A 57,671-nucleotide genomic window follows, 5' to 3' on the forward strand; every position below is an offset into this window, starting at 1 on the left:
GTGCAGATCGCGGGTGCTGTCGCCCGGCGTATCGTCCCCTACATCCCGCAGGGCACGAAGGTGGAGCAGGGCGAGCGCATCGGGCTGATCCGTTTCGGCTCGCGTGTTGACATCTACCTTCCGGAAGGTGTGGACGTCGCGGTCGAGGTCGGCCAGGCCACAACCGCAGGGGTGACTCGCATTGACCGTGATTGATCCCGATACACAGGCCGGCTGGGTGCCGGAGGCCGAGGCGGAGGACGACGCCGAGGACATGCCGCTCTCGATGCGGCTGTCGATAGCGGACACCCTCACCCTCGGTAACGCCACGTGCGGCTTCATGGCCGTGTACTTCACGACCACGGGCATCCTGATCCCGCACCTCACGGGCAGCGACGAGAGCGGCATGGCGCGGCACTCCGCGGCCACCGCCGTGATCCTCATGCTCATGGCAGCGGTCTTCGACCTGTTCGACGGGCTCGTGGCCCGCAAGCTGCGGTCCTCGCCGATGGGCGCCGAGCTGGACAACCTCTCGGACCTCATCAGCTTCGGGCTCGCCCCGGCGTACTTCGTCCTCGTGTACGGCATGGTCGCGGACGACGCACACCAGCGGGTCTCGGCGCTCGCGGCGATCGTGGTGCTGCTGGCGGTGGTGCTCAGGCTTGCGCGGTTCTCCTGCGTGACCATGAAGGACGGCATGTTCCAGGGCATGCCGAGCCCCTTCGGAGCGCTCACGGTCATCTCGATCGTGCTCCTGGAGCTGCCCTTCGTGCCCACGCTGCTCGCGATCATCGGTGTGGCGTGGCTGATGGTCAGCCGGGTCGAGTACCCGAAGCCGCGGGGCGTCCTCGCGGTGGCGATGCTCGGCTGGATCGTGGCCGCGATGGGGCTCCTGGCGGCATGGGCGTTCGATGCCCCCGGCGGCCAGCTGCTCCTGCAGACCGGCTGCGCGCTCCAGGTGGTCCTGGGCGCGGTCATCCCGCTCTTCGCGACCGCCCGCCGCGTGAACACCTTCCGCGGCAACCGGCGCGAGGCACGGGCGGCGCAGCTGCCGTAGCCCCGCCGTACATTACGAGGGCCCGGATGCCGACAGGCATCCGGGCCCTCGCGCATGCGGGGCCCAGGAGCCCCGCCGAGCCGTAAGCGGCTTGCGCGCCTCGGGCCGGGCGAGCCGGGGATTCACCCGTAACCCCCGCACAGTCCGCATTCTTCCCAGATTTACGTCACTAATTTTAGCTCTCAGAGCGAATTCTTGCGCAGCGCCGTGGACTTCCTTGCGACGGTGCTCCTAGCCTGTGGGACGTCCGCAGAGCCCCACGAGCCGCAAGGACGACTTCGACGTGACTTCACCACCCAGACGCCCCCTGCTCAGACGGTCCGTATCCGCCTCGCTCTCCCTGGCACTCGCCGCGTTCGGCACCGCCGCCGCCGTGGTTCTGTCCAGCGCGCCCGCCGCCCAGGCGGCCGGTGTGCCCGCCCCTTCGCCGCTCGCGGTTCCCGGCCGCGGCGCGACCGTCCCGTTCACGGAACAGGAGGCCGAGTACGCGGCCACCAACGGCACGCTGATCGGCCCGAACCGCCTCTACGGCACGCTGCCCTCCGAGGCCTCGGGCCGGCAGGCGGTGACGCTGGACGCGGTCGGTGAGTACGTGGAGTTCACGCTCACCGCACCGGCCAACGCGATGTCCTTCCGGTACTCGCTGCCGGACAACGCCGCCGGCACGGGCCGGGACGCCTCGATCGACGTACTGGTGAACGGCGGCTCGCCCAAGGCAGTGCCGGTCACCTCGAAGTACGGCTGGTACTACGGCGGCTACCCGTTCAACAACAACCCGGGCGACACCAACCCGCACCACTTCTACGACGAGGCACGGACCATGTTCGGGTCCACCCTCGCGGCCGGTACGAAGGTCCGGCTCCAGGTCTCGTCCACCTCGGCCTCACCGTCGTTCACCATCGACCTGGCGGACTTCGAGCAGGTGGCGGCGCCCACCGCGAAGCCCTCGGGCGCGCTCGACGTCGTCGCCGACTTCGGGGCCGACCCGACCGGGGCCGCCGACTCGACCGCCAAGATCCAGGCAGCCGTCGACGCGGGCAAGGCGCAGGGCAAGGAGGTGTACATCCCCCAGGGCACCTTCCAGGTCCGCGACCACATCATCGTGGACAAGGTGACCCTGCGCGGCGCCGGTCCCTGGTACTCCGTGCTGACCGGGCGCGACCCGTCGAACCGGAGCAAGGCCGTCGGCGTCTACGGCAAGTACGCCGCGGACGGTGGCAGCAGCAACGTCACGCTCAAGGACTTCGCCATCATCGGCGACATCCAGGAGCGGGAGGACAACGACCAGGTCAACGCCATCGGCGGGGCCCTGTCGGACTCGACCGTCGACAACGTCTGGATGCAGCACACCAAGTGCGGCGCCTGGATGGACGGCCCGATGGACAACTTCACCATCAAGAACAGCCGCATTCTGGACCAGACCGCCGACGGCGTGAACTTCCACTACGGCGTCACCAACTCCACGGTCACCAACACCTTCGTCCGCAACACGGGTGACGACGGCCTGGCGATGTGGGCGGAGAACATCCCGAACGTGAAGAACAAGTTCACGTTCAACACCGTGATCCTGCCGATCCTCGCCAACAACATCGTCACCTACGGCGGCAAGGACATCACCATCTCCGACAACGTCATGTCGGACACCATCTCCAACGGTGGCGGCCTGCACATCGCCAACCGCTACCCCGGTGTGAACTCCGGCCAGGGCACGGCCGTCTCCGGCACCACCACGGCGGCCCGCAACACCCTGATCCGGACCGGGAACAGCGACTACAACTGGAACTTCGGGGTCGGCGCGATCTGGTTCAGCGGGCTGAACGAACCGATCAACGCCACGGTCAACATCTCCGACACCGAGATACTCGACAGTTCCTACGCCGCGATCCACCTCATCGAGGGCTCGGCCAACGGCCTGCACTTCGACAACATCAGGATCGACGGCGCGGGCACCTACGCGCTCCAGATCCAGGCACCGGGCACCGCCACGTTCAACAATGTCGTGGCCACGCACATCGCGCAGTCCAACCCGATCCACAACTGTGTCGGCAGCGGCTTCCAGATCACCCGGGGCTCCGGGAACTCCGGCTGGTACGCCGACCCGCCGGCCTGCACCGGCACCTGGCCGGACCCGGTGTGGACCAACGGCGGAGTGCCGGGCGGCGGCACCGGCCCGACGGATCCCACGGACCCGACCGACCCGACCGACCCCACGGACCCGACGGACCCGACGGACCCGACGGACCCGACCGATCCGACTGACCCCACCGACCCCACCGACCCGCCGGCCGAGACGGGCAACCTCGCCCAGGGCCGCCAGGTCACCGAGTCCGGCCACGCGGACGTGTACGGCGCGTCCAACGCGGTCGACGGCAACGCGGACACCTACTGGGAGAGCGCCAACAACGCCTTCCCGCAGACCATCACCGTGGACCTCGGCGCCGCCAAGACGGTCAAGCGGCTGGTCCTGAAGCTGCCCCCGGCGGCCGCCTGGGCCACCCGCACGCAGACGCTGAGCGTGTCGGGCAGCACCGACAACACCACGTACAGCTCGCTCAAGGCGTCGGCGGGCTACACCTTCGACCCGTCGAGCGGCAATCAGGCGACCGTCACCCTGCCCGGCGCGTCGGCCCGCTATCTGCGGCTGACGTTCACCGCCAACACCGGCTGGCCGGCCGCGCAGCTCTCGGAACTGGAGGCCTACACCAGCTGACCCGGCACACGGGACACCGGCGGGCGGCACGCATCACGCGTGCCGCCCGCCGGCCGTTGCCGGAGAGGTGAAAGGGCTACTTGAGGGTGAAGGACTCGGCAGCGGCAGCCGCCTGGGCGGGCCGGACCACCTTCAGACCGCCGGGGGTCCCGTCGTCCGGCTTCATGATCACGCTTTCCCGGGTGGACGGCGCCGCCGGGTCCGAGAAGTCGTGCGACACCCCGAAGTCGCCGCCGAAGTCCGTGATGGTCAGCAGGGCCTTGTCGATGCCCTCGCGGGTGAGGTCCTTCGCCGCGCAGGCCTTCTTCAGCGCGTCGCCGTACAGGTCAGCGGCCGTGTAACCGGCGATGACGCCGTTGTCGAGGCCGTCCTTGGGATACGCGGCGGCGTACTCCTTGGACAGCTTCGCCGGGCCGGCGCCCGGGTCGCCGATCGGGAGGGTGGAGGCGGCGACGTAGTAGTCCTTCATCAGGGCCGGGCCCGCCTGGGTCGCCAGCAGCTGCGGGGCGTAGGCCGAGTTGTTGCCGATGACCGGCACCTTGAAGCCGGTGGCGGCGGCGACCCCGACCAGCGAGGCGGCCTGGCGCGGGCCCGCGCTGACGACGACGGCCTTCACACCGGCCTGCTTGAGGGCGGAGACCTGGGCGGTCATGTCGTTGTCGGTGGGCTTGATCTTCTGCTCGACGACGGTGAGGCCGGCCTGCTTCGCCGCGTACTTCGAACCGGCCAGGGCGTTCTCGCCGTAGTCGCCCTCGAAGTACACATGGCCGATCCGGTCGCCCTTGGCGATGCGCTTCTCGGCCAGCAGGAAGTCGATCGCGTTGATCGTCTCGACGTCGTACGTGGCGCCGATGACCCTGATGTACTTGCTGCCGACCAGATTCGCCGACCAGGCCTGCGGCAGGACGAGCCCCTTGTCCTGGCCGTCGATGCGCTGCTCGACCGCCGCCACGAACGGTGAGCCGATGAACTGGACGAAGCCCAGCACCTTCGGTTCCAGCTCGGTGTATCCGGCGACGGCCTTCTGCGGGTCGTAGCCGTGGTCGCGGACGGTGAGTTCGATCTTCCGGTCGCAGATGCCGCCCGCGGCGTTGGTCTGCTTGACCCAGAGCTGCTGGGCCTGGGTGACGCTCTTGCCGAGCGAGGCGTAGACGCCGGTCATGTCGGTGAGCGCGCCGAGCCGGATCACCGAGTCGGTGACGCCCTCGCCGGTCTTCACCCCGCCCTTGCCGCCGTCTCCCGCGTCGGAGGACTTGGCCTTCTCGCTGCACCCCACGAGAGTGAGGGCGAGGGCCGCGCACACGGCCCCGAGCACACGCAGTTTCATTTGTTCTCCCCTGAGTTCTTCATCGGGCGTGTCAGGCCGCCTGGCAGGAACAGGACCGCCGCGACCACCGCGGCGCCGTACAGGTAGCGCGACGCCTCGCCCGGTGCCAGACCGCCCGTGCCGGGGGCGGAGACCAGGGGCAGGGAGTCGCTGTAGTGGGTGAGCAGCTGTGGCAGCAGGGAGACGAAGGCGGCGCCGACGACCGCTCCCGCCACGGTGCCGAGCCCGCCGATGACGATCATGGCGAGGTATTCGAGGGACAGGACCATGCCGAAGTACTCGGGCACCGTCCGCTGGAAGACGAGCGCCAGCAGGACGCCCGCCAGTCCCGCGTACATCGAGGACAGGACGAAGACGCCCGCCCGGTAGCGGGCCACCGGTACGCCCATCACCCCGGCCGCGATCCGGTGGTCCCTGATCGCGTTCAGCGCCCGTCCCGGCCGGCCGCGCAGCACCCCGCGCGCGAAGAGGCCGCTCACGAGCAGCGCGGCCAGCGCCGCGTACCAGAGCTTCTCGGAGGACTGGAAGGGCACCGCGGCGACCAGCACCTCCGTGTCGTCGAAGGTGAAGCCGAAGAGCGAGAGCGGGGGTACGGAACGGCCGTTGTAGCCCCCGGTGAGGGAACCGGCGTTGAACAGGACGTGCTGGCCGATGAAGATCAGGGCCAGCGTCGCGATGCCGAGGTAGGCGCCGCGCAGCCGGCTCGCGATGGGGCTGAACAGCCCGCCGGCGGCTCCGGCGAGGAGGACGGCGAGGACGGCCGCGAGCCAGCTGGGCAGACCGAGCCCGGTCAGCGCGTGCCCGTTCTCCGTACCGCTCTCCCCCGCCAGGACGCAGTAGCCGTACGCGCCCACCGCGAGGAAGAAGGCGTGGCCCATGGAGAGCTGCCCGGTGGCTCCGGTGAGCAGGTTGAGCCCGATGGCGCCGATCGCGGCGGCCATCGCGAACAGCCCGGCCTGGAGCCAGAAGCGGTCCAGGTAGAACGGGAGGGCGAGCAGCAGCACCGAACCGGCCGCCCAGAGCCAGGTGCGGGGCCGGCGCAGCCGGGCGGCGAGGCCGATGACGGCGGCGGGCGGTGTGGTCGTGGTCTCAGACACGGGCGAGCTCCTTCGTACCGAAGAGTCCCGCGGGCCGCAGGAGCAGCACGATCACCATCACCAGGTAGGGGGCGAGGTCCCCGATGCCCCGGCCGAGGAACGACAGGTCGCTCTGGTAGCCGGTGGCGAGCGATTCGGTGACGCCGACGATCAGTCCGCCGGCCAGGGCGCCGGTCGTCGAGTCGAGTCCGCCCAGGATCGCGGCGGGGAACGCCTTGAGCGCGGCGAGCGAGGTGGCCCGTTCCAGGCCGGGGGTGGGAAAGACGGTGAGGAAGAGCGCGGCGACGGCGGCGAGCGCCCCGGCGACCGCCCAGGCGGCGAGCGAGACCCGGCCCAGCCTGATCCCCATCAGCGCCGCGGTCTGCGGGTTCTCGGCGGCGGCGCGCATCGACACACCCCAGGAGGTGAAGCGGAAGGCGAGCAGGAAGACGGTGATGAGGAGGGCGGCGGCGACGAACGCGGCGACCCGGGTCTGGGCGATCGTGACGTCGCCGATGGTGAGGACCCGGTCGCCCCAGGGGTCGCCGAGCGAGAGCACCTCCGTCCCCATGCGGCGGGTGAGCTCGGTGGTGAGCAGGATGTCGACGCCGATGGTGACGATGGCCAGGACGCTGTGGTCGCTGCCCCGGTAGCGGCGCATCACCAGGAACTCCACGGCCGCGCCGACGACGGCCGCGCCCGCGATACCGACGGCGAGGGCGGGCCAGAAACCGATGTCGTCGTGGAGCACGGCGGTGACGTAGCCGCCGGCCAGCAGTAGTGAGGCGTGGGCGAAGTTGACGACCTCGGTGGCCTTGAAGATGACGACGAAGCCGAGCGCGATCAGGGCGTAGACCGAACCGATGGACAGGCCGCCGAGGAGGAGTTCGATGAAGGTGGTCATTGCGGTGCCCCCAAGTAGGCCTGGACGACGGCCGGGTCGTTCTGGACCTCGGCGGGGGTGCCGCCGGCGATCCTGCGTCCGAAGTCGAGTACGGTCACGGCGTCCGCGAGCCGCATCACCACCCCCATGTCGTGTTCGACGAGCACGATCGAGATGCCGAGGCCGTCGCGGACCCCGGCCACGATCGCCGCGGTGCGCCGCCGTTCGTCGGCGGTCATCCCGGCGACGGGCTCGTCCAGAAGGAGCACTTGGGGCTCCATGCACAGCGCCCGGCCGAGCTCGACCAGCTTCTGCTGCCCGTACGGGAGCGCCCCGGCGGGCCGTCCCAGCTCCTTCTCCAGCCCGATGAACCCGGCGATCTCGCGGACCCGCTCGCGATGGGCCGCGGTCTCGCGCTTCGCGGACGGCAGCCCCAGTCCACTGGCGAGGAAGCCGGCCCGGGTCAGCCGGTGCCGGCCCAGCATGAGGGTGTCGGCGACGGTGGCGTGCGGGGGCAGCGCGAGGTTCTGGAAGGTGCGGGCGACGCCGAGCGCGGCGATCTCGTGCGGGGCGCGCCCGGTGAGCTCGGCCGTCCCGAGGCGGACGCTCCCGGAGGCCGCCCGGTAGACCCCGGACAGCACGTTGAACGTGGTGGACTTGCCCGCCCCGTTGGGGCCGATGACGGCGTGCACGCTGCCCGGCTCCACGGTGAACGAGACGCCGTCGAGGGCGGTGAGCCCCGCGAAGCGGACGGTGACGTCGTGGACGGCGAGGGCGGGGGGTGCGGTTTCGCGGGCGGCGGTGGCGGTGGCGGTCACGCGGACCACCTGCTCAGGGTGCGGACGGACGCGGTCGCGGACCGGTCCGCGTCCTCGGCCGCCGTCTCGTCCACGACGCCCAGATAGCGGCGGCGCACCTCGTCGGAGGCGGCCAGTTCAGCGGCCGGCCCCTCCAGGGTGACCTCGCCGACCTCCAGTACGTACGCCGTGGACGCGAGCCGAAGCGCGATCGACGCGTTCTGCTCGACCAGCAGGACGGAGGTGCCGGACGCGTTGATCTCCCGCACCGTCTCGGCGATGCGCTGCGCCATCAGCGGGGCGAGCCCGAGTGAGGGCTCGTCCAGCAGGAGCAGTCGGGGCCGGGCCATCAGGGCGCGCCCCATGGCCAGCATCTGCTGCTCGCCGCCGGACAGCAGCCCGGCGCTCTGGTGGGTGCGCCGGGCGAGCACCGGGAACAGCTCGTGCACGCGCGCGAGCGCTTCGGCCGCCGCCCTGCGTCCGCCGGGTGCCCCGAGGGCGCCCGCCCGCAGGTTGTCGGCCACCGTCATCCGGGCGAAGACCTGGCGCCCCTCGGGTACCTGGACCACTCCGGCGGCCACCACCCGGTCGGGGCGCAGCCCGTCCAGGGGCTGCCCGTCGAACCGGACGGTTCCGGTGCCCGTCCCGCGATGGAAGCCGAGGGTCCGCGATACGGCCCGCAGCAGTGTGGTCTTCCCGGCCCCGTTGCCGCCGAGTACGGCGGTGATCGCACCGTCCGGCACATCGAGGGAGACGTCGCGCAGGGAGCGTACGGGGCCGTAGGCCACGGACAGTGCGCGGATCTCAAGCGTTGCCATGCGTCCTCCTCCTTCCGCGTGCCTGTGTGGGGCCACAGACCAGCAGGGGAGGGGGGTGGGCGTCCATGGGGAACGGGGGAGACGCTGCGGGTGCCCCGTGGGGGCGGGGGTGGGATTGTGCGGGCGCACAGGGGCGGGGTTGTGGAGGGTGCGGGCGGGGCGCCTGCCGCGGCTTGTCCCCTACCCGCCCCTTCCCGTAACCGGGGGCGCCCCCGGCCCCCGCTCCTCAATCGCCGGAGGGGCTGAAACGGCCCCCGGAACGCCTCAGCGCAGGAAGTCCCGCGCGATCGACTCCGCGACGCGTTCCAGCAGCGGTCCCGCCTCGGCCATGCACACCGCCGGATCCGGCTCCAGCTCCGTCAGCGGGTACGCCCGCCGGATGCCCGCACGCCCCAGCGCCTCCGGCGCCAGGGCCAGGCGGCCGCAGACCGCGACGACGTCGATCCCCGCCGCGCGGGCGGCGGCGGCGACGCCGGCCGGGGCCTTGCCGTGGAGCGTCTGGGCGTCGAGGGAGCCCTCGCCGGTGATGACGAAGGTGGCCCGCTCCAGCGCGGGCGCGAAGCCGAGGACGTCGAGCATGACCTCGATCCCGGGCCGGAACCGCGCGCCGAGTGCGACGAGCGCCCCGTACCCGATGCCGCCCGCCGCCCCGGCGCCCGGCTGCTGGGCCTGTTCCGGCCCCAGCAGGGAGGCGTAGTGGGCGAGCGCCGCGTCGAGCACCGCGATGTCCGCCTCGGTGGCACCCTTCTGGCGTCCGTAGACCTCGGGCGCGCCCTTCGGTCCGGTCAGCGGGTTGTCGACGTCGCTGGCGAGGATCAGGTCGATCCCCTTCAGCCGGGGGTCGAGCCCGGAGAGGTCGGCCTCGGCGAGATCGGCGAGGCCGCCGCCGCCCGGCCCGACCGGCTTGCCGTCCGCGTCGAGGAAGCGCGCGCCGAGGGCGGCCAGCATCCCGGCGCCGCCGTCCGTGGTGGCGCTGCCGCCGACCCCGAACACGATGGTCCGGGCCCCCGCCTCTGCCGCGGCGAGCAGCAGTTCCCCGGAGCCGTACGTGGTGGCCGTGAGCGGCGCGAACACGCCGTCGGGCAGGTGCTGGAGGCCCGACGCCTCGGCCATCTCGACCACCGCTGTGGTGCCGCGCACGGCGTACGCGGCGGTCACGGGCTCCCCCAGCGGCCCGGTCACGCGCGCCTCGCGGCGTTCGAACCCGGCGGCCACCGCCGCCGCCACCGTGCCGTCGCCGCCGTCCGCCACGGGCAGGGTCTCCACCCGCACGTCGGGGGCGACGCGCCGCAGCCCGGCCGTCACCCGCTCGGCGACCTGCACGGCCGTGAGCGAGCCCTTGAACTTGTCCGCCGCGACGAGCACGCGTGCGGTCTCCATCACTGCTCCGTCCGTCACCTTGATTCCCTTTGCTGTCGAACAGGCAGTCGCGCCGCCCCGACCCTATCCGCAGCACCCGCCCCGTGCCCATGGTCTGATCGATCAAACTGCGCCTAGGCTGCCCGCGTGACCACTCATGACTACGCCACGTACATCGCCGGTCTCCCCAAGGTCCTCGTGGGCGCGGCCTGCGTCTTCCGCGACGCCTCGGGACGGGTCCTGATCGTCGAACCGAACTACCGGGAGCACTGGACGCTGCCCGGCGGCACGGTCGAGTCGGCGGACGGCGAGAGCCCGCGGCAGGGTGCGCGGCGCGAGTCGCTGGAGGAGATCGGGCTCGATGTCGAGCCGGGCCGCCTCCTCGCGGTCGACTGGGCACGCGGCAGCGGCCGGCCGCCGATCGTGGCCTATGTGTACGACGGCGGGGTCCTGGACGAGGACCAGCTGAAGGCGGTCCGGCTCCAGGAGTCGGAGCTGCTGTCGTGGAAGCTGGTGGAGCCGGCGGAACTGGACCACTACCTGCCCGGTGCACTCGGGCGCCGCATCCACGCGGCGCTGGGTGCGCTGGAGTCGGGCGCGGGCCCGGTGGAACTGGAGGACGGCCACCGCGTCGGCTGAGGACCGCACCCACTGCCGGTGCGGGCGGCGGACCCGTCGGAGCGGACCCCGCAGGCGTTCCTGTTCGCGCGGCGCTGACTACGTGTCCTCGCCCTTGTGGCGCTGGTAGTAACGGGCCACCCGTGCGCGGTTGCCGCAGCGTGCGGCCGAGCACCAGCGGCGGCGTGGGTGGGCCGGCAGGAACAGCATCGTGCAGTCGTCCGCCTCGCACTCCCGGACCTTGCGGATGTCCGGGTCCGCGAGCAGGCCGGCCACCTCCGCGGCGAGCGCGGCGGCCACCCGTGATCCCAGGGTGCCCGGACGGCGGTCCTCGACCACGACCGCGTCGCCGTCCCAGGTGGCGTACCGGACGGCGGGGGCGGCGAGCTGTGCGTCGTTGAGTCCGCGCAGGGCGGAGGCGGGCGGGCGCTCGCCGCGCCGGACCGCCGCGACGGCGGCCGCGGCATGCGTCCGGACCTCGCGCACCGCCGCGGCGTCGTCCGGCTCCACCGCCCCGGCTCCGGCGGCGGGCAGCCGTTCCCCCTCCAGCGCCAGCCAGGCCCGCAGGCCCGCCGCGTCGGCCAGATGGTCGGCCGGTGCGCCCTGCGCCGTGTACGGAAGCGTGTTCAGCAGGTCCAGGGCGAGCGGCTCGCCGGTCATGGGCTCGGAACCATTCATGCGACTAATGCTAACTCAGCACCTTGACACATTAGCAATCCTCGCCGTAGAACTGCCCTAGAGCTAATGCATCAAGTCGCCCAGGAGGCATGTGAACATGGCGCTCCACACCGTTCCCCAGATCCGCCACCGGCACGTCGAGGTCGACGGCGTCCGTGTCTTCTACCGCGAATCGGTCCCCGCCGGACCGCCGGGGGAAGCCCCGGTGCTGCTGTTGCTGCACGGCTTCCCGTCCGCCTCGCACCAGTTCCGCCGGCTGATGGATGCCCTCGGCTCGCACTATCGCCTGATCGCCCCGGACTACCCCGGCTTCGGCCACAGCGACGCCCCCACCTCCTCCACCGAGGGCGGGCCGTTCACGTACACCTTCGACCGGCTCGCCGACATCACCGAGGGCTTCGTCCGCCGGATCGGGCTGTCCCGCTTCGTGATGTACGTCTTCGACTTCGGCGCACCGGTCGGATTCCGGCTCGCCACCCGCCACCCGGAGTGGATCGCCGGTCTGGTCGTCCAGAACGCCAACGCCTACGAGGAAGGGCTGTCGGAGCAGGCTCGCGCGTTCATCGCGCTGCGCCCAAAGGAGCCCGGCGCCGCCGACACCGTGCGGTCGCTGCTGACGCCGTCCGCGACCCGCGCCCAGTACGAGGGCGGCACCGCCGATCCCGAACTGGTCGCGCCCGACGGCTGGACCCTGGACCAGCACTTCCTCGACCTGCCGGGCCGTACCCGGCCGCAGCTCGACCTCGCGTTCGACTACCACTCCAATGTCGCGCTCTATCCGCGGTGGCAGGACTGGCTACGCACGCACACCCCGCCGGCGCTCGTCGTCTGGGGCACCGGCGACATGTTCTTCCCCGAGCCCGGTGCCCGCGCCTATCTGCGGGACCTCCCGGACGCCGAACTGCACCTCTTCGACACCGGGCACTTCGCCCTGGAGGACCGGCTGCCGCGGATCGCCCCGCTGATCGCCGGCTTCCTGGACCGCGTATGGCCGGCCGACCGCGACCAGGCCCCGGTGCGGTAATGTGAACGGCTGCGAAGGGGAGTAGCCCTGCAAACCGGTCGTCGACACACTGGAACCTCCGGGTTCCCGGTGGCCGGGCTCGTGGTTCACGGGTGGGCGAGACCTTCGGTCAGGTATGACACGCCCACACCCCGTGGGCGGTGCCGTCATGCCGGGCCGAGTGGTCCTCCGAAACGCCCGAGCGGCACTTCGCGGAAGATCCGGGGCCCGGCTCGTACAGAAAGCCACCCGGAATGCATCTCGACCTCTTGGCGATCATCACCGCTTTCGGGCTGATCTTCCTCGCCGAACTCCCCGACAAGACGATGTTCGCGTCGCTGGCCATGGGCACGCGGATGCGTCCGCTGTACGTCTGGTTCGGCACGTCGTCCGCGTTCATCGTCCATGTCGCCATCGCGGTGGGGGCGGGCGGGCTGATCGGTCTGCTGCCCGACTGGATCGTCAAACTGGTCTCGGCCTCCCTCTTCGCCTTCGGCGCCTTCATGCTGCTGCGGGCGGACGCGGGCGACGAGGACGACGACGCGGGCCCGAAGACGGTGACCGGGTTCTGGCCGGTGTACTCGACGGCGTTCACGGCGGTGTTCATCAGCGAGTGGGGTGACCTCACGCAGATCACCACCGCCAACCTGGCGGCGAGCAACGGCGCCTGGTCCGTCGCGATCGGCTCAGCCGCGGCCCTGATGTCCGTATCGGCGCTGGCGCTGCTCGCGGGCCGGTTCATCGCGAAGCGCGTACCGCTCAAGACCGTTCAGCGCATCGGCGGGCTGTGCATGCTGGGGCTGGCGATCTGGACGGTCGTCGAGATCTTCACCGGCTGACGGGAGACCGGGAACGGGCCGGCCGTACGAAGGGGCCCCGCGCTCCCCCGGCGCGGGGCCCCTTCGCCGTGCGCGCACGGGCTCAGAACAGGGCCGGGGTGGTCTCCCCCGTGCCGTTCTCGAAGGCCAGCAGCCGTTGCTTGCGGTCCAGGCCGCCGCCGTAGCCGGTGAGACCGCCCGATGCCCCGATCACGCGGTGGCAGGGGACGATGATGCCGACCGGGTTCTTGCCGTTGGCCAGGCCGACCGCCCGGGAGGCGCCGGGTTTGCCGAGGTTCTCGGCGAGTTCCCCGTACGTACGGGTCTCGCCGTACGGGATGAGCCGGAGCTGCTCCCAGACGCTGCGCTGGAACGGTGTGCCGTCCAGGCGCAGCGGCAGGTCGAACTCGCTCAGGGTGCCGGCGAAGTAGGCGTCGAGCTGGCGGATCGCCTCGGTGAAGGGGCGCGGGTCCGGGTCCCCGAAGGTCTCCTCGGGGGGCCGGTGGCGCTGGCCGGTCATGTAGAGGCCGGCGAGGACGCCGTCGGTGGCGACGAGGGTCAGCGGGCCGTAGGGGCTGTCGGCCACGGTGTGCTGCCGGGTCATGAGGTGCTTCCTTGGGCGGGGAGGTGGTTGATGGGGTGGTCGTCCACCGTCCACAGGTGCTGGACGGCGTACGCGCGCCAGGGGCGCCAGCCGGCCGCGCGGGCGGTGAGGGCGGCCGGCGTGGAGGGCAGGCCGAGGTGCTGGGCGGCCCGCCTGATGCCGAGGTCCGTCGGCAGGAACGCGTCCGGGTCACCGAGCGCGCGCATCGCGATGACCTCGACGGTCCAGGGGCCGAATCCGGGCAGCGCGGCCAGCTCGGCCCGCGCCCGCTCCCAGTCGGAGTCGGGGCCGAGGCGCAGCGAACCGTCCGCCAGGGCCCCGACGAGGGTGGTCAGCGTGCGGCGGCGGCTGCGTGGCAGGGCCAGTCGCTCGGGGTCGAGGCCGGCCAGGGCCGCCGGGTCCGGGAAGAGGTGGGTGAGCCCGCCCTCCGGGTCGTCCACAGGCGTGCCGTGTGCGGTGACCAGCCGGGCGGCGTGGGTGCGGGCGGCGGCCGTGGACACCTGCTGGCCGAGCACGGCCCGTACGGCGAACTCCGCGCCGTCCACGGTCCTCGGCACCCGGCGGCCCGGGGCCGCACCGACCAGCGGGGCGAGCAGGGGGTCGGCGCACAGCTGCCCGTCCACGGCGACCGGGTCGGCGTCGAGGTCGAGGAGCCAGCGGCACCGGCTGATGGCGAGGGTCAGGTCGCGCGGGTCGGTGAGCGAGAGGCGGCAGGCGATGTGGTCGGGGCGCGGGGCGAGGGCGACGATGCCGTGGCCGTGCGGCAGGGCGAGGGTGCGCCGGTAGGCGCCGGCACGCCACTCCTCGACGCCCGGGACGGCGGTCGCGGCGAGATGGCCGAAGAGGTTGCCGGGGTTGAGCGGGGCCCGGTAGGGGAGCCGTAGCTCGATGACGCCGGGGGTGGCGGGCGCCCGCAGCGACCGGGCGGCCCGGCTGCGCAGCTCCCCCGGTGCGAGGGCGAAGACCTCGCGGACGGTCTCGTTGAAGGTGCGGACGGAGGCGAACCCGGCGGCGAAGGCCACCTCGGCCATGGGCAGCCCGGTCGTCTCGATCAGTACCCGCGCGGTCTGCGCCCGCTGCGCCCGCGCCAGTGCGAGCGGGCCCGCGCCCAGCTCGGCGAGGAGCTGGCGTTCGATCTGCCGGGGCGAGTACCCGAGCCGGGCGGCGAGCCCCGGTACGCCTTCCCGGTCGACCACGCCGTCCCGGATCAGCCGCATCGCCCGTGCCACGGAGTCGGCCCGCGCGTTCCACTCGGGCGACCCCGGGCTGGTGTCGGGCCGGCACCGCTTGCAGGCCCGGAACCCTGCCTGCTGACAGGCGGCCGCACTCGGGTAGAACGTCATGTTCTCGGCCTTGGGCGGCACGACGGGGCAGCTCGGGCGGCAGTAGATCCGGGTGGTCAGGACGGCCGTGAAGAACCAGCCGTCGAAGCGGGCGTCCTTGGACCGGACCGCCCGGACGCAGCGCTCGGTGTCGGTGTGCATGGTTCAAGGATGGTCCATGGGCGGGGCCCGGGGCTGGCGGAAATCCGACATGGGCGTCCGGCTGCCTGGGCCTGCGCGCACCCCGGCCCGGTCCAGGGGCACGGACGGCGACGGGACCACGGCGCGAACATCTGAATGGTGGCCACGGGACCATGGCGCAAACATCTGAATGGTGGTTCACTTCTTTCATGGCCTACCGCAAGACACCGGCCGAGATCAGCCGGCTCGAAGCCGCCAGGGAGCACCTCGTCGCCCGTGCCACCTCCGTGGTCACGGAGGTGGGCTGGTCGCAGGCGTCCGTGACCGCCGTCGCCGACGCGGCCGGCATCGCGGCCGGCTCCGTCTACCAGCACTTCGCGTCCAAGACCGCGCTGGCCGTCGAGGTGTTCCGGCGCGCCGCCGGGCGCGAGGTGGAGGTCCTGGGCGAGGTGCTGCGCGAACCGGGCACCCCGGTCGAGCGGCTGGCCAGGGGCGTCGAGGTCTTCGCCCGGCGCGCGCTGGAGAACCGCGGACTGGCCTACGCGCTGCTCGCCGCCCCCGCCGATCCGGCGGTCGGCGCGGAACGCCTCGACTACCGGCGCCGCTACCGGGCCCTGTTCGCCGAAGTCGTCCACGAGGGCATCGGGGACGGCCTGCTGCCCGCGCAGAACGGCGAGATCACCGCGGCCGCGCTCACCGGGGCGGTCGGCGAGGTCCTGGTCGACCCGCTCGGCGCCGGTGACGAGAGGGCCACCGAAGCACTCCTGACCGAGCTCGTCGCCATGGCCCTGCGCTGCGCGGGCGCCCCGCCCGCGGCTCCACGCCCGTGACCGATTCGCGTACCCCTTCCACCCGGAGGTTTCCCGTGCAGACGACCGCCGCCCCGCACAGCAACCCGACCGCCGAGACCCACGAAGTGACCAATCAGCCGCCGCCGTTGACCGGACACAACGTGGCCGACGACGCCGTCCTGCTGGAGGGGCTGCGCCGCGAGGGGGCCGCGTGGCACACCGAGGACCTGCACCGCCTGGGCCGGCTCGTCGGCGGTGCGCAGGCCCAGGAGTGGGCCGAGCAGGCCAACCTCAACGAGCCCGTGCTGCGCACCCACGACCGCTACGGCCACCGCGTGGACGAGGTCGACTTCCACCCCGCCTACCACCACCTGATGGACACCTCGGTGAGCGCCGGCCTGGCCGGTGCCGCGTGGGCGGACGAGCGCCCCGGCGCGCATGTGGCACGGGCGGCCGGCTTCATGGTGATGTCGGCCCTGGAGGCGGGCCACCTGTGCCCCATCTCCATGACCTACGCCGTCGTCCCGGCCCTGCGACGCGCCCCGGAGCTGGCCGCCACGTACGAGCCGCTGCTCACCAGCCGGATGTACGAGCCGGGCCTGCGCACCCCCACCGGCAAGGCGGGGCTGCTCGCCGGGATGGGCATGACGGAGAAGCAGGGCGGCACCGATGTGCGCGCCAACACCACGACGGCCGCCGAGGCCGGGGACGGGACCTGGCGGCTGCGCGGGCACAAGTGGTTCACCAGCGCCCCCATGAACGACCTCTTCCTGGTGCTCGCCCAGGCGCCGGGCGGGCTCTCCTGCTTCCTCGTACCGCGTGTCCTGCCCGACGGCAGCCGCAACACCTTCCGCATCCAGCGGCTCAAGGACAAGCTCGGCAACCGTTCCAACGCCAGCAGCGAGCCCGAGTTCGACGACACCGTGGCCTGGCTCGTGGGCCCCGAGGGCAAGGGCGTGCGCACCATCATCGACATGGTGACGATGACGCGGCTGGACTGCGTGCTCGGCTCGGCCGCCGGTATCCGGGCCGCGCTCGCCCAGGCGGCCCACCACGCCCGCCACCGCTCGGTGTTCGGCGCCGCGCTGATCGACCAGCCGCTGATGCGCAATGTGCTCGGCGACCTCGCGGTGGAGTCCGAGGCCGCCACCACGCTCGGGCTGCGGCTGGCCGGTGCCGCCGACCGGGCGCAGCGGGGCGACGCCGGGGAACGCGCGTTCCTGCGGCTGGCGACGGCCGTGGCCAAGTACTGGGTGTGCAAGCGGCAGCCGGTGGCCGTGGCGGAGGCGCTGGAGTGCCTCGGCGGCAACGGGTACGTCGAGGACTCGGGGATGCCCCGGATGTACCGGGAGGCGCCGCTCAACGGCATCTGGGAGGGGTCGGGCAATGTGAACGCCCTGGACCTGCTGCGGGCGCTGGCCCGCGAGCCGGAGTCCCTCGACGCCTTCCGGGCCGAGATCGAGGCCGCCTCGGGGGCGGACCGCCGGCTCGACACGGCCTGGCAGGAGCTGCGCGGTGAGCTGGTACTCACCGAGGACGCCCCGCTGCGGGCCCGTCGGCTCATCGAGCGGGCGGCGCTGGTGCTCCAGGGCTCGCTGCTGGTCCGGCACGCGCCGGCGGCCGTCGCGGACGCGTTCTGCGCCTCGCGGCTGGCCGGTGACCGGGGGCTCGCCTTCGGCACCCTCGCACCGGGCACCGACTTCGCCGGGCTGCTGGAGCGCCTGCCCGCCTGACCGGGAGCGCGGGCGCCCGTCCGGTCGCCGCCGATGTGGTCAGCGGCGGCCGGCGGGGCCCGTTTCCCGCAGCCGGCGCCAGACGGCCTTCGCGGCGTGGTGGCCGGACATGCCGTGCACACCCGGGCCCGGCGGGGTCGCCGACGAGCAGAGGAAGACCGCCGGGTGGGCGGTCGCGTACGGGACGCGGGCGAGCTTGGGGCGGATCACCGTCTGGAGGCCCGCGAAGGCGCCGCAGGCGATGTCCCCGTCCACGTAGTTCGCGTTGCGCTCGGCGATCCGGGGCGGGCCCGCGACCGCGCGGGCGAGCACCACATCGCGGAAGCCGGGGGCGAACCGCTCCAGTTGGCGTTCGATGACCTCGGTGGCGTCGCCCTCCCAGCCGGCCGGGACATGTCCGTACACCCAGAAGACGTGCCTGCCCTCGGGGGCGCGGGTGGGGTCGACGAGGCTGGGCTGGGCGGTGATCAGGAACGGGACGGCGGGGTCGCGGCCCTCGACCGCCGCGTGCAGGGCGGTGTCGATCTCGCCGGCCGTGGGCCCGATGTGTACGGTGCCGGCCCTGCGGGCCTCTTCCGCGGTCCACGGCACCGGCTCGGAGAGCGCATAGTCGATCTTGAAGCAGGAGGCGCCGTAGCGGTAGCCCTGGTAGGCGCGGCCGAGTCCGGCGATCCGGGCGAGGGCAGCCGGCGAGGTGTCGAAGACGTAGGCGCGGGCCGGCGGCAGTTCGTCCAGGCGCTTGACCTCCGTCCCGGTCCTGATGGTGCCGCCCTGCTCCCGCAGGTACGAGGCGAGGGCGTCGGAGATGGCCTGGGAGCCGCCGCGCGGCACCGGCCAGCCGTTCTCGTGTGCGGCCAGCGCGAAGAGCAGGGCGATGCCGCCGGTCGCGAGGCCGCTGGTGGGCGCGATGGCGTGGGCGGCGAGACCGGCGAACATCCCGCGCGCCTTCTCGCCCCGGAAGCGCCGGGACAGCAGGGTGGCGGGCTGGATCGCGTCGAGCCCGAAGCGCGCCCAGCGGTACGGGTCGCGGGGCAGCCCGTCCCACGGGGTGCGCAGGAAGTCCTGGGCGAGGGTGTCCCAGTGGCCGAGGTAGGGCGCGAGGAGGCGACGGTAGGCGCCCGCGTCCTCGGGGCCGAGCGCCATGGCCGTCTCCCCCACCGAACCGGAGAGCACGGCGGCCGAGCCGTCCGGGAAGGGGTGGGCGAGCGCCAGCTGCGGCTGGAGCCACTCCAGGCCGTGCCGGGCGAGCGGCATCGCCCGGAAGGCGGGCGAGCCTATGGCCAGGGGGTGGACGGCGGAGCAGGGGTCGTGCCGGAAGCCGGGGAGGGTCAGCTCCTCCGTACGGGCTCCGCCTCCGACCGCGGGTCCGGCCTCGAAGACCTCCACGGCGAAGCCGCGTCGGGCCAGTTCGGCTGCGGCGGTCAGTCCGTTGGGGCCCGCGCCCACCACGACCGCATCGAGCATCGACGGCACCTTCGGACTCCTTTGTCAGCCGACGGTCGGAACACCCAGGATATTCGCAGGCGCCGGCGGACCGGGGGCGGGTAGCGTTCCGTCCGGTGAAGGCCGAGAACCCCGCTCCCCCACCGCGGCCCGCCGCCCCCGCGCCGGACGACTCCGGAGTACGCCGCCGGATCGGCGAGATGGCCGCCCTGCTCACTCAGGTGCCCGGCATCCGGGCCGTCGTGCTCGGCGGCAGCCGCGCCCGTGGCACCCACCGCCCCGACTCCGACTGGGACCTGGGCCTGTACTACCGCGGCGCCCCGGACACCGCGGCCCTGGCCGCGCTGGCCTCGGCGTTCCAGGGTTCGCCGGCCGAGGTGGCCGGGCCCGGCGGGTGGGGGCCGTGGGTCGACGGCGGGGCCTGGCTCCGGGTGGACGGGGTCCAGGTCGACTGGATCCTGCGCGACCTGGACCGGGTGGAGGCGGTCTGGGCCGGCTGCCGGGAGGGCCGGTACGAGGTGGGCGTGCAGCCGGGCCATCCGCTGGGCTTCTGGTCTCCCGCGTACCCGGGCGAGGTCGCCCTCGGCCGCGTACTCACCGACCCCGAAGGGGAGCTGACGGCCCTTCGGCGCGAGACGGCCGGCTATCCGGAGCCGCTGCGCAGGGCGCTCGGGGACGCGGCCTGGGAGGCGGAGTTCCTGGTCGCGTCGGCCCGTAAATCGGCCCCGGCCGGCGACCGCCTGCATGTGTCGCTCTGTCTGTCACGCGCCATCGGCGTCCTCACCCAGTCGCTGCACGCCCACCACCGCACCTGGTGCCTCAACGAGAAGGGCGCCCTGGCCGCCGCTGCCGCCCTCCCGGACGCCCCGGCACACTTCGCGGACCGGGCGGGGCAGGCGCTGCGGGACCTGGACGCGGCGGCGGTGGAGGCGGCCGCGGAGCTCGTACGGGACGTGCGCGAGGTGCTGCGGACGGCGTCGGGCTGACGGCCGGCTGAGGGGTTGCCCCGCCGCTCAGGACCCCGCGCGCAGAGCCGACAGGACGCGGTCGGCCGTCGCGCGGTCGCGGGCGGCCGTGAAGGGCAGGTCGTTGCCGCCGGCGATACGGAAAGGCGCACCGGACAGCGTGGCCTGCGCGCCGCCCGCCTCCGCGACCAGGAGGAGCCCCGCCGCGTGGTCCCAGGCGAACTCCCAGCTGAAGGCGACGGCGTCGGACTGGCCCCGGGCCACGGCAAGGTATTCGAGGCCCGCCGAACCGCACGGGCGGGCGGCCAAACCCTCGGCGCGCAGGCCGAGCAGGGCCCGCTTCTGCTCGTCGGAGGTGTAGTCGGGGTGCGACATCGCGATGCGCAGCGCCGCGTCGGGCGCGGGCGAGCCGGCGCGTATCGCGGTGCCGTCGACCGTCGCGCCCCTCCCCCGCACGGCGACGGCCATCTCGTCCAGGGCGGGCGCGTACGTCCAGGAGGCCAGTAGCTCGCCGTGGTGGGCGAGGGCCACCAGGGTGCAGAAGCCCCGTTCGCCGGCGACGAACTGGCGGGTGCCGTCGACCGGGTCGACGATCCACACCGGGGCGTCGCCGCCCAGCGCCTCGTACACCTTCGGATCGGCGTGGACCGCTTCCTCGCCGACGACCACCGAGCCGGGCAGGAGCCGGAGCAGGGACGCGGTGAGGTGTTCCTCGGCGCGCCGGTCCGCGGTCGTCACGAGGTCGTGCGGGCCGTTCTTCTCGATGACGTCGTCGTCGGCGAGCTGCCGGTAGCGGGGCATGATCTCGGCGGCGGCCGCTGCGCGGACCGCCGCTTCGACCTGGGACAGTTCACCGGCGGGGAAGTCATCGAACATGCCCCCAGCTAAGCATGCGCGGCCCCGGCGCCCTCGACCCGGTGGGGGTCCGGCCGCCGGGACGCGCGCGGCCCCCCGGCACGGGAGTGCCGGGGGGCCGCGGACGAGGGGGTCGGTCAGCCGTTCACCGTCCACTTCTGGTTCGCGGTGCCCGCGCAGGTCCAGATCTGCAGGCGGGTGGAGTTGGCCGAGCTGTTGCCGGTGACGTCCAGGCACTTGTCGGCCTGTGGGTTGACGATGTCACGCGCCCCGCTGACCGCCCACTTCTGCGCGGCCGAGCCGTTGCAGTCCCAGAGCTGGACCGGGGTGCCGTCGGCCGTGCCGCCCGAGGCCACGTCGAGGCACTTGCCGAGCGCCCGGATCGTGCCGTCCGTGCCGACGGTCCACCGCTGCGCTTCGCTGCCGTTGCAGTCGTAGAGCTGGACCGGGGTGCCGTTGGCGTTGCTCGCCGCCGCGACGTCCATGCACTTGCCGGCCAGACCCGTGATCCGGCCGCCCGTCCCGGTCGCGCCGTCGTCGCTGGTGGTGACGCGGACGTGGTCCACGACGAGCTGCTGGGGGAAGGTGGTGCCGCCGTCCGGGTCGCCGGGCCAGTAGCCGCCGACCGCGAGGTTCAGGATGAGGAAGAAGGGCTTGTTGAAGGCCCAGGGGTTGCCGCCGGTGTCGGCGGGGGTGCGGTGCTGGTAGACGTTGCCGTCGACGGACCAGGTGATGGAGTCGGGGGCCCAGTCGACGGCGAAGGTGTGGAAGTCGTCGGCGAAGGCCTGGCCGCCGGGCAGGGTGTAGCCGGCGCCGATCCCCGCGGAGCCGGAGTAACCCGGGCCGTGCAGGGTGCCGTGCACGGTGGAGGGCTCGAAGCCGACGTTCTCCATGACGTCGATCTCGCCGGAGTTGGGCCAGCCGACCTGCCCGATGTCATTGCCGAGCATCCAGAACGCCGGCCACATGCCCTGCCCGCGCGGGACCTTCATCCGCGCCTCGACGTGACCGTACTGCTGGGTGAATTTGCCCGAGGTGTTCAGCCGTGCCGAGGTGTACTGACAGGTGCCGTACCAGCACTGGTAGTTGGACGGGTTCTCCTTGCGGGCGGTGATGACCAGGTGGCCCTGGCCGTCCAGCGCGGCGTTGTTGTTCCCGGACGTGTAGTACTGCCGCTCGTGGTTGTCGACGTTGTCGCCGGTCTCGATCTGCCACTTGGCGCCGTCCACGGCCGAGCCGGCCGGGCCGTCGAACTCGTCGGCGAACGTCGTCGTGGCGGCCGCCGCCGTCTGCGACATCGGGGTGGCGGTCGCGGTGGCGGGACCGCCGCTGCCCACCAGGCCGGCGGTGGCCAGGGCGAGAGCGAGTGCCGGGAGCACGGAGCGCAGCAGGCGGCGCGAGAGACGTGGGGAGTCCATGACTCTCCCTTCCGGGGTGTGAGGGGGAGGAAGGGGAACCCTGCCGTGCACACGATGAGCATGTGCATGACAGGTACAACAGACGCAACAGACGCAAAGCACTTGGTTCGCTACGTGATTTAAGAAGTGAACGAAGTCGGTGTCAAGGCTTTGGTCCGGACCACTGGCCCCACGGCCCCGGGCTGCCCCGCGGGGTGCGCAAACATCCGCGTACACCACCGCACGTACCGGACAGGAGTCGAAGCGACCACGGGCCGGTGAACGGCACCGGTCCGCAGGCGTTGACGTCAGGCCTGCGGACCGGTGGATTCAGCGCTGTGCGGCGACGGCCGTCACTTCTGCCAGCCGATCGTCTCCGGGAGCGGGGAGAAGAAGATCGTCGCGCCGACGTTGGCGAGGCCCTTCTTCACGCTGTAGGTCGACGGGCCGCTGAACAGCGGAAGGAAGGCGTAGTCCTGGAGCGCCTTCTTCTCGACCTTGTTGACCGCGGCGACCTGCTCGTCGAGATCGGCGATCTCGGTGGTGGCGCGGATCTCCTTGTCCAGGGCCGGGGAGCCGGCACCGGTCAGGTTGGAGTCACGGTCGGAGCAGAAGAAGTCGCACAGGTAGCGGGCGCCGAACGGGTCCATGGAACGGTTGCCGGCCAGGAAGATGTCGAACCTGCGGTCGCTGAGGATCTTGGAGAAGTCCGCCTCGTCCGCCTTCTTGATCACCAGCTTGACGCCCACGGGCTTCAGCATCGCGACGAAGGCGCCCGCGATGGCCTTGTCCAGCGGGTCGTCGCCCAGGAGGGTGTAGCCGATCTCCAGCTTCTTGCCGTCCTTGGCCCGGACGCCGTCGCTCCCGGGCTTCCAGCCCGCCGCGTCGAGTGTCTTCCTCGCCTCGTCCGGCGCGTACTTCAGTACGGACGAGAGGTTGTCCTCGTAACCCTTCTGGAAGCTGTAGAGCACCGCCGAGCCGGGCAGCGGCTCCTCGTAGTCGAGCCCCTGGAACTGGATCTTCGCGATCTGGGCCCGGTCGACGCTCTGCTGGACGGCCTTGCGGACGGCCTTGTCCGAGAGGGAGGCGGACTTGGTGTTGAAGTAGAGCGAGTACTCGAACGGGCTGCCGCCGCTGCGGATCTCCGTGCCCTTGAGCCCCTTGACCTGCTTGAGGCTCTCCGCGTCGACGGCGGAGGTGTAGTCGAGCTGGCCGTTCTTGAAGGCGTTGACGGCGGCGGTCGACTCGAGGTTGACGTAGACGCGCTTGTCGAGCTTGCCCTTCTTCCCCCACCACTTCGGGTTGCGGACGAAGGTGATGTTGCCCGAGTGCGTGTCCCACTTGCCGACCGTGTACGGGCCCGCGCCCCACTCCGGGTGCGCCTTCTTCACGTACGCCTTGTTGAAGTTGGCGACGGTGGCGGCCTCGGGGTGCAGGAAGGTGGTGAAGAGGGTGGACCAGGAGGCGTTGACGCCCTTGAAGGTGATGACGGCCTGCTTGGCGTTCTCGCCCTTCGCCACCGAGGTGATCTTGTCGTAGCCGTCGGTGGACGAGGCGGCGAATTCCTTGTCGGAGCCGTTGTTGGCCTTCCAGGTGGCCTCGATCGCCCTCCAGTCGATCGGGGTGCCGTCATTGAAGGCGGCCTTCGGATTGATCGTCAGGGTGACCTTCTGGTTGCCGCCCTCGACATCGACCTTCACATCGCTGTAGTAGTCCGGGTTGTACTGCACCTCACCGGCCGGCGAGTACGTGATCGCGTCGGCGTTGTACCAGCCCCAGACCCGCGCCGCGGTCAGTGTCGCGTTGACGTTGAAGGGGTTGCCCTGGTCGTCGAAGGTCCCGGCAGTGGTGTACGTGCCGCCGTCCTTGATGTTCTCGTACGGCTGGGGGTTGTAGTCGACCGCGGCCGAGGCGGCCCTGGGGGCGTCCTTCTTCGCCCCGTCGGCGCCGTCGCTCCCGGAGGAGGACGAGCACGCGGTGGCGGCGACGGAGACGGCGGCGATGAGGGCGACGGGCAGGGCCAGTCTTGCGCGCATGGCGGAAGGGTTCCTTCTGGTTCGGGTGGGCGGGACAGAGTGCCCATGGGGGGGCGGGACGGCCTCAGGCGGCGTGACAGGCGTACGTGTGACCGGGCCGGCCGGCCGCCTCGGTGGGCGCGGGGCGTTCCGTACGACAGCGCAGCCGCACCTCCTCGCCGGCGAGCCGGTAGAGGGGGCAGCGGTCGACGAACACACAGCCGGCCGGCAGCCGGGCGGCGCTCGGCTGCTCGCCCTCCAGCACGACGCGTTCGCGGGTGCGTTCGCGCCGCGGGTCGGGGACCGGGATCGCGGACAACAGCGCCCGGGTGTACGGGTGCCGGGGGTCGGAGAACAGCGTCTCGGTGTCCCCGGTCTCCACGATGTGGCCCAGGTACATCACGGCGATGCGGTCGGAGACGTACCGGACGACGGCCAGGTCGTGGGCCACCACCAGGTAGGCCAGGCCGAGTTCGCGCTTGAGCCGGGACAGCAGGTTGATCACCCCCGCCTGCACCGACACGTCCAGGGCGGACAGCGGCTCGTCCAGGACGACCAGTTTCGGTTCGGTCGCGAGCGCGCGGGCGATGCCGATCCGCTGGCGCTGGCCGCCGGAGAGCGCGGCCGGGAAACGGTCGCTCACCGTGTCGTCCAGGCCGACCAGCGCGAGGAGTTCACGGACACGGGCATGGATCGACGCGCGGTCCCGGCCGATGGCCCTCAGCGGCTCGGCGAGCAGTTCGAAGACGGGCAGCCGTGGGTCCAGGGCCCCCATCGGGTCCTGCATCACGATCTGTACGTCGCGCCGCAACTCCCGCAGCCGGGCGCTGGATTCCGCCGTGCCGACCTCGGTCCCGGCGATCTCGATCCGCCCGCCCTCGGGCCGCTTCAGCCGCAGGATCTCCAGCAGGGTGGTGGTCTTGCCGCTGCCCGACTCCCCCACCAGGCCCAGGGTTTCCCCGGTCCGCAGTTCGAAGCCGACCCCGTTGACGGCCCGCAGCGTCCCGACCCGGCGCTTGAGGACGGCCCCCTTGGTGACCGGGAAGGTCTTCACGAGGTCCTCGACCCGGAGCACCACCTCCCCGACGGGCCGGGCTCCGTCGGCGGGCTCGACGGGCTCGACGGGCTCGACGGGCTCGACGGGCTCGACGGGCTCGACGGGCTCGACGGGCTCGACGGGCTCAGCCTGCCCGGTCTGCCCGGTCTGCCCGGCGGGCACAGCGGCCTCACCGGGCCCCGCCGGGCCGAGCGTCCCCGCGGCGATCTCCTCGGCGCGCAGGCAGGCCACGTCCCCGTGCCCGGTGATCCCGCGCAGGGCGGGCTCGTCCGTGCGGCACGCGTCGAGGGCGACGGCGCAGCGGCTCGCGAAGGGGCAGCCGGCCGGGAGGTTCACGAGGGCGGGCGGTTCGCCGCCGATCGGGACCAGGGGCCGGCGCACCCCGCTGTCCACGGTGGGCACGGCGGCGAGCAGGCGGGCGGTGTACGGCATGACGGGCCGCGCGAAGAGTTCGTCGACGCCCGCCCGCTCCACGAACCGGCCCGCGTACATGACGGCGATGTCGTCCGCGTGTCCCGCGACGACCCCGAGGTCGTGGGTGATGAGGACGAGTCCGGCGCCGGTCTCCTTCTGCGCGAGCCGCAGCACGTCGAGGATCTGGGCCTGCACGGTGACGTCGAGCGCGGTGGTGGGCTCGTCCGCGACGAGGACGGACGGCTTGTTGGCGATGGCCATGGCGATGACGACGCGCTGGCGCATGCCGCCGGAGAACTCGTGCGGGAAGGAGGCGGCCCGTTCGCGGGGGTCGGGGATTCCGACGAGGTCGAGCAATTCGACGGCCTGTTCCCAGGCGGCGCGCTTCGTGAGGCTCTGGTGGACGCGCAGGGCGTCGGAGAGCAGCCGGCCCACGGTGAAGATCGGCGTGAGGGCGGAGAGCGGGTCCTGGAACACCATCCCGATGGTGTTGCCGCGTATCGCGGAGAGCGCCTTGTCGTCGAGGCCCACCAGGTCCTGGCCGCCGAGCAGCACCTGCCCGCTCAGGTCGGCGGAGGGCGGGAGCAGGCCCATGATGCCCATGGCGGTGGCCGACTTGCCGGAGCCGGATTCGCCGACGATGCCGAGGGTGCGGCCCGGCAACAGGTCGAAGCCGATGCCGCGCACCGCCGCCACGGGGCCGGCCTCGGAGGGGAAGGTGATGCGCAGGTCCCGCACCGAGAGCACCGGGGTGCCCGCGTCGCCGGGCGGCGGGAAGGTGGAGAGGGTCGTCGCGAGGGTCATCGTCGGCCTCCTGCCGCACCGGTCACGGATGTGGGGTCCAGGGCGTCGCGCAGTCCGTCGCCGACGAAGGTCATCGACACGGTGAGCAGGACGACCAGGCCCGCGGGGAAGGCGAACAGCCAGGGCGCGCTGGTGACGGTGCTCGCTCCGTCCGCGAGCATCGTTCCGAGCGAGACGTCCGGGGTCTGGACGCCGAACCCGAGGAACGACAGGGCGGTTTCGCTGAGCACGGTCGCCACGACCCCGAGGGTGAGGTTGACGATCAGCAGCGAGCCGAGGTTGGGGATGATGTGGCGCAGGATGATGCGCGACGGGCTCACCCCCATGAATTCGGCCACCGTCACGTAGTCCCGTTCGCGCAGCGAGGTCGAGACGGACCAGATCACGCGCGCGGTGGACATCCAGCCGAACACCGTCAGCACGACGATGAGGACGCGCCAGTCGCCCGCGAGGCGGTGGGAGACCAGGGCGAGGATGAGGAAGGAGGGGACGACGAGCAGGAAGTGGATGGCGGCGAGCGTCGTCTTCTCCACCCGGCCGCCGAAGTACGCGGCGCTGGAGCCGACCACCGCGGCGACGACGATCGTCAGGACGGACACGCTCACGGCGATGGCCAGCGAGCGCCGGAGCCCGTGCACGGCCGACGCGTAGATGTCGTTGCCGCCCTGGTTGGTGCCGAACCAGTGGGTGGCGCTCGGTGCCTGGGTGAGTGCGGCGAAGTCGGCGTCGGAGTACGCGTACGGGGTGAAGAGGCCGCCGAACAGGCTGAACAGCACCAGCAGCGCGAAGATCGCCACCCCGGCGACGGCGAGCCGGTTGCGCAGGAAGCGACGCCCATGGAGCCGGGCCAGGCCGGACCCGCGCCGCGCGGGCGCCGGCTCCGTCGGACGGGCGGGTTTCATCAGTTCCGTGAGGTCCACGGCCATGTCAGCTCACCCTCACGCGCGGATCGAGGAAGACGGTGGCGATGTCCGCGAGGATCGCGCCGATCGCGGTCAGGGCGGCGGCGAAGGCGGCCGTGGCGACCGTGCCGTGGATGTCGTTCTTGCTGATGGTCTGGATGAAGTAGCGGCCCATGCCGTTCCAGCCGAAGATCGTCTCGGTGATGATGGCTCCGGTGAAGATGGCGGGGATGCTGAACGCCACGGAGGTCGCCGTCGGGATGAGCGCGGTGCGCAGGGCGTGCCGGCGGATCGCCTTGGTACGGGTGAGACCGGTGGCCCGCGCGGTGCGCACGTAGTCGGCGTTGATCGTGTCGAGCAGGAGCGAGCGCTGGGTCAGGTGGTAGCCGACGTAGCCCATCAGGGTCAGGGTCAGCGTCGGCAGGATCAGGTGCAGCAGGCGGTCTCCGATGGTGGGCAGCAGCCCCTCGACGTTCGGGGAGTTCTCGCCCGCGACGTAGAGGAAGTGCAGCCCGGCGTGCTGGTTGAGCCAGATCGCGACGAAGACGACGGCGAGCGCGGCGACGGAGGTGGGGACGTTGAAGACCGCGATGGACACGGCCTGCGAGATCCGGTCGGCCCAGCCGTACTGCCGGGACGCCGTGTACACGCCCAGCGTGACCCCGATGACGACGGACAGGATCGTGGCCATGACGACCAGTTCGGCGCTGACGAGCGAGCGGTAGCCGATCTCGCCGTTGACAGAGACACCGGTGGGCGACCTGCCCCAGTCGAAGTGGACGACGACGGAGGTGAGCCAGTCCCACCAGCGCTGCACGATCGGCACCTGCGGGTCGAGGTTGTAGGCCGCGAGGGCCCGGCCGATCTGTTCCTCGGTGCGTACGGGCCGCAGTTCCTTGAAGTTCGACCGGGGGTCCAGGAACCAACTGGCCAGGAAGTAGGTGGCGTTGGTCGCCACCACGATCATCAGGAGCCAGCCCGTCGCCTTGCGCGTCACATAGCGCAGCACGGGCGGCACCTCCTCACCGCGCACGGGAGGTGCGCCGTGGAGGCGCCGGATCTGAGGGGCGTATGCATGCGCGGTGGTGCTTTCTGGGGGGGGGAAGAACGTGCACAGACGTGCGATTGCCAGTCTTGACCGCGCTCCGGCGCCCGCACCAGCTCCGGGCGGGTCCCGCCACGACCTCGCAATACCGCTGTAGCAAACGGTCCGTACAGATCATGATTTGTACGGAACCGCCTTGCGCCGGGTTCCCGGCGGGGCCTCGGTGCGGCGGGCGGACTAAACCGCGCCTCGATGGCGTTGTGCCTGGTCGGAGCCCTTGCGCGGGCAAGCGGACCGGGCGGAAGTGGAGGCATGGCTGTGCACGGTGAGTACAAGATCCCCGGCGGCAAGCTGGTCGTGGTGGACCTGGAGGTCGAGGGCGGCGCGCTGCGCGGCGTCCGGGTGGCGGGTGACTTCTTCCTGGAGCCGGACGAGGCGATCCTCGCGATCGACGCGGCGCTGGAGGGCGCCCCGGCGACCACGGACACGGTGGCCCTGGCGGCCAGGATCGACGCGGCGCTCCCGGAGTCGACGGTGATGCTCGGCCTCACGTCGGAGGGCGTCGCCGTCGCCGTACGCCGGGCGCTGGCGCACGCCACGGAGTGGAGCGACTACGACTGGCAGCTCATCCACGACGCTCCGCAGTCCCCCGAGCTGCACATGGCGCTGGACGAGGTCATCACGGCGGAGGTCGCGGCGGGCCGGCGCCCGCCGACGCTGCGCGTGTGGGAGTGGGACTCCCCCGCGGTGATCATCGGCAGCTTCCAGTCCCTGCGCAACGAGGTCGACCCCGAGGGCGTCGAACGCCACGGCGTCACGGTCGTCCGGCGTGTCTCCGGGGGCGGCGCGATGTTCGCGGAGCCGAGCAGCACCATCACCTACTCCCTCGCGGTCCCCCAGTCCCTGGTCTCCGGGCTGTCCTTCGCCGACAGCTACGCCTACCTGGACGACTGGGTCCTTGAGGCCCTCGGCGACATGGGCATCAAGGCCTGGTACCAGCCGCTCAACGACATCGCGACCGAGGTCGGGAAGATCGCCGGGGCCGCCCAGAAGCGCGTGGTGGGCCCGGACGGAGGCCCCGGCGCGGTGCTGCACCACGTGACCATGTCGTACGACATCGACGCCGACAAGATGCTCGACGTGCTGCGCATCGGCAAGGAGAAGATGTCCGACAAGGGCACGAAGAGCGCCAAGAAGCGCGTCGACCCGTTGCGCCGGCAGACCGGTCTGCCCCGCCAGGCCGTCATCGAGCGGATGATCGACTCCTTCCGCAACCGCCACGGCCTGACCCGGGGCCAGGTGACCCCCGAGGAGCTGGCAGCGGCCGAGGAACTCGTCCGCACCAAGTTCGCCACGGATGCCTGGACGGCCCGGGTGCCGTAGGGAGACCCGGGCCTTCCGGGCTCTAGCCGAAGCCCGGCGGCCGGTGCTCGTGCCAGCGTCGGTCGCTCTCCAGCTGGGCGGCCAGCGAGATGAGGCGTTCCTCGCTGCGGGAAGGGCCGAGGAGCTGGGCGCCGACCGGCAGGCCGTCCGGGGTGAAGCCGGCCGGGAGGCTGATGCCGGGCCAGCCCAGCACGTTCCACGGCCACGCGTACGGGCATGCCTCGGTCATCGCGACATCGGTGCGCCAGGCGCTCAGCCCGTCGAACCTGCCGATCCGGGGCGGCGGCAGCGCCGTCGTCGGGGTGAGCAGCACGTCGAACCCGGCCCCGGAGCGCCCCCGGTGGAACAGCGCGCCGATCCGCCGGTGCTGATGCACCTCCCGGGCCCTGGCCGCGCGCACCACCCGGCCGCCGAGCCGGGTGCCGGTGCGCAGCGCGCTGCGGGTGCGCGCGTCCAGGAGCGCCGGCTCGGGGTGCAGGGCCGCGAGTTCGGCGATGCCGGCGGTGGCGCGGGGTACGAAGCCGAGGCCGATCAGCCCGTAGCGCGGCCGGGCCTCCTCGACGTGGTGGCCGAGCCGGGCCAGCGCCTGCGCGAGTTCGGCGACCGCGCGGAGCACGTCCGGATGGGGCGCCGTGCCGGTGAGGGTGAGCGGCGGGCGCCAGGCCAGGGCGATGCGCAGCCGGCCCGGGTCGCGGCGGGCGGCGGCCGAGGCGTCGATCGGCGGCGGGCGGTACGGGTCGTCGGGGTGCGGGCCCGCGACCGCGTCCAGCAGCAGGGCGGCGTCCGCGACGGTCCTGGCCAGCGGGCCGTTGACGGTGAGGCCCTGGAAGGCGTCGCTGTGCGGGTGCACGGAGATCCGGCCGCGCTGCGGCTTGATGCCGACGAGGTGGGTCCAGGCGGCGGGGATGCGGACGGAGCCCGCCCCGTCCGAGCCGAGGGCGGCGGGCACCAGGCCGGCGGCGACGGCGGCCGCCGAACCGCCGGAGGAGCCGCCCGGGGTGTGGCCGGTGTGCCACGGGTTGCGGGTGGCGCCGAACGCGGCTCCCTCGGTGAACGGCCACTGGCCCAGTTCGCAGGAGTTGGTCTTGCCGACGATCACGGCTCCGGCCGCGCGCAGCCTGCGTACGGCCTCGCTGTCGGCGGTCGCGGCGGGCCGGTGCCCGGCGCAGCCGAAGTGGGTGGGCATCCCTGCGACGTCGGTGTCGTCCTTGACCGCGACCGGCACCCCGAGCAGCGGCAACCGCTCCCCCGCCGCGAGCCGGCGGTCCGCGTCGGCCGCCTCGGCGAGCGCGGCTTCGGCGCGCAGGTGGCGGAAGGCGTTGAGGGTGCCCTGGCTCGCCTCGATCCGCGCCAGCGCGGCGGAGACCATCTCGGCGGAGGTGGCCCGTCCGTCCGCGAGGGCCCGAGCGGAGTCGGCGAGACCGGGCGGGGCCCCGGTCCGCGGCCGCGCGACGTCCGGTCCTGTCCTGGTCGGTCCCGGGCCGTTCGGACCCGGGACCGCCCGTCCCGCTCCGTCCGGTGCCGGGTCGTCCATTCGGGTGGTCTCCGCTGAGGACATGGGCCGTTCGCCTCCCTCGTACCGTCAGGTGCGTACACCTGTCCGCCACCTGTCCGCGCGAACGGACTTACTGGAGGGTAACGAGTGGGGGCGATCCCCTCAACCGTGCGGCGGCGCCCCGGGGACGGACGCCGATCGGTCCGAAGGGCGGCCTCCCCGCCCCCGGCGTACGCTCGATGTGTTCGGACCCAGTCACCCGAACAGTCCCGCCACGACCCTTCGAGGAGGCGACGTGACCGGCTCCCACCTCGGCACACGCCCGGCCGCATGGGCTGCGGCGATCCTGATCGGCGTCACCGGCACGGGCGCGCTCGGCGGTGTCGCCCACGCGGAGGACATCGACCACCTCACCGCCCAACAGATCGCCGACCGCTCCCGCGACGCGCTGCTCGGCGCGGACTCACTGCATGTGACCTCGCGCGGCGACCTCGGCAAGGGCGGCAGACCCATGTCCCTGGACCTCACCCTGGACCGGCACGGCAACTGCAACGGTTCGGTGGACCTGGGCCGGAGCCAGGGATCGGTGCTGATCGTCAAGCGCGGCGACGACGTGTGGCTGAAGCCGGACGCCGACTTCTGGAAGAACCAGGTGCCCAACGGCGGTTCGGCCTTCGCCGCGATCCTGGGCGACCGCTATCTCAAGGCGCCGGCCGACAACCCCCGGCTGCGCACGCTGACCAAGACGTGTGACCTCAACACCTTCCAGAAGCTCGTCAGCGACAACGCGAACGACGACACGGGCACCCTCAACAAGGGCCGGAAGACGACACTCGGCAAGCAGTCGGTGGTGCCGCTGACCAGGATCCGCGGCAACACGACGCTGACGGTGGACGTGGCGGCGACCGGCAAGCCCTATCCGCTGCGGCTCACCCTGCGCGGCGACAACGGCGCGGACGCGGTCGTGAACCTCTCGGACTTCGACGAGCCGGTGCCCAGGACCACGCCCGCGCGGGACGAGTCGTTCGACGTCAGCGCCCTGCTGAGCCGCTCATCCTCCCCGGTGTGACGTCTCGGCGCCCCATGAGGAGCACGTACAGCACCAGCGAGGAGACGAGCCCGACCGCCCAGCCGTAGTCGGCGAGGGGCTTCAGGAACGGGATCAGGCCGTCCGCGGGGAAGGGCCCCTTCCCGGGCTCCGAGTGCGAACCGCCGATCGCCAGTACCCCGCCGACGGCGAAGGCGGTGACGGCCCGCCAGTTCCAGCCGCCCGCGTACCAGTAACGGCCGCCCGGCCGGTACAGGTCGGCGAGGTCGAGCACGGTGCGCCGCACGATCCAGTAGTCGGCGATCAGGATGCCCGCGACCGTACCGAGCAGTCCGCCGACCAGGCCGAGCCAGGTGAAGATGTACAGCTCGGGTGTCTCGGTCAGCTTCCACGGCATGATCACGACGCCGACGACCCCGGTGACCAGCGCCCCCGTACGGAAGTTGACGAACTTCGGCGCGAGGTTCGCCAGGTCGTACGCGGGTGAGACCACGTTCGCCGCGATGTTCACGGAGATGGTCGCGACGAGCACCGTCACCAGGGCGTAGAGGAGCCCGAAGACGTTGTCGGTGTGGGCGACCAGCTCGACCGGGTCCCAGATCGCCTCGCCGTAGACGGCCTGCGAGCCCGAGGTGACGAGCACCGAGAGCAGCGCGAAGAGGGTCATGGTGGTGGGCAGGCCGAGCGACTGGCCGCGGATCTGGGCCCGTTGGCCCGCGCCGAAGCGGGTGAAGTCGGGGATGTTCAGGGAGAGCGTCGCCCAGAAGGCGATCATCCCCATCAGGGAGGGGAAGAAGACCGGCCAGAAGTCCTTGCCCCAGCCGAGCCTGGAGGGCTGGTCGAGCAGCGGCCCGAACCCGCCGGCCTTGACGGCGACCCAGATCAGCAGCACCAGGGCGCCGACGATGACGAAGGGCGCCGCCCAGTTCTCGAACCGCCGCAGGGCGTTCATCCCCCGGTAGATGATGGCGAGTTCGAGTGCCCAGAACAGGACGAAGCACAGCCACAGCGTCCAGGGCTGCCCGCCGACCTCGGCCGCCTCGGCCCAGCCGCCGAACACCTTGCCCAGCAGGGTGAAGATGCCGACCCCGCCGATCCAGGTCTGGATGCCGAACCAGGCACACGCCACCGCTGCCCGGATCAGGGCGGGCAGGTTGGCGCCGCGCAGCCCGAACGACGCCCGTGCCAGCACCGGGAAGGGGATGCCGTACTTGGGCCCGGCGTGCCCGGTGAGCAGCATCGGCCCGAGCACGATCAGGTTGGCGAGCGCGATGGTGAAGACGGCCTGCTTCCAGTCCATGCCGAGGGCGACGAGACCGGAGGCGAGCAGCCAGGAGGGAATGTTGTGGGCCATGCCGACCCAGAGGGCGGCGAAGTTGTACGTGGTCCAGTCGCGCCGTTCCAGGGGGACGGGCAGCAGGTCCTGGTTGACGAAGCGGTTGTCGTCCGGGGCGGCGCCGGGGCCGAGTTCGACGCGGTCGGGCGGGGCGGCGGGTATCGGGTCCTGGGACGGGGGTGGCGGGGCGGTCGATGTCATGGCGGCTGAACCCTTCGCTCGGGGCGGTGCCGTGCGGGGAGCGGGCGCGGGGGGTGTGGGGACGGCCGGGGGGCGGCCGTCAGTCGGTGAGGGCGGGGATGACGGTGGAGCCGTAGGCGTCGATGGTCGCCTCGCGGGCGTCGTGCATGTTGTAGACGGCGAACTGGTCGACGCCCAGCCCCTTGAGGTGCTTCAGCTTCTCGATCTGGGCCTCGGCCGGGCCGAGCAGGCAGAAGCGGTCCACGATCGCGTCGGGGACGAAGTCGGTGGACGGGTTCCCGGCGCGGCCGTGGTGGCTGTAGTCGTAGCCCTGCCGGCCTTTGATGTACGCGGTCAGCTCGTCGGGGACGAGGCCGGAGTGCTCGCCGTACCGGGAGACGAGGTCGGCGACGTGGTTGCCGACCATCCCGCCGAACCAGCGGCACTGGTCGCGGGCGTGGGCGAGGGCGTCCGGCGAGTCGTCGGCGGTGACGTAGGCGGGGGCGGCGACGCAGATCGTCACGGCGTCCGGATCGCGTCCGGCCCCGGCCGCCGCGTCCCGTACCGCCTTGATCATCCACTCGGTGAGGTACGGGTCGGCGAGCTGGAGGATGAAGCCGTCGGCCTTCTGCCCGGCGAGCGCGAGCGCCTTGGGACCGTACGCGGCCATCCAGACCGGGAGCCGGCCGTCCTTGACCCAGGGGAGCCGGACCGGCTGCCCGTCGACGGCCGCCTCGCGGCCCTCGGCGAGGTCGCGGATGACGTCGATGGCCTCGCCGAGCCTGGCCAGGGTGTTGGGGCGGCGCCCGGCGACGCGCATCGCCGAGTCGCCCCGGCCGATCCCGCACACGGTCCGGTTGCCGTACATGTCGTTGAGCGTGGCGAAGGTGGAGGCGGTGACCTCCCAGGTGCGGGTGCCGGGGTTGGTGACCATGGGGCCGACGACGAGGTGGTCGGTGTGTTCGAGGATGCTGCTGTAGATGACGAAGGGCTCCTGCCAGAGCACCGCCGAGTCGAAGGTCCAGCCGTAGCGGAACCCGTTGCGTTCGGCGCGGCGCATCAGGCCGACGACGGCCGATGCGGGCGGGTCCGTCTGGAGGACGAGTCCGAAGTCCATGCCGTCAACTCCTAGTCCAGGTACTGACAGGTGGCGCGGGGCGTGTAGATGCCGTGACCGGCACGGCCGGTGTAGGTGCGGCGGTCGATGACGACCTCACCGCGCGAGAGGACGGTCTCCACCCGGCCGGTGAGCCGCTTGCCCTCGTACGCCGAGTAGTCGACGTTCATGTGGTGGGTGGTGGCCGACACGGTCTGTTCGGCCACCGGGTCGTAGACGACGATGTCGGCGTCCGCGCCGGGCGCGATGGTGCCCTTCTTCGGGTAGAGGCCGAACATCCGGGCCGGGGACGCGCAGGCGATCTCGATCCAGCGGCGGCGCGAGATGTGGCCGTCGACGACGGCCTGGTGCAGGAGGTCCATGCGGTTCTCGACGCCCGGCATGCCGTTGGGGATCTTCGAGAAGTCGCCGCGGCCCATCTCCTTCTGGCCGGAGAAGCAGAAGGGGCAGTGGTCGGTGGAGACGACCTGGAGTTCGTTGTTGCGCAGCCCGCGCCAGAGGGTTTCCTGGTGTTCCCTGGGCCGCAGCGGGGTGGAGCAGACGTATTTGGCGCCCTCGAAGTCCGGCTCGGCGAGGTTGTCGGTGGACAGGAAGAGGTACTGCGGGCAGGTCTCGCCGAAGACGGGCAGCCCCTTGTGGCGGGCGGCGGCGATCTCGGCGACGGCCTCGTCCGCGGAGACGTGCACGACGTACAGGGGCGATCCGGCGACGCGGGCGAGCTGGATCGCCCGGTGCGTGGCCTCGGCCTCCAGCGCCACCTTCCGTACGTCCCCGTGGTGGCGGGGGTCGGTGCGGCCCGCGGCGAGCGCCTGCTCGACCAGGACGTCGATGGCGATGCCGTTCTCCGCGTGCATCATGATCAGGCCGCCGTTGGACTCGGCCCGCTGCATGGCGCGCAGGATCTGTCCGTCGTCGCTGTAGAAGACGCCCGGGTAGGCCATGAACAGCTTGAAGGACGTGATGCCCTCCGCCACCAGGAGGTCCATCTCCTTGAGCGAGGACTCGTTCACGTCGGCGAGGATCATGTGGAACGCGTAGTCGATGGCGCAGTTGCCGTCCGCCTTGGCGTACCAGGCGTCGAGGCCCTCGCGCAGTGAGCGGCCGACCGACTGGATGGCGAAGTCCACGATGGTGGTGGTGCCGCCCCAGGCCGCGGCGCGGGTGCCGGTCTCGAAGGTGTCGGCGGCGTAGGTGCCGCCGAACGGCATCTCCATGTGGGTGTGCGCGTCGACGCCGCCCGGGATGACGTACTTGCCGGTGGCGTCGATGGTCCGCTCGGCGCTCCAGCCGGCCGCCTCGTCGGTGCCGTGGGCGGCGAGCGCGGCGACGCGGCCGCCGTCGACGAGTACGTCCGCGTGCATCTCGTCCGACGCGGTGACGACCAGGCCACCGCGGATGACGGTACGGCTCATGGATTCCCCTCCTGGTTGTGCTGAAGGTGGAGCGGGGTGCGGGGCCTGGCCGGCCGCCGCACCCACGCCGTTGTCAGCTCTCAGCCCGCCGCGCGCAGCGCGTCGGCGAGGATCTCCGCGCCCTCCTCGGCCTCCGGGATCGCGAGCGAGAGGGGCGGTGCGATGCGCAGCACGCTGGTGTTGTGGCCGCCTCCCTTGCCGATGAGCAGGCCGCCTTCGCGGGCCGCCTCCAGGACGGCGGCGGCCGCCTCGGGGTCGGCCTCGTCGGTGCCGGGCTTCACCAGTTCGACCCCGATCATGAGGCCCCGGCCGCGCACCTCCCGTACCCGCTCCGAGGCCGCGCCGACCGCGCGCAGCCGCTCGATGAGCAGGCCGCCGACCCGGCGGGCGTTGCCCTGGAGGTCGTGTTCGAGGAGGTACGAGAGGTTGGCGAGGCCGGCCGCCATGGTGACCGGGGACCCGCCGAACGTCGAGATGGAGTTGGCGTCCAGGCAGTTCATGACCTCGGCACGGGCGACGACCCCGCCGATGGACATGCCGTTGCCGATGCCCTTGGCGAAGGTGAGGATGTCGGGCGGCCCGTTCTGCGCGTGGGCCTGCCAGCCCCAGAAGTGTTCGCCGGAGCGCCCCCAGCCGGTCTGCACCTCGTCGGAGATCCACAGGATGCCGTGGCGGTCCAGGACTTCGCGGAACGCTCCGTACAGGCCGTCGGGCGGCGAGGTGAAGCCGCCGACGCCCTGGATGGGTTCGGCGATCAGCGCGGCCGGGGTCCGGGTGTGGCCGAGGAGGTCCTCCAGGTCCGCGACGCAGGCGGCGGTGAACTCCGCGTCGCTCAGGTGCGCGTAGGGGCCGCGGGTGCGGACGCCGCCGTGCACGTAGAGCGTCTGGAGGGGCGAGAGGCTGGTGGGCGACCAGGCGTTGTTGCCGGTGATGGAGACCGCGGAGAAGGACCGGCCGTGGTAGCTGTTGCGCATCGCGAGGATCTGGTTCGACCTGCGGTACGTGGTGGCCAGGAGCAGGGCCGTGTCGTTGGCCTCGGTGCCGGACGTGGTGAAGAAGACCCGGGCGTCGGGGATGCCGGAGAGCGAGGCGATGCGCTCGGCCAGTTCGATCATCGGGCGGTTCAGGTAGAGCGTGGAGGAGTGGATGATCCGCCCGGCCTGCTCGCTGACCGCCTTGGTGACCTCGGGCAGGGCGTGGGCGGTCATGGTGGTGAGGATGCCGCCGAAGAAGTCGAGGTAGCGGTTGCCGTCGGCGTCCCAGACGTAACGGCCCTCGCCGTGGGTGATCTCCAGCGGGTGGCGGTAGTAGAGCGCCAGCCAGTCGGGGCTGACGGCGAGGTGGCGGTGGTGGAGGCTGCTCACGGCTCGACCAGCCCCTCGTACGCGTCGGGGCGGCGGTCCCGGTAGAACGCCCACTGCTGCCGTACCTCTTCGATGAGCCCGAAGTCCAGGTCGCGAACGAGGAGTTCCTCCTCCTTGTCGCTGGCGACGTCGCCGACGAACTGGCCGCGCGGGTCCACGAAGTAGCTGGTGCCGTAGAAGTCGTTGTCGCCGTACTCCTCCTGGCCGACGCGGTTGATCGCGGCGATGAAGTACTCGTTGGCGACGGCGGACGCGGGCTGTTCCAGCTGCCAGAGGTAGCCGGAGAGACCGCGCGAGGTGGCCGACGGGTTGTACACCAACTGGGCTCCGTTCAGGCCCAGTTGTCGCCAGCCCTCGGGGAAGTGGCGGTCGTAGCAGATGTAGACGCCGACCTTGCCCACCGCGGTGTCGAAGACGGGCCAGCCGACATTGCCGGGTTTGAAGTAGTACTTCTCCCAGAACCCCTTGACCTGCGGGATGTGGTGCTTGCGGTACTTGCCGAGGTACGAGCCGTCCGCGTCGATCACGGCGGCGGTGTTGTAGTAGAAGCCGGACTGCTCCAGCTCGAAGACCGGGACGACGATCACCATGCCGGTCTCGCGGGCCAGTTCCCGCATCCGGCTGACGGTCGGGCCGTCCGGTACCGGCTCGGCCCAGCGGTAGTGCTCCGGCTCCTGCACCTGGCAGAAGTAGGGGGCGTTGAACACCTCCTGGAAGCCGATGATCTGCGCCCCTTGCCGGGCGGCCTCGCGGGCGTGCTCCTCGTGCTTCGCGATCATGGATTCGGTGTCGCCGGTCCAGGTCGCCTGGACGAGGGCGGCGCGTACGACGTGGGACATGAGCTGCTCCTTCGACGCGGCGTCAGAGAGCCTCTTGGTGCTTCTACGCCCGTAGACACGTGCGTAGGGGAGAACGTAAGCCCCGTCACACGGCGGGGCAAGACCATCGCAGTGAACCGGCTGAGTCGATCATGTTTCACACCCGTGCGGGCCAGTGCGGGCGGCGGCGCGCCACGCGCCGCTCAGCCGATGCCCGCCACCCGCAGGGCGTGCTCCACGTCCCGCTCCCGCGCGACGGACACCGCACGGGCCGCCGCCAGCAGTTGCGGTACGAGCTGACGCGGATCGCTCTCCGCGACCCTGGCCGCGTCCTGCGGTGAACGCACCCGGACGAAGGCGCCGAGCAGCGCCTGCGCCTGGGCGGACCGGCCGGCCCGGCCGAGGGCGGCCACGGCGTCGGCGATCTCGGCGGCCGGCCGGGCCACGCCCTGGCGCAGCAGCTGCCCGCAGTCGTCCGGGCGTCCCGCGGCCGCGAGGGCGTCCGCGGCGGCCGCCAGCGCGGTCGGCGGCAGCGAGGCCACCTCCCACAGCAGGGTCGCCCAGTCCGCGCCGAGCCCCGCGCGGTGGAGTTCGACGGCGAGGAGCGGCAGCCGCTCCGCGGGCAGCGCGGCCGCCTCGCAGAGCACGGCGTGCGCCTCACCGCTGCGGCCCTCGGCGCGCAGCCGGAGCAGGGCGCCGACGGTCGTCCGGGCGGACCGGAGGGCGGCGGGGTCGGGAGGGGTGCCGCGCGGCGCGGCACTCTCCCCGGCAGGGGCACCGCCGAAGCGCGCACCGCGCGGTGAGGCGGCGGGCGGGGCGGGCAGTACGGGCACGGCCTCCACGAACCCCTCGTCGTCGGCCTCCAGCCCGGCGTACCGGGCGCCTCGGGGCTTCCCGCGAACGCGGGCCGGAGGTGCGGGAGGCGTGGCGGCCGGGGTGGGGCCGGGCGGGCGGCGCCGTGCCGGGACCACCGCCTCCGTGTCGGCGGTCTCCGCCGCACCCCCCGGCGGCTCCGGGTGCTCAGCCGCCGCCTCCCGCACCGCCTCCAGCCGTCCGCGCAGCTCGGCGCAGCGGGCCGTGGCGCGTTCGTGGTCGTCGCGGGCCCAGGCGGCGGCCTCCGCGTCCGCCCCCGCCCCGCCGCCCGACCGGGCCGTCCGCAACCGGTACGCCGCGTGCGCCTGTTCGCGCAGCATCAGCTGGAGCCGCTCCGCCAGCTGCTCGCGCCCGCCGGGGCGGCGGTCGTGGGCGACGGCGCAGTCCGCGTAGAGGGCGGCCGCCCGTACGGACGCCTGTTCCGCGTACGCGGCGCCGCGTACGGCCGCGAGGTCCGCGAAGAGTGAGTCCACCACGTCCCAGGGGGGCAGTTCCGCTCCCTCCAGGCAGGCCCGCATCCCCTCGGGGTCGCGCCGGCAGAAGACGCCGTACCACCCCCGTCCGGGATCGAGCAGCGCCGCCAGCTCTCGCAGGCTGCGTGCGAACTCCCCTATGGACACCGCTTGCTGATGCACCGTCATCGTCGCCCTCGGCCGCCGTGGACTGGAACGTTCCAGTGGACGGCATTCGACCGCAGCCGTGTTTCGGGACGGCTACGCGCAGTTTGCGGGCCGGAGGCGGCCGGTACGCGGGCGGGGCGCGCGGGCAGGCGGTCAGAAGGTGATGGCGATCCCGGTGTGCGGGCGCTTGCCGAGCCGGACGATCATCGCCGGGTAGTCGAGCAGCCAGTACTTCCAGGTGTACTTGCGGCCGATGGCGCGGCGCACGGCGGCCGTCCCGCGCTCGTCGAGCAGCCTGCCGGTCCCCTCGGCGCTCACGGCGCCCTCCTCGGTCCGGCCGCGCACATCGCAGACGGTGACCCTGACCCGGCTGTCGTTGCGCAGTCGCTTGACCTTCCAGGAGTCGGTCCTGGTCCAGACGACCAGCTCGTCGCCGTCGGCCGCCGCCCAGACCGGGGTGGCGACCGGCGTGCCGTCCTTGCGGTACGTGGTGAGGCTGACGTACTCGCTGCGGGCGAAGTCCTGGAGGCTCATGGGCCCAGCGTAGGCCGTGCTCCCCGCGCTATCCGGCCAGAGGCACGACCTCCGGCACCGCGGCGCAGCTCACCAGCAGCTCGTCCATGGAGAGGCCGAGCGCGCCGGCCACGGCGGCGACGGTGAAGAACGCGGGGGTGGGGGCGCGGCCGGTCTCGATCTTCCGCAGGGTCTCGGCCGAGATTCCGGCGCGGGCGGCGATCTCGGTCATGCTGCGGCCGGCGCGCGCTTCCCGCAGCAGCAGGCCGAGCCGTTCGCCGCGCAGGCGCTCTTCGGGGGTCAGGGGGGTTCGTACCATGCCGTCATTCTAATACCGCCCGGACCGGTATAGTAATTGGCATGGTGCAACTCAAGACAGACACATCCATCGAAGCCATGCGCGCGACCGGCCGGGTCGTGGCACAGATGCTGACAGCAGCCCGGGAAGCGGCCGCCATCGGCGTGACCCTGCGCGAACTCGACGAGGTGGCGCGCGGGGTGCTGCGCGAGGCGGGCGCCGGCTCGCCGTTCCTCGGATACCGGCCGCACTTCGCCCCGGTCCCCTTCCCCGCGGTCATCTGCGCGTCGGTCAACGACGCGATCGTGCACGGCATCCCGACCGACTACCGGCTGCGCGACGGCGACCTGGTGAGCATCGACGCGGGCGCGACCCTGGACGGCTGGGCCGGCGACTCGGCGATCAGCTTCACCGTGGGCAGGGCCCGCCCGGCCGACACCCGGCTCATCGACACCGCGTACGCGGCCCTGGACGCGGGTATCGCCGCGGCCACCGTCGGCAACCGGATCGGTGACATCGCGCACGCCATCGGCACGGTCTGCCGCACCGCCGGCTACGGCATCCCCGAGGGGTTCGGCGGGCACGGCGTGGGCCGCGAGATGCACGAGGACCCGGGCGTGCCCAACGAGGGCCGGCCGGGGCGCGGCATGCCGCTGCGGCACGGGATGGTGCTGGCCATCGAGCCGATGCTGATCGCCGGCGGGGTGGACACCTACCGGGCGGACCGGGACGGCTGGACGCTGCGGTCGACCGACGGCAGCCGGGCCGCGCACGCCGAGCACACCGTGGCGATCACGGACGACGGCCCCCGTATCCTGACCGCCCTCTGAGCGCGCTACTCGCGCACGAACTGCTCGGCGAGCGCCCGTCCCGCCGCCACGGCGGCGCCGTGGTCCTCGATCGGTGACACCTCGGAGCCGGGGAACAGGATGTACGTGACCCCGGAGCCGGCGCCGCCGCTCCTCGGGTCCGGATCGATGCCGAGGGACTTCGCCGTGGCGTACGAGGCCTCCCCGACGATCCGCTCCGGGCCGACGTCACCGACGACGGCGTACTCCACCCTGTCGCCGTGCACGACGGCGACGACCCCGCCGCCCCTGATCCCGGCCGCCGCGTAGTCCCAGACGCCGCTGCGGCCCGGCACGACGACGTACGGCAGCCGCTCGGCGTTCAGCGGTTTGCCGTCCGAGGTGTGGAACGCGGTGTCGCCGTGGAAGGACGGATCGGTGCCCGTGTTGCAGGCGGCCGTCACCTGCCCGTCGCAGTCGATGTCCATGTCCGCCTTCCAGAACACCGCACCGGGCATGCCGCAGACCGGGACCGTCGCCGAAGTCCCCTCATCCGTGCGGTACTCGCCGTGCGAAACCTGCGTACAGGCCGACACCTTGGCCAGCAGTTCGGCCGCGCCGACCGGCCCTCTTCGGTCACGGGACGGGGAGGGTGCGGAGCGGTGCGCCCGGACGGGCGCCCGGTGGACCCGTGCGACCGGTGCGAGGCGCGGCGCCGACAGGGCGGGACGGGGCGCCGGCGCGGGGGCGGCGAGTGCGGCGTCCGGGCCCGCCGCCGCCACCACGAGGGTGGCGGGGGCGGGCGTGCCGGCCGTGAGGAGCGCGGCACCGGAGGCCGTGACGAGGGCAAGCGTTCGCATACGCACTGGGGGGCGCCCTTCTGGCGAGGAGATGGTCCTTGCGGCGTGAGCCGCCGTGCGCCCCCCCTGTCGGCTCCGGGCGGTCAGGGCCGCCCGCTCGGCCTCACCACCATCGCCGAGCCGCCGCCGCGCCGCTCCTTCTCGGCGGCCGCGAGCCACCGTCCGTCGGGCAGCCGCTGCACACCGGTCGCCGCCCCGATCTCCGGGTTGAGCTTGAAGACATGGCCCAGGGATTCCAGCCGGGCCCTCAACGGGCTGTTCCACAGCGCCGGTTCGAGCTCGGTGGCCGCCGCGTTGCGCTGGCTGGCGCGGGGCGCGGCGATGGCGTCGACCAGCGGGAGCCCCCGGTCGACCGTGCCGATCAGCGACTGGAGCACGGTGGTGATGATGGTGGCCCCGCCGGGTGAGCCGAGGGCGAGCACGGGCTGCCCGTGCCGGAGCACGATGGTCGGCGAGATGGACGAGCGCGGGCGCTTGCCCGGTCCCGGCAGGTTCGGGTCGTGGACGGCCGGGTCGGCCGGTGCGAAGGAGAAGTCGGTCAGCTCGTTGTTGAGCAGGTAGCCCCGCCCCGGCACCGTGATGCCGCTGCCGCCGGTCTGCTCGATGGTCAGGGTGTACGCGACGACGTTGCCCCACTTGTCGGCGGTCGTCAGGTGGGTGGTGTTCTCCCCCTCGTACGTGGTCGGCGCGGCCTTGCCGGTGGACCGGCAGTCGCCCGGGTGGCGCGGGTCGCCCGGGGCGAGCGGGCTCGCCAGCACCGAGTCGTCCTTGATCAGGCACTCCCGGGCGTCCGCGAACCGCTGGCTGAGCAGGCCCTTGGTCGGTACGTCCTCGAAGGCCGGGTCACCGACCCACCGCCCCCGGTCGGCGAACGCGACGCGGCTCGCCTCGATGTAGCGGTGCAGGTACTTCTCCTCGCTCACCCGCGAAAGGTCCGTGGACTCCAGGATGTTGAGGGCCTCGCCCACCGTCGTGCCACCGGAGGAGGACGGCGCCATGCCGTACACGTCGAGCCCCCGGTAGTTCACCTTCGTGGGCGCCCGGCGCAGCGCGCGGTAGGAGCGCAGGTCCTTCGCGGTCAGGTCGCCCGGCCGCACGACCCGGCCGGACGCGGGGTCGACGGGCGGGTTGCGCACGGTCCGCACGACGTCGTCGGCCAGCTTGCCCCGGTAGAGCTCGTCGACCCCGTTGCGGCCGACCTCCTCGTAGGTGCGGGCGAGGTCCGGGTTCTTGAACACCGAGCCGACCGCGGGCGGCTTCCCGCCGGGCAGGAACAGCTTCCGGGTGGCCGGGAAGTCACGGAACCTGGCCTCGTTGTCCGCGGTCTGCGAGCGGAACGTTTCATCCACGACGAACCCGTTGCGGGCCAGCCGTTCTGCGGGCTTGAGGACCTGGCGCAGCGAGGTGCTCCCCCAGGCGTCCAGCGCCGCGTCCCAGGTGGCGGGCGTGCCTGGGGTGCCGACCCCGAGCCCACTGGTCACCGCGTCCTCGAAGGCGAGGGGTTCGCCGTTCTCCAGGAAGAGGGAGGAGTCCGCGCTGCGCGGGGCGGTCTCGCGGCCGTCGATGGTCTGGACGGTACGGGTGCGGGCGTCGTAGTAGACGAAGTACCCGCCACCGCCGAGTCCCGCCGAATACGGCTCGGTCACCCCGAGCGCGGCGGCGGTCGCCACGGCGGCGTCCACCGCGTTGCCGCCCTTGCGCAGCACCTCGATCCCGGCGGCCGTGGCGTCCGCGTCGACGCTGGAGACCGCGCCCCCGTATCCCGCCGCCACGGGCGACTTGGGCGGTGGTGCGGCCGGATGGGCGGACGAGGACGGGGCAGCGGCCCCGACCGACACAACGGCGGCGAGAATCGCCGACAACGACACATTCCGCCTGACGGAACGTCGCATGCGCACCTCCGGTGACAGATCGTCCGCGCAGGGTAGCGCCGCCCCGGCCGTCCCGTCAGGTCCGCCTCGAACTTGAGGCCGAATGCCCGCCGACATGCCCGCCAGGACTGACCACGTACGCAACCTCGTCCTGAGCGTGGGCCGCCGGCGTCAGCGCGGCCCCCGGCCTCGGTCGTGGCGCCGGTCGGTCGGTGATACGAGCCTCGCGCCGAAGGCGGGTGGCGCTGCCGCCCTCCACGACTGGTCACGGTCCGAGATGGCCGAAGGACGAGAGCCGGGCCTTGCCCCCTCAAGCCTCCCCTTGATCCTGGACACCTGGAGACCGGGACCTGAGGTTCCAGAGGAAGAGGAAGTAGCACCAAGTGGGAAACAAGTACACGAAGCGGGACACCGAGGAGTTCAAGCGGGACACGATCGCGCTCGTCGACTCCTCGGGGTAGACGGTCACTGCGGTCGCCCGGGAGTCGGGCATCGGCTCCGAGTCCTTGCGTGGCTGGTACCGCCGGGCCAAGGCCGACCGGGGGAAGGCACCCCGGGCGAGCTGACCGGCGCCGAGCGCGACGAACTGCGCCGGCTGCGCAAGGAGAACCGCGAGCAGCAGCAGACGATCGAGATCCTGAAAGGAGCGACGGACTTCTTCGTCGAGGAGAGCGACCGGTGATCGCGTTGCACCGGCTGATGTCGCGTTCCGCCCGTGGCCCCACACGCGCTCCCGCAAGGTGATGGTTTCGGGCATATCCGCCGGGCCCGGGACCCCGCGGTAACCGCTCTCCACGCGGGTGGCGACCGCATGGCCGGCGCCGCCCACGCGAGTGCGGAATCGTTCCTTCCGGTCACCGGCACCCCGTGCCCTCCGCCCCGCCCCACGGGCACCGAACAATGAAAAGAACTTCTTCTTATAAATTACCCTCGCGCGCCCCCCTTTCCGCGCTGGCCAAAAAACGCCGTTCACTCATTCACGGCCCCTCACGTCCGCTGCTACTCTGCGAACCCCCTATTCGGATGTGATGGAGATTCTCCGCATGGAAGATCGACCCGATACGGGGTCGCTGCCGGCGAATGCGTGGACCACCGGCGCGTCCGCCCGCGAGTGTCTCCGCTATGCCGCGTACCCGATTCTGCTCCTGTCCGCAGTCTGGCTCTTCACCTCGGTTCTGCGCTTCGGCTGGGACCGGGGCCAGGCCATCCAGCTCTTCCTGATCGGCACCATCATCTATCTCGCGGCGCTGGAGCGGCTGATCCCGCACCGGACCGACTGGCACCCGAGCGGCCGGGAACTGTGCTGGTACGCAGCCTATTTCGGGTTCACCATGGTCGGCGCCGTGCTCGGCAAGTCGGTCGTCGCGGCCGTTCTGGCCGCGACCCCCGTCACGGGACCCGGGCTCGCGCTCGGGGCCGAGGTGCCCCTCGCGCTGCTGGCCTCCTCACTGGCCGGCTACCTCGCCCACCGCTGGGCGCATTCCAATCGGTGGCTGTGGAAGGTACACGGAATTCATCACGTCCCGGGAAAAGTGAACGTCGCCAATAACGGCGTCAACCACCTACTGGATGTCGCCTTCAAACAGGGCGCGGTCCAATTGACACTGGGATTTCTCGGATTCTCCGCCGACTGCCTTTTCGCGGTGGCGCTCTTCACCCTTGTCCAAGGCTATTTCGTGCACGCGAACGTGGACGTCCGACTCGGTCCGCTCCACCACGTCCTGGCCAGCCCCGAGCAACACCGGCTGCACCACAGCGCCGACCTGGCCGAGGCCGGCCACTTCGGCGTGGACCTCTCGGTCTGGGACCGCCTCTTCGGCAGTTTCACCTGGCGACCGGACCGCCGCCCGGCGACCGTCGGTGTCAAGGACCCCGCCACGTTCCCGGAGACCGGCTCGATCGTCGCCAGCCTGCTCCACCCTGTGCGCCGCCCGCCGCACACCGCGTAGCCCCCGTACCACGCACACCCGCTCCGTACCGCGCCGTACCGGCGTCGTGCCCCCGTACGCCCGCGCCCGGCCCGTACCGAGCGTCGTCTCCACCGGATTGGACCATGACGGACTCACCCAGCGCCGCCCACCGCGACAAGGTCGCCATCATCGGCATCGGCTGCCGGCTCCCCGGACACGCGGGTGACCACCGGTCCTTCTGGCGCAATCTGGTCGAAGGCCGGGACTGTCTCGTCCCCACCCCGGCGGACCGGTACGACACCACGACCCTCGGCAGCCGCGACCGGGCCAAGCCGGGCCGGCTGACCGGCGGCCGGGGCGGCTACATCGACGGCTTCGACGAGTTCGACCCCCACTTCTTCGGGATCAGCCCGCGCGAGGCCGAGCACATGGACCCGCAGCAGCGCAAGCTCCTGGAGGTGTCCTGGGAGGCGCTGGAGGACGGCGGGCAGCGGCCCGCCGAACTGGCCGGGCGGGACGTCGGCGTCTTCATCGGCGCCTTCACCCTGGACTACAAGATCCTGCAGTTCGCCGACCTCGGCTTCGAGACGCTGGCCGCGCACACCGCGACCGGCACGATGATGACGATGGTCTCGAACCGCATCTCGCACTGCCTCGACTTCCGCGGTCCCAGCGTCTCGATCGACACGGCGTGCAGCTCCTCCCTGGTCGCGGTCCACCTGGCCTGCCAGAGCCTGCAGCGCGGCGAGAGCGAACTCGCCCTGGCCGGAGGCACCCTGCTGCACCTCGCGCCGCAGTACACCATCGCCGAGACCAAGGGCGGCTTCCTCTCTCCCGACGGACGCTCCCGCGCCTTCGACGCCTCCGCCGACGGCTACGTACGGGCCGAGGGCGTCGGCGTCGTGGCGCTCAAGCGCCTCTCGGACGCGCTGCGCGACGGCGACCCGGTGCACGCCGTGGTGATCGGCAGCGGGGTGAACCAGGACGGCCGCACCAACGGCATCACCGTGCCCAGCGCCGACGCCCAGGCCACGCTCATCGAGCGGGTCTGCGCCGAGGCGGGAGTGACACCGGGCAGCCTCCAGTACGTCGAGGCGCACGGCACCTCCACCCCCGTCGGCGACCCGATCGAAGCGCGGGCGCTGGGCCGGGTGCTGGCGCAGGGCCGGGCGCCCGGGGCGCGGTGCTACGTCGGCTCGGTCAAGACCAACATCGGGCACACGGAGGCCGCCGCCGGCGTCGCGGGCCTGATCAAGACGGCGCTGGCCCTCCGGCACCGCCGCATCCCGCCGCACCTGAACCTCGAACAGCCCAACCCCGCCATCGACTTCGCCGCGCTGCCCTTCGAGATCCCGACCGCGCCGGTCGACTGGCCCGAGCACGAGGGACCCGCGCGGGCAGGCGTCAACTCCTTCGGCTTCGGCGGCACCAACGCCCACGTCCTGCTGGAGGAGGCGCCGCCCCGCCCGCCGCAGGAGCCGCGCGCGACGGCCCGGACGCCCGCCCGCTCGATCCTCCCGCTGAGCGCCCGGCACGCGTCGGGCCCGGCCGAACTGGCCGCGGGCGTCCGCCGCGAACTTGCCGCCGGAGTGCCCCTCGCGGACCTCGGGCACACCCTGGCCCACCGCCGCCAGCACTTCGAGGAGCGCCTCGCCGTCGTCCACTCCCCCCTCGGCCCGCCCGGCTCCCTCGACGAGGTACTGGCCGCCTGCGAGCGCGGGGAACAGCACCCCCGGGCCGTGCGGGGCCGCCTCCGGGAGCCCGGGGCGCAGCGGCTGGTGTGGGTGTTCACCGGCATGGGGCCGCAGTGGTGGGGCATGGGGCGCGAGCTCCTGGACGCCGAGCCCGTGTTCCGGGAGGCGGTCGAGCGCTGCGACCGGGAGATCCGGCGCCAGGCTGGCTGGTCGCTGCTCGACGAGCTGACCCGGCCCGAGGCGGAGTCCCGGATGGCCGAGACCTGGCTCGCCCAGCCCGCCAACTTCGCCGTCCAGGCGGGGCTCGCGGCGCTGTGGGAACACCACGGGGTGCGGCCGGACGCCGTCGTCGGGCACAGCACCGGCGAGATCGCGGCCTTCCACCGGGCCGGGGTGTACGGCCTGGAGGACGCCGTCCGGGTCGCGCTGGCGCGCAGCGCCCTCCAGCACCGGCTCGCGGGCACCGGCGTGATGCTGGCGGCGAACCTGTCCGAGGAGGAGGCCGAGCGGCTGGTCCGCCCGTACCGGGACCACGTGTCGGTCGCCGCCGTGAACAGCCCGGCGTCGGTGACGCTGTCCGGGGACCGGGACACCCTCGGGGAGCTCGCCGGGCGGCTGGAGCGGGAGCAGGTCTTCGCCCGGTTCCTCGACGTCGAAGTGCCGTACCACAGCGTGCGGATGGACCCGATCGAGGCCGAGCTGCACGAGGCACTGTCCGGGATCGCGCCGCGCGCCGCCGGTCTCCCGCTGTATCTGACCGCCCGCGAGGGGCGTGCGCGGGGGCCGGAGCTGGACGCCGCGTACTGGTGGGAGAACGTCCGGCGGCCCGTCAGGTTCCGTGCCGCGGTCGACCGGCTGGTCGACGACGGGTACACGCTGTTCCTGGAGATCGGTCCGCACCCGGTGCTCGGCCACTCGATCCGGGAGTGCCTGGAGGGCCGGGCGGTCGAGGGGGTGACGCTGCCGTCGATCCGGCGCCGGGAGGACGAGCCCGAGCGGTTCGCCCGCTCCCTCGCGGAGCTGTACACGCTGGGCGTCGACGTGGACTGGTCGGTGCTCCAGCCCGTGGGGCGGCCGGTGCCGCTGCCGGGCTATCCGTGGCAGCGGGACCGGTACTGGGTGGAGCCCGCGCCGGTGGAGCAGATCCGGCTCGGCCGGCTGGACCACCCGCTGCTCGGCCGGCGGACCTCCGCGCTGCAGCCGACCTGGGAGAGCCGGCTGGACACCGAGCGGCTGCCGTACCTGGCCGACCACCGGATCGAGGACAGCACGGTCTTCCCGGCCGCCGGGTACCTGGAGATGGCCGCGCAGGCGGTCCGGGCCCTGACCGGCGGCGACACGGCGACCCTGGCCGACGTCGAGTTCTCCCGGGCCCTGTTCCTGCCCGACGGCGAGGCGACGACCGTCCAGCTCGCCTTCGCTCCGGAGGAGGCCGGGTTCACCATCGCGTCCCTCGCCGGTTTCGGGACCGGGGCTCCGGACCGTACGGTCCACGCGAGCGGGGTCGTCCGCACCGGGCAGCCACGCCGGCTGGCGGAACCGCTGGACACGGACGCGGTACGGGCGCGGACGGGGCGTCGGCTCGACCGGGAGGCGTGCTACGGCGAGCTGGCGGCGCTCGGCTATCACTACGGCCCGGCGTTCCGGGCGATCGACGAGGTGTGGACGGCGCCCGGCGAGGCGCTGTCGCTGGTCCGGCCCACCCCGGACATGGGCGACGGGGCCGCGGACTGCCATGTGCACCCCGTGCTCCTGGACGCCTGCTTCCAGACCATGCTCACCGCGATGACGCCGGACGACGGCCGGTCCGCCGGGATCCGGCTGCCCGTCGGCATCGCGGAGCTGCGGCTGGACGCGGTCGGCGACCGGGCCCTGTGGGCGCACGCGACGGTGACCGCGGAGAGCGACGAGGAACTGGTCGGCGACCTCGCCCTGTACGCCGAGGACGGGACGCCGCTCGGCCGGATCAGCGGCTTCCGCGCGGCGGCGGTGGACCGGGTGGCTTCCTCGGTGAGGCTCGGCACCATCGACGGCTGGCTGGCCGAGGTGGTCTGGGAGGAGACACCCACCGAGGCGCCGGAGGACTGCGGGACCGCCGAGGGGACCGGGGACGGCCCCGACGGCTCCCCCGCGCCCGACCTGGTGGTCTTCGCCGACGAGGGCGGGCTGGGCGAGCGGATGGCCGAGGCGGTCGTGGCGCGCGGCGGGCGGTGCCGGCTGGTCCGTCCGGGCAGCCGATACCGAAGCGGGGCCCGGCACATGACCGTGCGACCCGATTCGGCGGCCGATCTGCGCAGGCTGTTCGACGAAATCGGGCCGGGGTTCGGAGCCGTGGTGCATCTGTGGAACCTCGATCTGCCCCCGCTGGACACCGTCGGCGCGGCGGACCTCGACGGGATCGGCACGGTCGGCGGCTACTCGCTCGTCCTGCTCGCCCAGGTACTGCCCGAGGCGTGCCCGGAGGGGCGGCTGCACATCGTCACCCGGGGCGCCCAGGCGGTGGTGCCGGGCGAACCGGTGGAGCCGTTCGGCGCGCCCGCCTGGGGCATCGGCCGGGTGCTGTGGCAGCAGGAGCTCACCGGTCACAGCGGCAAATTGATCGATCTCGACCCGGCCGGGGGTCCCGGCGAGGCCGAGGTGCTGCTGCGCGCGCTCACGGCGGACGACGGCGAGGGCGAGATCGCGCTGCGGTCCGGGCGGCGGCACCTCAGCCGGCTGCGTCCGCCCGCGGGGCTGACCCGTCCGCTGCCGTTGCGGCTGCGCGCGGACGGCGCCTATCTGGTCACGGGCGCGTTCGGGGCGCTGGGGCGGCTGCTCTGCCGCACCCTGGTACGGCGCGGGGCCCGGCGCCTGGTCCTGCTCGGCCGCACCGGCGTGCCGGAGCGCGGCGCGTGGCGGGGGCTCGATCCGGGCGGCCCCGAGGGGCGGCGGGTCGCGTTCCTGCGCGAACTCGAAGCGCTCGGCGCAGAGGTGCTGGTCGCCGCGGTGGACGTGACCGACGCGGCGGCCATGGAGGGCTGGCTGGCCGGGCGTCGGGCCGCCGGTCTGCCGCCGGTGCGGGGCGTGTTCCACCTCGCGGGACAGGTGCGGGACGTCCTGCTGCCGTCGTTGGACCGCGAAGCGTTCGACGCGGGCTACGGGCCGAAGGTGCATGGCGGGTACCTGCTGCACCGGCTGCTGCGCGACGAGCCGGTCGAGCACTTCGTACTGTTCGCGTCGGTCGCCTCGCTGCTGACCACGGCCGGTCAGGTCAACTACGCGGCCGGGAACGCGTTCCTGGACGCGCTCGCCCATCACCGCCGGGCGCTCGGTCTGCCCGCGCTCAGCCTGGACTGGGGGCCGTGGGCCACCGGCATGATCGAGGAGCTCGGGCTGGTCGCCCACTACCGGGACGCGCGCGGGATGAGCTCGCTGGCGCCGGAGGCGGGCATGGCGGTCCTGGAGCGGGTGATCGGGCAGGACCGGGCCCAGTTGCTGGTGGCCGCGGTGGTGGACTGGCCGGTGTTCCTGTCCTGGTATCCCACCCCGCCGCCGCTGGTGTCGGCGCTCGCCGCCGCGGCGGCGCGGGAGGTCCAGGCCGGGCAGGGCGGCAGTCTGCTCGACGCGTTCCGCGCCGCCGACGAGACGGCGCGTACGGCGTTGGTGGCCGAGCGGTTCGCGGCCCTCGCGGCGGGTGTGCTGCGGGTACGGCCGGAGCTGGTCGACGCGGACGCCCGGCTCGGCACGCTCGGTCTGGACTCGCTGCTCGCCATGGAGCTGCGGGCCCGGACCCACACCGAGCTGGGGGTCTCGCTGCCGGTGGTGGCGCTGCTCAGCAATGGACCGGTGACCGAGCTGACCGAGCGGCTGCACGCGGGGCTGACCGAACTCGCGGCGGCCGGAGGTCCGGTGGCGGAGACGGCGGTGGAATTGTTCACCGACGAGGCGTGCTACCCACTCACCCACAACCAGCAGGCCCTGTGGTTCCTCCGGCAGCTCAACCCGGACGGCTTCGCGTACAACATCGGCGGCGCGGTGGAGGTGCGCGCGGAGCTCGACCCGGAGCTTCTGTTCGATGCCTTCCGGACGCTGATCGCCCGGCATCCGAGCCTGCGCGTCAACATCACCACCGAGGACGGGCATCCGGTCCAGCGGGTACGGCCCGAGGCTATCGCCGACACCGGTCTTCTCGATGTGTCCGGGCTGCCCTGGGACGAGGTCCGCGCCCGGCTGGTAGCGGAGTACCGCAGGCCGTACGACCTGGAGCGGGATCCTCTGGTGCGGCTGCGGCTGTTCCGACGGGCCCCGGACCGCTGGGTGCTGATGAAGGCGGTCCACCACATCGTCTCGGACGCGATCTCCACCTTCACCTTCATCGAGGAGCTGTTCGAGGTCTACCACGGGCTGCGCACCGGCCGGCCGGCGGAGCTGGCCCCGGTCCGGGCCCACTACCTGGACTTCCTCAACCGGCAGAACCGCTTCCTGGCCGGGCCCGAGGCGCGGCGGATGCTTGAGTACTGGCGGGAGCACCTGTCGCGGGAGGTCCCGGCGCTCGACCTGCCCACCGACCGGCCGCGCCCGCCGGTGCAGACCGACAACGGCGCCTCCGAGTTCTTCCAGCTCGACGACGAGCTCAGCGCCCGGGTGCAGACGCTGGCACGGGAGCACAACGTCACCGTGTTCACGGTGCTGCTCACCGCGTACTACCTGCTGCTGCACCGCTGGTCGGGGCAGGACGAGATCGTGGTCGGCAGCCCCGTCACCGGGCGCACCGAGGAGGAGTTCGCCACCGTCTACGGCTACTTCGTCAATCCGCTGCCGCTGCACGTGAGCCTGGCGGGGGAGCCGTCGGTGGCCGAGCTGCTGGGCCGGGTGCGGGAGACGGTCCTCGGGGGCCTCGACAATCAGGAGTACCCGTTCGTGCTGCTCGTGGAGCAGTTGGGCCTCCAGCACGACCCGAGCCGCTCGGCGGTCTTCCAGGCGATGTTCATCCTGCTCACCCACAAGGTGGCCGTGGAGCGCTTCGGGTACACACTCGATTACATCGAACTCCCGGAGGAAGAGGGGCAGTTCGATGTCACGCTGTCCGCGTACGAGGACCGGTCCGACGGGCGCTTCCACTGCGTGCTGAAGTACAACACCGACCTGTTCGACGCGGCGACGGTGCGTCGGATGGCCGCGCACTACCGGAACCTCCTCGACGGCCTGACCCGCGCGGAGGGCGAGCGCCCGGCGGGACGGCTGCCGATGCTGGGGGCCGGGGAACGGGAGCGGATCGTTACCGGGTTCGGCGGCGTCGGCCGGCGGATCGACCACGACGTGCCGGTGCACGAGCTGATCGGGAAGATCGCCGCGCAGTTCCCGGAGGCGGTCGCGGTGTCCGTGCCGGGCGGGCGGCGGCTCGGCTACCGGGAGCTGGACCAGCGCTCGCGGCGCGTGGCGGCCTCGCTGCGCGAACGCGGCGTCGGTGCCGGGACGGTGGTGGCCGTGCGTCTCGCGAAGTCGCCGGAGCTGGTGATCGCGCTGCTCGCGGTGTGGCGGGCCGGGGGCGCGTATCTGCCGCTGGACCCGAACCACCCGGCGGAGCGGCTGGCCGAGCTGATGGAGAACGCCGGGGCCACGCTGGTTCTGACCGACGGGCGGCGGGGCCGGGCGGCCCGGCTGCCGGGACGGCCGGTCACCCTCGACGAGCTGGACCGGCCGGTGACCGAGGAGCGGCCGGAGCCGGCCGTGGGCCTCGATCAGACGGCATACGTGATCCACACCTCGGGTTCCACCGGCCGCCCCAAGGCGGTGCGGGTCAGCCACCGCAACCTGGCCTCGGTGTTCGTCGCCTGGCAGCAGGAGTACCGGCTGGACACCGACGTCCGGGCGCACCTGCAGATGGCGGGCGTCTCCTTCGACGTGTTCACCGGGGACCTGGTCCGGGCGCTGTGTTCGGGCGGGACGCTGGTCCTCGTCGACCGGGACCTCCTCTTCGACACCGCGCGGCTCTACCGGACCATGCGCGCGGAGGGCGTGGACTGCGGCGAGTTCGTGCCGTCGGTGGCGCGCGGGCTGCTGGCGCACTGCGAGCGGGAGGGGCTGGGCCTGGAGTTCATGCGCCTGGTGATCGTCGGCTCGGACGCCTGGCGGGCGGGCGAGCACCGGAGGCTGGTCGCGCTGTGCGGGCCGGGGACCCGGGTGGTCAACTCCTACGGGCTGACCGAGGCCACCATCGACAGCGCCTACTACGAGGGGCCGGCGGAGGGGCTGGAGCCGGGCCGGATGGTGCCGGTAGGCCGGCCGCTGCCCAACACCGAGCTGTACGTCCTCGACCGGCACGGCGAGCCGGTGCCGCCGGGGGTGGCCGGTGAGCTGTGGATCGGCGGCGCCGGCGTCGCCGACCGCTACCTGGGCGATCCGGAGCGGACGGCCGAACGGTTCGTGACCCTCGAACCGGGCGGCGAACCCGTACGGCTGTACCGGACGGGGGACCTCGGGCACTGGGACGCGGAGGGGGTGCTGCACCTCCTCGGGCGGGCCGACGGGCAGGTGAAGGTGCGCGGCCACCGGGTGGAGACCGGGGAGATCGAGGGGCGGCTGGCCGCCCGGCCCGAGCTGGCGCAGGTGTGCGTGACGGTACGGCGGGACGAGACGGGCGAGAACGCGCTGTGCGCCTACTGCGTGCCCGCGCCGGGCGCGGTGGCCGACGCCCGGGAGCTGCGCCGCCACCTCGCGGAGCAGCTGCCGACGTATCTGATCCCGGCGCACTTCACGGAGCTGTCCGCGCTGCCGCTGACCGCGAACGGCAAGGTCGATCTCGGCGCGCTGCCGGAGCCGCGCGCGGAGGCGGGACCGGAGAGGTACGAACCGCCGGTGACGCTGTACGAGACGCGGATGGCCGCGCACTGGCGGTCGCTGCTCGGGCTGGAGCGACCGGGGCTGCGGGACGACTTCTTCGAGGCGGGTGGCAGTTCGATCAAGCTGATCGAACTGATCCACCACCTGCGGACCGAGTTCAACGCGTCCGTGCCGGTCGGGCGGCTATTCCGGACCAGCACCCTGCACGGCATGGCCCGCACCCTGGAGGACGTCGTCACCGGGCGGCTGCCCGGCGCCGAGCCGTATCTGTGGTTCAACCCGGGCGCGGACCCGGCGGCGACGGTGTTCTGCCTGCCGCCCGCGGGCGGGCACGGGCTGGTGTATCGGCAGCTCGCGGCGCGGCTGCCCGAGCACCGCTTCGCCGCGTTCAACTACCTGTCGGGTCCGGACAAGGCGGCCCGGTACGCGGATCTGGCCGAGGAGCTGCACCCGGGCGGGCCGTACACGCTGTTCGGTTACTCCCTCGGCGGCAACCTCGCGTTCGAGATCGCCGGGGAGCTGGAGCGGCGGGGCCGCGCGGTGGACCTCGTGCTGCTCATGGACTCGTACCGGATCGCCGAGGCCGTCGCCCTCGGCGAGAAGCACCTGGCCGAGTTCGAGGCGGAGCTCGCGGAGCACCTGCGGCGGCACACCGGTTCCGAGATCGTCGCCCGGGAGACCGTGGAGCAGGCCCGCGAGTACCTGGCGCACTGCGGTGCTCACCCGTCGCTCGGTGTGCTCGGCGCGCCGATCGCGGTGATCTCCGACCAGGACAAGCTGCTCCGCTTCGCGGCGGACGAGCCCGGCGGCTGGCACGGGGTCACCGCCGCCGGGTGCACCGTACGCGAGGGGCACGGGCGGCACGCCGAGATGCTCGACGGCTCGTTCCTCGACGGGAACGCGGAGCTGGTCCGGGCACTGCTGGCGGGAGGTGCCCCGGATGGGCGTGCGTGACGGCGGGCCCCGTTGGGAGGCCCGGCCTCCCGGCGGGCGGCCCCGGGTGATCATCATCGGCGCGGGCATGTCGGGTCTGGCCGCCGGCTGCTACGCGCAGATGAGTGGGCTGGAGAGCCGGATCTTCGAGAAACACGTGCTGCCAGGGGGCTGCTGCACCGCCTGGGCTCGGCAGGGCTACCTCTTCGACTACTGCATCGACTGGCTGATCGGCACGGCACCCGGGACCGGAGCGAACGACGTGTGGCGCGAGCTCGGGGCGCTGGACGGGAAGCGGATCACCCACTTCGACCAGTTCAACCGGGTGGTGACGGAGGACGGCCGGTCCGTCACGTTCTACAACGACCCGGACCGGCTCCAGAAGCACCTGCTGGAGCTCTCGCCCGGCGACGAGCTCCTGATCCGGGCGTTCTGCCGGGACCTCAGGCGCTTCGCGGGGCTCGCCCCGCACTGGGAGCTGAAGCCTCCGCCGCTGAAGTCCCTGACGGAGAAGGCGCGAACGCTGCTCGCGATCCTGCCGGCGTTCCGGCTGTACTGGCGCACCGCGGCCACGCCGATGCGCCGGTTCGCGGACCGCTTCGAGGACCCGCTGCTGCGCCAGGCGTTCCCGAACATGTTCCTCCAGGAGCTGACCGGCTTCCCGCTGCTCCCCTTCCTCTTCACGATGTCCTGCGCCTTCAACGGCAACGCGGGTTTCCCTGAGGGCGGTTCGCTGGGTCTGGCCCGGTCCGTGGAGGAGCGGTACACGGGGCTCGGCGGGCACATCGGCTACCGCGCCCGGGTGGAGCGGATCCTCGTCGAGGACGGGCGGGCGGTCGGCGTACGGCTGCGGGACGGGCAGGAGCACTTCGCCGACCACGTGATCGCCGCCTGCGACGGACCGACGGTGCTGGACCGGCTGCTGGAGGGGCGGTGGAGCAGCCCGCGCACCGAGCGGCTGTACACGGAGCTGCTGGACCGGCCGGACAACCTGTACCCCGCGGTGGTCTCCGCGTTCGTCGGGATCGACGGCCCGCTGCCCGCCGGTGAGCCACACAGCACCACGTACCTCCTCGGTCCGGAGCGCGGCGCGGCGCTGCCGGGGAGCCTCCAGCACAGTCTGGTGGTGCAGCGGCGGTCCGACTACGCCGACGGCTTCGCACCGGCCGGGAAGTCGGTACTGCACTGCACGTACTTCACCGACCACCGGTCCTGGCAGGATCTGCGGAAGGCGGACCGGCGGGCGTACCGGGAGCGCAAGCAGGAGGTCGTCGACTTCCTGCGGGGCTTCCTGACCGAGCGTCATCCGGGCCTCAAGGAGCGGATCGAGCTGGTGGACGTGGCGACGCCGGCGACGACGGAGCGGTACACCGGCAACACCTACGGCAGCATCCTGGCCTGGAAGGCGTTCTCCGAGGCCGACGACGTGTCGACCGCGCTGGTGGACCGGGACCGGATGCGGCTGCCGGGGCTGAGCGGCTTCTCGATGGCCGGGCAGTGGACCGGGATGGGCGGCCTGATCCGGGCCGCGACCAGCGGCCGGTACGCGGTCCAGTTCCTCTGCGACGAGCTGGGCCGGGAGTTCCGGGCCTGGCCGAGCGAGGGTGCCGGGCCGTGGCATCCCGGGAAGCTGGGCCGACTGCCACGACTCGAACAGCGGGGCAACGCCGGGAACGCGGCGGTGGCCGAATGACCAGAAGGACCATGCTGATCGTCGGCGGAGGG

General features: G+C 72.6%; 44 protein-coding genes (2 of these 44 cut by a window edge). 16 read left to right on the forward strand and 28 right to left on the reverse strand.

Going from position 1 to position 57,671, the window contains the following annotated elements; genetic code table 11:
• From B082_RS0115110 to B082_RS0115120, 3 genes are all read left to right on the forward strand, one after another.
• Positions 1-195: the 3' portion of a phosphatidylserine decarboxylase gene (locus B082_RS0115110; RefSeq protein ID WP_018519860.1), read on the forward strand. 453 nt of this gene lie to the left of the window's left edge; 195 of the gene's 648 nt are visible here — the last part of the coding sequence; its start codon lies off the left edge, out of view; its stop codon occupies positions 193-195.
• Positions 182-1,036 carry a CDP-diacylglycerol--serine O-phosphatidyltransferase gene (pssA, locus tag B082_RS0115115; RefSeq protein WP_202454294.1) on the forward strand — a complete coding sequence of 285 codons (855 nt, stop codon included), beginning with the start codon at positions 182-184 and terminating at the stop codon, positions 1,034-1,036. The genes B082_RS0115110 and pssA overlap by 14 nt, the downstream gene beginning before the upstream one ends.
• Before the next feature lie 283 nt (positions 1,037-1,319).
• Positions 1,320-3,746, forward strand: coding sequence for a discoidin domain-containing protein (locus tag B082_RS0115120; protein ID WP_026249809.1), 2,427 nt, complete (start codon positions 1,320-1,322; stop codon positions 3,744-3,746).
• Positions 3,747-3,822: 76 nt separating this feature from the next.
• On the opposite strand, the gene B082_RS0115125 is transcribed toward B082_RS0115120, so the two are convergent.
• The 6 genes from B082_RS0115125 to B082_RS0115150 all read right to left on the reverse strand — a co-directional run bounded on the left by B082_RS0115125 (position 3,823) and on the right by B082_RS0115150 (position 10,027).
• Positions 3,823-5,073: an ABC transporter substrate-binding protein gene (locus B082_RS0115125; protein ID WP_018552650.1), complete on the reverse strand. Its 1,251-nt coding sequence runs from the start codon at positions 5,071-5,073 to the stop codon at positions 3,823-3,825.
• On the reverse strand, positions 5,070-6,170 hold the full coding sequence (locus B082_RS0115130; RefSeq protein ID WP_018552651.1) for a branched-chain amino acid ABC transporter permease: 1,101 nt from the start codon (positions 6,168-6,170) through the stop codon (positions 5,070-5,072). Before B082_RS0115130 ends, B082_RS0115125 begins: the two co-directional genes overlap by 4 nt.
• Complete coding sequence (locus B082_RS0115135; RefSeq protein ID WP_018552652.1) at positions 6,163-7,053, reverse strand: branched-chain amino acid ABC transporter permease; 891 nt, start codon at positions 7,051-7,053, stop codon at positions 6,163-6,165. Before B082_RS0115135 ends, B082_RS0115130 begins: the two co-directional genes overlap by 8 nt.
• Complete coding sequence (locus tag B082_RS0115140; protein WP_026249810.1) at positions 7,050-7,850, reverse strand: ABC transporter ATP-binding protein; 801 nt, start codon at positions 7,848-7,850, stop codon at positions 7,050-7,052. Before B082_RS0115140 ends, B082_RS0115135 begins: the two co-directional genes overlap by 4 nt.
• Complete coding sequence (locus tag B082_RS0115145) at positions 7,847-8,647, reverse strand: ABC transporter ATP-binding protein (protein WP_018552654.1); 801 nt, start codon at positions 8,645-8,647, stop codon at positions 7,847-7,849. The genes B082_RS0115140 and B082_RS0115145 overlap by 4 nt, the downstream gene beginning before the upstream one ends.
• A 264-nt stretch (positions 8,648-8,911) precedes the next feature.
• A complete protein-coding gene (locus B082_RS0115150) occupies positions 8,912-10,027 on the reverse strand; it encodes a glycerate kinase (protein ID WP_018552655.1) in 1,116 nt (371 codons plus the stop codon).
• Between the two features lie 126 nt (positions 10,028-10,153).
• On the opposite strand from B082_RS0115150, the gene B082_RS0115155 reads away from it, so the two are divergent.
• The gene (locus B082_RS0115155; RefSeq protein WP_018552656.1) at positions 10,154-10,645 is read left to right on the forward strand and encodes an NUDIX domain-containing protein; all 492 of its coding nucleotides are present in this window, start codon (positions 10,154-10,156) and stop codon (positions 10,643-10,645) included.
• 78 nt (positions 10,646-10,723) lie between these two features.
• Here the strand turns inward: B082_RS0115155 and B082_RS0115160 are convergent, their stop codons facing one another.
• A complete protein-coding gene (locus B082_RS0115160) occupies positions 10,724-11,302 on the reverse strand; it encodes a CGNR zinc finger domain-containing protein (RefSeq protein WP_026249811.1) in 579 nt (192 codons plus the stop codon).
• A gap of 97 nt (positions 11,303-11,399) precedes the next feature.
• On the opposite strand from B082_RS0115160, the gene B082_RS0115165 reads away from it, so the two are divergent.
• Both B082_RS0115165 and B082_RS0115170 read left to right on the forward strand, forming a co-directional pair.
• A complete protein-coding gene (locus tag B082_RS0115165; protein ID WP_037710195.1) occupies positions 11,400-12,326 on the forward strand; it encodes an alpha/beta fold hydrolase in 927 nt (308 codons plus the stop codon).
• 233 nt (positions 12,327-12,559) lie between these two features.
• Complete coding sequence (locus tag B082_RS0115170; protein WP_018552659.1) at positions 12,560-13,144, forward strand: TMEM165/GDT1 family protein; 585 nt, start codon at positions 12,560-12,562, stop codon at positions 13,142-13,144.
• An 82-nt stretch (positions 13,145-13,226) separates the two neighbouring features.
• On the opposite strand, the gene B082_RS0115175 is transcribed toward B082_RS0115170, so the two are convergent.
• Both B082_RS0115175 and B082_RS0115180 read right to left on the reverse strand, forming a co-directional pair.
• A complete protein-coding gene (locus tag B082_RS0115175) occupies positions 13,227-13,727 on the reverse strand; it encodes a methylated-DNA--[protein]-cysteine S-methyltransferase (protein ID WP_018552660.1) in 501 nt (166 codons plus the stop codon).
• Complete coding sequence (locus tag B082_RS0115180; protein ID WP_018552661.1) at positions 13,724-15,211, reverse strand: AlkA N-terminal domain-containing protein; 1,488 nt, start codon at positions 15,209-15,211, stop codon at positions 13,724-13,726. Before B082_RS0115180 ends, B082_RS0115175 begins: the two co-directional genes overlap by 4 nt.
• A 188-nt stretch (positions 15,212-15,399) precedes the next feature.
• Between B082_RS0115180 and B082_RS0115185 the strand changes: the two genes are divergently transcribed.
• Together B082_RS0115185 and B082_RS0115190 are read left to right on the forward strand one after the other, a co-directional pair.
• Positions 15,400-16,020, forward strand: coding sequence for a TetR/AcrR family transcriptional regulator (locus B082_RS0115185; protein WP_018552662.1), 621 nt, complete (start codon positions 15,400-15,402; stop codon positions 16,018-16,020).
• Positions 16,021-16,055: 35 nt separating this feature from the next.
• On the forward strand, positions 16,056-17,714 hold the full coding sequence (locus tag B082_RS0115190; protein ID WP_018552663.1) for an acyl-CoA dehydrogenase family protein: 1,659 nt from the start codon (positions 16,056-16,058) through the stop codon (positions 17,712-17,714).
• Positions 17,715-17,753: 39 nt separating this feature from the next.
• On the opposite strand, the gene B082_RS0115195 is transcribed toward B082_RS0115190, so the two are convergent.
• Complete coding sequence (locus B082_RS0115195) at positions 17,754-19,187, reverse strand: phytoene desaturase family protein (RefSeq protein ID WP_018552664.1); 1,434 nt, start codon at positions 19,185-19,187, stop codon at positions 17,754-17,756.
• 170 nt (positions 19,188-19,357) lie between these two features.
• On the opposite strand from B082_RS0115195, the gene B082_RS0115200 reads away from it, so the two are divergent.
• Positions 19,358-20,143, forward strand: coding sequence for a nucleotidyltransferase domain-containing protein (locus tag B082_RS0115200; protein ID WP_037710198.1), 786 nt, complete (start codon positions 19,358-19,360; stop codon positions 20,141-20,143).
• A gap of 27 nt (positions 20,144-20,170) precedes the next feature.
• Here the strand turns inward: B082_RS0115200 and B082_RS0115205 are convergent, their stop codons facing one another.
• The 6 genes from B082_RS0115205 to B082_RS0115230 form a co-directional block, all read right to left on the reverse strand.
• On the reverse strand, positions 20,171-20,998 hold the full coding sequence (locus B082_RS0115205; RefSeq protein WP_018552666.1) for an inositol monophosphatase family protein: 828 nt from the start codon (positions 20,996-20,998) through the stop codon (positions 20,171-20,173).
• A gap of 116 nt (positions 20,999-21,114) precedes the next feature.
• Positions 21,115-22,395: a glycoside hydrolase family 16 protein gene (locus tag B082_RS0115210; RefSeq protein WP_018552667.1), complete on the reverse strand. Its 1,281-nt coding sequence runs from the start codon at positions 22,393-22,395 to the stop codon at positions 21,115-21,117.
• Between the two features lie 332 nt (positions 22,396-22,727).
• Entirely contained in the window at positions 22,728-24,410 is a 1,683-nt protein-coding gene (locus B082_RS0115215) for an ABC transporter family substrate-binding protein (protein WP_018552668.1), read from the reverse strand.
• Positions 24,411-24,474: 64 nt separating this feature from the next.
• Entirely contained in the window at positions 24,475-26,664 is a 2,190-nt protein-coding gene (locus B082_RS0115220) for an ABC transporter ATP-binding protein (protein ID WP_018552669.1), read from the reverse strand.
• Positions 26,661-27,590, reverse strand: a complete 930-nt coding sequence (locus B082_RS0115225) for an ABC transporter permease subunit (protein WP_018552670.1) — start codon at positions 27,588-27,590, stop codon at positions 26,661-26,663. Before B082_RS0115225 ends, B082_RS0115220 begins: the two co-directional genes overlap by 4 nt.
• Before the next feature lies 1 nt (position 27,591).
• Complete coding sequence (locus tag B082_RS0115230; protein ID WP_018552671.1) at positions 27,592-28,575, reverse strand: ABC transporter permease subunit; 984 nt, start codon at positions 28,573-28,575, stop codon at positions 27,592-27,594.
• A gap of 354 nt (positions 28,576-28,929) precedes the next feature.
• On the opposite strand from B082_RS0115230, the gene B082_RS0115235 reads away from it, so the two are divergent.
• Positions 28,930-29,994, forward strand: a complete 1,065-nt coding sequence (locus B082_RS0115235) for a lipoate--protein ligase family protein (protein WP_026249813.1) — start codon at positions 28,930-28,932, stop codon at positions 29,992-29,994.
• 22 nt (positions 29,995-30,016) lie between these two features.
• Here the strand turns inward: B082_RS0115235 and B082_RS0115240 are convergent, their stop codons facing one another.
• Positions 30,017-31,552 (reverse strand): amidase, encoded by a 1,536-nt coding sequence (locus B082_RS0115240; protein WP_026249814.1) that lies wholly within the window; start codon positions 31,550-31,552, stop codon positions 30,017-30,019.
• 232 nt (positions 31,553-31,784) lie between these two features.
• Between B082_RS0115240 and B082_RS0115245 the strand changes: the two genes are divergently transcribed.
• Positions 31,785-32,558, forward strand: a complete 774-nt coding sequence (locus B082_RS0115245; RefSeq protein WP_018552674.1) for a hypothetical protein — start codon at positions 31,785-31,787, stop codon at positions 32,556-32,558.
• On the opposite strand, the gene B082_RS0115250 is transcribed toward B082_RS0115245, so the two are convergent.
• The 8 genes from B082_RS0115250 to B082_RS0115285 all read right to left on the reverse strand — a co-directional run bounded on the left by B082_RS0115250 (position 32,521) and on the right by B082_RS0115285 (position 41,089).
• Positions 32,521-34,074 carry an NCS1 family nucleobase:cation symporter-1 gene (locus B082_RS0115250; protein WP_018552675.1) on the reverse strand — a complete coding sequence of 518 codons (1,554 nt, stop codon included), beginning with the start codon at positions 34,072-34,074 and terminating at the stop codon, positions 32,521-32,523. The genes B082_RS0115245 and B082_RS0115250 overlap by 38 nt on opposite strands.
• A 79-nt stretch (positions 34,075-34,153) precedes the next feature.
• Positions 34,154-35,170 carry a TIGR03842 family LLM class F420-dependent oxidoreductase gene (locus B082_RS0115255; RefSeq protein ID WP_018552676.1) on the reverse strand — a complete coding sequence of 339 codons (1,017 nt, stop codon included), beginning with the start codon at positions 35,168-35,170 and terminating at the stop codon, positions 34,154-34,156.
• Positions 35,171-35,181: 11 nt separating this feature from the next.
• Entirely contained in the window at positions 35,182-36,582 is a 1,401-nt protein-coding gene (gene hydA, locus B082_RS0115260; RefSeq protein WP_018552677.1) for a dihydropyrimidinase, read from the reverse strand.
• 80 nt (positions 36,583-36,662) lie between these two features.
• Entirely contained in the window at positions 36,663-37,946 is a 1,284-nt protein-coding gene (locus B082_RS0115265; protein WP_018552678.1) for an aspartate aminotransferase family protein, read from the reverse strand.
• The gene (locus tag B082_RS0115270) at positions 37,943-38,785 is read right to left on the reverse strand and encodes a nitrilase-related carbon-nitrogen hydrolase (RefSeq protein ID WP_018552679.1); all 843 of its coding nucleotides are present in this window, start codon (positions 38,783-38,785) and stop codon (positions 37,943-37,945) included. The genes B082_RS0115265 and B082_RS0115270 overlap by 4 nt, the downstream gene beginning before the upstream one ends.
• Positions 38,786-38,967: 182 nt before the next feature.
• Positions 38,968-40,278 carry a hypothetical protein gene (locus tag B082_RS0115275; RefSeq protein ID WP_018552680.1) on the reverse strand — a complete coding sequence of 437 codons (1,311 nt, stop codon included), beginning with the start codon at positions 40,276-40,278 and terminating at the stop codon, positions 38,968-38,970.
• 132 nt (positions 40,279-40,410) lie between these two features.
• Entirely contained in the window at positions 40,411-40,791 is a 381-nt protein-coding gene (locus B082_RS0115280) for a PPOX class F420-dependent oxidoreductase (RefSeq protein WP_018552681.1), read from the reverse strand.
• Between the two features lie 28 nt (positions 40,792-40,819).
• The gene (locus B082_RS0115285; protein ID WP_018552682.1) at positions 40,820-41,089 is read right to left on the reverse strand and encodes a helix-turn-helix domain-containing protein; all 270 of its coding nucleotides are present in this window, start codon (positions 41,087-41,089) and stop codon (positions 40,820-40,822) included.
• A gap of 41 nt (positions 41,090-41,130) precedes the next feature.
• Between B082_RS0115285 and map the strand changes: the two genes are divergently transcribed.
• The gene (gene map, locus B082_RS0115290; protein ID WP_018552683.1) at positions 41,131-41,898 is read left to right on the forward strand and encodes a type I methionyl aminopeptidase; all 768 of its coding nucleotides are present in this window, start codon (positions 41,131-41,133) and stop codon (positions 41,896-41,898) included.
• A gap of 5 nt (positions 41,899-41,903) precedes the next feature.
• On the opposite strand, the gene B082_RS0115295 is transcribed toward map, so the two are convergent.
• From B082_RS0115295 to B082_RS0115305, 3 genes are all read right to left on the reverse strand, one after another.
• Complete coding sequence (locus B082_RS0115295) at positions 41,904-42,716, reverse strand: glycoside hydrolase family 75 protein (protein ID WP_018552684.1); 813 nt, start codon at positions 42,714-42,716, stop codon at positions 41,904-41,906.
• Between the two features lie 83 nt (positions 42,717-42,799).
• Positions 42,800-44,608: a gamma-glutamyltransferase gene (ggt, locus tag B082_RS0115300; protein ID WP_026249815.1), complete on the reverse strand. Its 1,809-nt coding sequence runs from the start codon at positions 44,606-44,608 to the stop codon at positions 42,800-42,802.
• Positions 44,609-44,897: 289 nt separating this feature from the next.
• Positions 44,898-45,344, reverse strand: a complete 447-nt coding sequence (locus B082_RS0115305; protein WP_158688874.1) for a hypothetical protein — start codon at positions 45,342-45,344, stop codon at positions 44,898-44,900.
• 286 nt (positions 45,345-45,630) lie between these two features.
• On the opposite strand from B082_RS0115305, the gene B082_RS0115310 reads away from it, so the two are divergent.
• From B082_RS0115310 to B082_RS0115325, 4 genes are all read left to right on the forward strand, one after another.
• Positions 45,631-46,536, forward strand: coding sequence for a sterol desaturase family protein (locus B082_RS0115310; protein ID WP_018552687.1), 906 nt, complete (start codon positions 45,631-45,633; stop codon positions 46,534-46,536).
• Between the two features lie 104 nt (positions 46,537-46,640).
• On the forward strand, positions 46,641-55,967 hold the full coding sequence (locus B082_RS0115315; RefSeq protein WP_018552688.1) for a non-ribosomal peptide synthetase/type I polyketide synthase: 9,327 nt from the start codon (positions 46,641-46,643) through the stop codon (positions 55,965-55,967).
• A complete protein-coding gene (locus tag B082_RS0115320) occupies positions 55,954-57,639 on the forward strand; it encodes a phytoene desaturase family protein (RefSeq protein ID WP_018552689.1) in 1,686 nt (561 codons plus the stop codon). Before B082_RS0115315 ends, B082_RS0115320 begins: the two co-directional genes overlap by 14 nt.
• 11 nt (positions 57,640-57,650) lie before the next feature.
• A protein-coding gene (locus tag B082_RS0115325; protein WP_018552690.1) for a phytoene desaturase family protein crosses the window boundary here: on the forward strand, positions 57,651-57,671 show its beginning. The gene runs 1,623 nt beyond the window's last position; only the first 21 of its 1,644 coding nucleotides appear in the window; the start codon lies at positions 57,651-57,653; its stop codon lies beyond the right edge, outside the window.

The sequence above is a fragment of the Streptomyces sp. ATexAB-D23 genome (assembly GCF_000373645.1).
In the GTDB taxonomy this organism is placed as follows: domain Bacteria; phylum Actinomycetota; class Actinomycetes; order Streptomycetales; family Streptomycetaceae; genus Streptomyces; species Streptomyces castrisilvae.

Bases quoted from the DNA above. Each gene is read 5' to 3' on its own strand.
- B082_RS0115125 (WP_018552650.1), bottom strand. From the start codon at position 5,073: ATGAAACTGCGTGTGCTCGGGGCCGTGTGCGCGGCCCTCGCCCTCACT.
- B082_RS0115135 (WP_018552652.1), bottom strand. From the start codon at position 7,053: ATGACCACCTTCATCGAACTCCTCCTCGGCGGCCTGTCCATCGGTTCG.
- B082_RS0115145 (WP_018552654.1), bottom strand. From the start codon at position 8,647: ATGGCAACGCTTGAGATCCGCGCACTGTCCGTGGCCTACGGCCCCGTA.
- B082_RS0115150 (WP_018552655.1), bottom strand. From the start codon at position 10,027: ATGGAGACCGCACGCGTGCTCGTCGCGGCGGACAAGTTCAAGGGCTCG.
- B082_RS0115160 (WP_026249811.1), bottom strand. From the start codon at position 11,302: ATGAATGGTTCCGAGCCCATGACCGGCGAGCCGCTCGCCCTGGACCTG.
- B082_RS0115165 (WP_037710195.1), top strand. From the start codon at position 11,400: ATGGCGCTCCACACCGTTCCCCAGATCCGCCACCGGCACGTCGAGGTC.
- B082_RS0115170 (WP_018552659.1), top strand. From the start codon at position 12,560: ATGCATCTCGACCTCTTGGCGATCATCACCGCTTTCGGGCTGATCTTC.
- B082_RS0115175 (WP_018552660.1), bottom strand. From the start codon at position 13,727: ATGACCCGGCAGCACACCGTGGCCGACAGCCCCTACGGCCCGCTGACC.
- B082_RS0115180 (WP_018552661.1), bottom strand. From the start codon at position 15,211: ATGCACACCGACACCGAGCGCTGCGTCCGGGCGGTCCGGTCCAAGGAC.
- B082_RS0115185 (WP_018552662.1), top strand. From the start codon at position 15,400: ATGGCCTACCGCAAGACACCGGCCGAGATCAGCCGGCTCGAAGCCGCC.
- B082_RS0115200 (WP_037710198.1), top strand. From the start codon at position 19,358: ATGGCCGCCCTGCTCACTCAGGTGCCCGGCATCCGGGCCGTCGTGCTC.
- B082_RS0115205 (WP_018552666.1), bottom strand. From the start codon at position 20,998: ATGTTCGATGACTTCCCCGCCGGTGAACTGTCCCAGGTCGAAGCGGCG.
- B082_RS0115210 (WP_018552667.1), bottom strand. From the start codon at position 22,395: ATGGACTCCCCACGTCTCTCGCGCCGCCTGCTGCGCTCCGTGCTCCCG.
- B082_RS0115215 (WP_018552668.1), bottom strand. From the start codon at position 24,410: ATGCGCGCAAGACTGGCCCTGCCCGTCGCCCTCATCGCCGCCGTCTCC.
- B082_RS0115220 (WP_018552669.1), bottom strand. From the start codon at position 26,664: ATGACCCTCGCGACGACCCTCTCCACCTTCCCGCCGCCCGGCGACGCG.
- B082_RS0115225 (WP_018552670.1), bottom strand. From the start codon at position 27,590: ATGGCCGTGGACCTCACGGAACTGATGAAACCCGCCCGTCCGACGGAG.
- B082_RS0115240 (WP_026249814.1), bottom strand. From the start codon at position 31,552: ATGTCCTCAGCGGAGACCACCCGAATGGACGACCCGGCACCGGACGGA.
- B082_RS0115250 (WP_018552675.1), bottom strand. From the start codon at position 34,074: ATGACATCGACCGCCCCGCCACCCCCGTCCCAGGACCCGATACCCGCC.
- B082_RS0115255 (WP_018552676.1), bottom strand. From the start codon at position 35,170: ATGGACTTCGGACTCGTCCTCCAGACGGACCCGCCCGCATCGGCCGTC.
- hydA (WP_018552677.1), bottom strand. From the start codon at position 36,582: ATGAGCCGTACCGTCATCCGCGGTGGCCTGGTCGTCACCGCGTCGGAC.
- B082_RS0115270 (WP_018552679.1), bottom strand. From the start codon at position 38,785: ATGTCCCACGTCGTACGCGCCGCCCTCGTCCAGGCGACCTGGACCGGC.
- B082_RS0115275 (WP_018552680.1), bottom strand. From the start codon at position 40,278: ATGACGGTGCATCAGCAAGCGGTGTCCATAGGGGAGTTCGCACGCAGC.
- B082_RS0115280 (WP_018552681.1), bottom strand. From the start codon at position 40,791: ATGAGCCTCCAGGACTTCGCCCGCAGCGAGTACGTCAGCCTCACCACG.
- B082_RS0115285 (WP_018552682.1), bottom strand. From the start codon at position 41,089: ATGGTACGAACCCCCCTGACCCCCGAAGAGCGCCTGCGCGGCGAACGG.
- map (WP_018552683.1), top strand. From the start codon at position 41,131: ATGGTGCAACTCAAGACAGACACATCCATCGAAGCCATGCGCGCGACC.
- B082_RS0115295 (WP_018552684.1), bottom strand. From the start codon at position 42,716: ATGCGAACGCTTGCCCTCGTCACGGCCTCCGGTGCCGCGCTCCTCACG.
- ggt (WP_026249815.1), bottom strand. From the start codon at position 44,608: ATGCGACGTTCCGTCAGGCGGAATGTGTCGTTGTCGGCGATTCTCGCC.
- B082_RS0115305 (WP_158688874.1), bottom strand. From the start codon at position 45,344: ATGCCCGAAACCATCACCTTGCGGGAGCGCGTGTGGGGCCACGGGCGG.
- B082_RS0115310 (WP_018552687.1), top strand. From the start codon at position 45,631: ATGGAAGATCGACCCGATACGGGGTCGCTGCCGGCGAATGCGTGGACC.
- B082_RS0115315 (WP_018552688.1), top strand. From the start codon at position 46,641: ATGACGGACTCACCCAGCGCCGCCCACCGCGACAAGGTCGCCATCATC.
- B082_RS0115320 (WP_018552689.1), top strand. From the start codon at position 55,954: ATGGGCGTGCGTGACGGCGGGCCCCGTTGGGAGGCCCGGCCTCCCGGC.